This is a genomic window from Nocardia sp. SSK8 (assembly GCF_037034205.1).
In the GTDB taxonomy this organism is placed as follows: Bacteria; Actinomycetota; Actinomycetes; order Mycobacteriales; family Mycobacteriaceae; genus Nocardia.
In genome coordinates, this window is record NZ_JBAGKD010000012.1 from 56116 (window position 1) to 112677 (window position 56562).

The 56562-nt window shown below is 69.5% G+C and carries 58 protein-coding genes (2 of these 58 cut by a window edge); 20 read left to right on the plus strand and 38 right to left on the minus strand.

All coding sequences use genetic code 11. The features are described from left to right. The 5 genes from cydC to WA675_RS21230 all read right to left on the minus strand — a co-directional run. A protein-coding gene (cydC, locus tag WA675_RS21210; protein WP_336086712.1) for a thiol reductant ABC exporter subunit CydC crosses the window boundary here: on the minus strand, positions 1-254 show its beginning. Its footprint begins 1558 nt before the window's first position; only the first 254 of its 1812 coding nucleotides appear in the window; its start codon is at positions 252-254; its stop codon lies off the left edge, out of view. 35 nt (positions 255-289) lie between these two features. Beyond that, positions 290-2272, minus strand: a complete 1983-nt coding sequence (locus tag WA675_RS21215; RefSeq protein ID WP_442945692.1) for an ABC transporter ATP-binding protein/permease — start codon at positions 2270-2272, stop codon at positions 290-292. Between the two features lie 248 nt (positions 2273-2520). Then, positions 2521-3549, minus strand: a complete 1029-nt coding sequence (cydB, locus tag WA675_RS21220; protein ID WP_336086455.1) for a cytochrome d ubiquinol oxidase subunit II — start codon at positions 3547-3549, stop codon at positions 2521-2523. Between the two features lie 9 nt (positions 3550-3558). Further along, positions 3559-5016: a cytochrome ubiquinol oxidase subunit I gene (locus WA675_RS21225; protein WP_336086457.1), complete on the minus strand. Its 1458-nt coding sequence runs from the start codon at positions 5014-5016 to the stop codon at positions 3559-3561. Between the two features lie 128 nt (positions 5017-5144). After that, the gene (locus WA675_RS21230; RefSeq protein WP_336086459.1) at positions 5145-6050 is read right to left on the minus strand and encodes an aminodeoxychorismate lyase; all 906 of its coding nucleotides are present in this window, start codon (positions 6048-6050) and stop codon (positions 5145-5147) included. Positions 6051-6172: 122 nt separating this feature from the next. Between WA675_RS21230 and ygfZ the strand changes: the two genes are divergently transcribed. The 4 genes from ygfZ to WA675_RS21250 all read left to right on the plus strand — a co-directional run bounded on the left by ygfZ (position 6173) and on the right by WA675_RS21250 (position 9570). Then, on the plus strand, positions 6173-7288 hold the full coding sequence (ygfZ, locus tag WA675_RS21235; protein ID WP_336086461.1) for a CAF17-like 4Fe-4S cluster assembly/insertion protein YgfZ: 1116 nt from the start codon (positions 6173-6175) through the stop codon (positions 7286-7288). Positions 7289-7530: 242 nt separating this feature from the next. After that, positions 7531-8226 (plus strand): MOSC domain-containing protein, encoded by a 696-nt coding sequence (locus WA675_RS21240; RefSeq protein WP_336086713.1) that lies wholly within the window; start codon positions 7531-7533, stop codon positions 8224-8226. After that, positions 8223-9173 carry an asparaginase gene (locus WA675_RS21245; RefSeq protein ID WP_336086462.1) on the plus strand — a complete coding sequence of 317 codons (951 nt, stop codon included), beginning with the start codon at positions 8223-8225 and terminating at the stop codon, positions 9171-9173. The genes WA675_RS21240 and WA675_RS21245 overlap by 4 nt, the downstream gene beginning before the upstream one ends. Before the next feature lie 175 nt (positions 9174-9348). Further along, positions 9349-9570: a DUF3073 domain-containing protein gene (locus WA675_RS21250; RefSeq protein ID WP_278264730.1), complete on the plus strand. Its 222-nt coding sequence runs from the start codon at positions 9349-9351 to the stop codon at positions 9568-9570. 288 nt (positions 9571-9858) lie between these two features. On the opposite strand, the gene purM is transcribed toward WA675_RS21250, so the two are convergent. After that, complete coding sequence (gene purM, locus WA675_RS21255; protein WP_336086465.1) at positions 9859-10938, minus strand: phosphoribosylformylglycinamidine cyclo-ligase; 1080 nt, start codon at positions 10936-10938, stop codon at positions 9859-9861. Between the two features lie 98 nt (positions 10939-11036). Beyond that, positions 11037-12617: an amidophosphoribosyltransferase gene (purF, locus tag WA675_RS21260; protein ID WP_336086467.1), complete on the minus strand. Its 1581-nt coding sequence runs from the start codon at positions 12615-12617 to the stop codon at positions 11037-11039. 294 nt (positions 12618-12911) lie between these two features. Between purF and WA675_RS21265 the strand changes: the two genes are divergently transcribed. Beyond that, complete coding sequence (locus tag WA675_RS21265; protein ID WP_336086469.1) at positions 12912-14195, plus strand: YhgE/Pip domain-containing protein; 1284 nt, start codon at positions 12912-12914, stop codon at positions 14193-14195. On the opposite strand, the gene WA675_RS21270 is transcribed toward WA675_RS21265, so the two are convergent. Genes WA675_RS21270 through WA675_RS21285 form a run of 4 tightly spaced genes read right to left on the minus strand, consistent with a single transcriptional unit; the run spans position 14196 to position 16120 of the window. Then, positions 14196-14507 (minus strand): hypothetical protein, encoded by a 312-nt coding sequence (locus WA675_RS21270; protein WP_336086471.1) that lies wholly within the window; start codon positions 14505-14507, stop codon positions 14196-14198. It lies immediately after the preceding gene. After that, positions 14504-14824, minus strand: a complete 321-nt coding sequence (locus WA675_RS21275; RefSeq protein WP_336086473.1) for an AbrB/MazE/SpoVT family DNA-binding domain-containing protein — start codon at positions 14822-14824, stop codon at positions 14504-14506. The genes WA675_RS21270 and WA675_RS21275 overlap by 4 nt, the downstream gene beginning before the upstream one ends. Before the next feature lie 57 nt (positions 14825-14881). After that, positions 14882-15277: a sterol carrier family protein gene (locus WA675_RS21280; protein ID WP_336086475.1), complete on the minus strand. Its 396-nt coding sequence runs from the start codon at positions 15275-15277 to the stop codon at positions 14882-14884. A 54-nt stretch (positions 15278-15331) separates the two neighbouring features. After that, complete coding sequence (locus WA675_RS21285; protein ID WP_336086477.1) at positions 15332-16120, minus strand: thioesterase family protein; 789 nt, start codon at positions 16118-16120, stop codon at positions 15332-15334. Positions 16121-16211: 91 nt separating this feature from the next. Between WA675_RS21285 and WA675_RS21290 the strand changes: the two genes are divergently transcribed. The 4 genes from WA675_RS21290 to WA675_RS21305 are packed head-to-tail and all read left to right on the plus strand — an operon-like array spanning position 16212 to position 19184. Next, positions 16212-16829 carry a TetR/AcrR family transcriptional regulator gene (locus WA675_RS21290; protein ID WP_336086479.1) on the plus strand — a complete coding sequence of 206 codons (618 nt, stop codon included), beginning with the start codon at positions 16212-16214 and terminating at the stop codon, positions 16827-16829. Between the two features lie 40 nt (positions 16830-16869). Further along, on the plus strand, positions 16870-17778 hold the full coding sequence (locus WA675_RS21295) for a ribonuclease Z (RefSeq protein WP_336086481.1): 909 nt from the start codon (positions 16870-16872) through the stop codon (positions 17776-17778). A 10-nt stretch (positions 17779-17788) separates the two neighbouring features. Next, a complete protein-coding gene (locus WA675_RS21300) occupies positions 17789-18283 on the plus strand; it encodes a hypothetical protein (RefSeq protein ID WP_336086483.1) in 495 nt (164 codons plus the stop codon). A 34-nt stretch (positions 18284-18317) separates the two neighbouring features. Further along, on the plus strand, positions 18318-19184 hold the full coding sequence (locus WA675_RS21305; protein WP_336086484.1) for an alpha/beta fold hydrolase: 867 nt from the start codon (positions 18318-18320) through the stop codon (positions 19182-19184). A gap of 124 nt (positions 19185-19308) precedes the next feature. Here the strand turns inward: WA675_RS21305 and WA675_RS21310 are convergent, their stop codons facing one another. Together WA675_RS21310 and WA675_RS21315 are read right to left on the minus strand one after the other, a co-directional pair. Then, positions 19309-19881, minus strand: coding sequence for a CPBP family intramembrane glutamic endopeptidase (locus WA675_RS21310; protein WP_336086486.1), 573 nt, complete (start codon positions 19879-19881; stop codon positions 19309-19311). Between the two features lie 206 nt (positions 19882-20087). Then, complete coding sequence (locus WA675_RS21315) at positions 20088-21794, minus strand: alpha/beta hydrolase (RefSeq protein ID WP_336086488.1); 1707 nt, start codon at positions 21792-21794, stop codon at positions 20088-20090. A gap of 162 nt (positions 21795-21956) precedes the next feature. Here WA675_RS21315 and WA675_RS21320 point away from each other — a divergent pair, with 162 nt between their 5' ends. Next, positions 21957-22247, plus strand: coding sequence for a YiaA/YiaB family inner membrane protein (locus tag WA675_RS21320; RefSeq protein WP_336086490.1), 291 nt, complete (start codon positions 21957-21959; stop codon positions 22245-22247). A 46-nt stretch (positions 22248-22293) separates the two neighbouring features. Here the strand turns inward: WA675_RS21320 and WA675_RS21325 are convergent, their stop codons facing one another. Both WA675_RS21325 and purL read right to left on the minus strand, forming a co-directional pair. Beyond that, complete coding sequence (locus WA675_RS21325) at positions 22294-23994, minus strand: alpha/beta hydrolase (RefSeq protein WP_336086492.1); 1701 nt, start codon at positions 23992-23994, stop codon at positions 22294-22296. A 94-nt stretch (positions 23995-24088) separates the two neighbouring features. Continuing rightward, positions 24089-26383, minus strand: coding sequence for a phosphoribosylformylglycinamidine synthase subunit PurL (gene purL / locus WA675_RS21330; RefSeq protein WP_336086493.1), 2295 nt, complete (start codon positions 26381-26383; stop codon positions 24089-24091). A gap of 141 nt (positions 26384-26524) precedes the next feature. Between purL and WA675_RS21335 the strand changes: the two genes are divergently transcribed. Then, the gene (locus WA675_RS21335) at positions 26525-27823 is read left to right on the plus strand and encodes a glycosyltransferase 87 family protein (protein ID WP_336086495.1); all 1299 of its coding nucleotides are present in this window, start codon (positions 26525-26527) and stop codon (positions 27821-27823) included. Positions 27824-27834: 11 nt separating this feature from the next. Here WA675_RS21335 and WA675_RS21340 read toward each other — a convergent pair whose 3' ends face one another. Further along, a complete protein-coding gene (locus WA675_RS21340) occupies positions 27835-29127 on the minus strand; it encodes a M18 family aminopeptidase (protein WP_336086497.1) in 1293 nt (430 codons plus the stop codon). A gap of 17 nt (positions 29128-29144) precedes the next feature. Next, positions 29145-29540, minus strand: coding sequence for a MarR family winged helix-turn-helix transcriptional regulator (locus WA675_RS21345; protein ID WP_336086499.1), 396 nt, complete (start codon positions 29538-29540; stop codon positions 29145-29147). A gap of 95 nt (positions 29541-29635) precedes the next feature. Between WA675_RS21345 and WA675_RS21350 the strand changes: the two genes are divergently transcribed. Further along, positions 29636-30712 carry a substrate-binding domain-containing protein gene (locus WA675_RS21350; protein ID WP_336086501.1) on the plus strand — a complete coding sequence of 359 codons (1077 nt, stop codon included), beginning with the start codon at positions 29636-29638 and terminating at the stop codon, positions 30710-30712. Between the two features lie 98 nt (positions 30713-30810). On the opposite strand, the gene purQ is transcribed toward WA675_RS21350, so the two are convergent. After that, a complete protein-coding gene (gene purQ / locus WA675_RS21355) occupies positions 30811-31488 on the minus strand; it encodes a phosphoribosylformylglycinamidine synthase subunit PurQ (RefSeq protein WP_336086503.1) in 678 nt (225 codons plus the stop codon). Then, a complete protein-coding gene (purS, locus tag WA675_RS21360) occupies positions 31485-31721 on the minus strand; it encodes a phosphoribosylformylglycinamidine synthase subunit PurS (RefSeq protein ID WP_022565847.1) in 237 nt (78 codons plus the stop codon). The genes purQ and purS overlap by 4 nt, the downstream gene beginning before the upstream one ends. Before the next feature lie 99 nt (positions 31722-31820). On the opposite strand from purS, the gene WA675_RS21365 reads away from it, so the two are divergent. After that, positions 31821-32465, plus strand: a complete 645-nt coding sequence (locus WA675_RS21365; protein WP_336086507.1) for an MBL fold metallo-hydrolase — start codon at positions 31821-31823, stop codon at positions 32463-32465. A 4-nt stretch (positions 32466-32469) separates the two neighbouring features. On the opposite strand, the gene WA675_RS21370 is transcribed toward WA675_RS21365, so the two are convergent. From WA675_RS21370 to WA675_RS21380, 3 genes are read right to left on the minus strand one after another with little or no spacing between them, the layout of a single operon-like run. Then, the gene (locus tag WA675_RS21370) at positions 32470-33813 is read right to left on the minus strand and encodes a dipeptidase (RefSeq protein ID WP_336086509.1); all 1344 of its coding nucleotides are present in this window, start codon (positions 33811-33813) and stop codon (positions 32470-32472) included. A gap of 10 nt (positions 33814-33823) precedes the next feature. Next, positions 33824-34261 (minus strand): hypothetical protein, encoded by a 438-nt coding sequence (locus WA675_RS21375; RefSeq protein WP_336086511.1) that lies wholly within the window; start codon positions 34259-34261, stop codon positions 33824-33826. Continuing rightward, the gene (locus tag WA675_RS21380) at positions 34258-35682 is read right to left on the minus strand and encodes an APC family permease (protein ID WP_336086513.1); all 1425 of its coding nucleotides are present in this window, start codon (positions 35680-35682) and stop codon (positions 34258-34260) included. The genes WA675_RS21375 and WA675_RS21380 overlap by 4 nt, the downstream gene beginning before the upstream one ends. A gap of 169 nt (positions 35683-35851) precedes the next feature. Between WA675_RS21380 and WA675_RS21385 the strand changes: the two genes are divergently transcribed. After that, on the plus strand, positions 35852-37228 hold the full coding sequence (locus WA675_RS21385; RefSeq protein ID WP_336086515.1) for a glutamate decarboxylase: 1377 nt from the start codon (positions 35852-35854) through the stop codon (positions 37226-37228). 48 nt (positions 37229-37276) lie between these two features. Here WA675_RS21385 and WA675_RS21390 read toward each other — a convergent pair whose 3' ends face one another. After that, positions 37277-37978 carry a DUF2334 domain-containing protein gene (locus WA675_RS21390; protein WP_336086517.1) on the minus strand — a complete coding sequence of 234 codons (702 nt, stop codon included), beginning with the start codon at positions 37976-37978 and terminating at the stop codon, positions 37277-37279. Between the two features lie 192 nt (positions 37979-38170). After that, entirely contained in the window at positions 38171-39181 is a 1011-nt protein-coding gene (locus WA675_RS21395; RefSeq protein WP_336086519.1) for an Lrp/AsnC family transcriptional regulator, read from the minus strand. 110 nt (positions 39182-39291) lie between these two features. Between WA675_RS21395 and WA675_RS21400 the strand changes: the two genes are divergently transcribed. Continuing rightward, positions 39292-39675, plus strand: a complete 384-nt coding sequence (locus WA675_RS21400; RefSeq protein ID WP_336086521.1) for a VOC family protein — start codon at positions 39292-39294, stop codon at positions 39673-39675. 41 nt (positions 39676-39716) lie between these two features. On the opposite strand, the gene WA675_RS21405 is transcribed toward WA675_RS21400, so the two are convergent. The 6 genes from WA675_RS21405 to WA675_RS21430 form a co-directional block, all read right to left on the minus strand. Next, complete coding sequence (locus tag WA675_RS21405) at positions 39717-41867, minus strand: S9 family peptidase (protein ID WP_336086523.1); 2151 nt, start codon at positions 41865-41867, stop codon at positions 39717-39719. A 108-nt stretch (positions 41868-41975) separates the two neighbouring features. Beyond that, positions 41976-42908, minus strand: a complete 933-nt coding sequence (locus tag WA675_RS21410; protein ID WP_336086526.1) for an alpha/beta hydrolase — start codon at positions 42906-42908, stop codon at positions 41976-41978. A gap of 164 nt (positions 42909-43072) precedes the next feature. Further along, the gene (locus tag WA675_RS21415) at positions 43073-43495 is read right to left on the minus strand and encodes an HIT family protein (protein WP_336086528.1); all 423 of its coding nucleotides are present in this window, start codon (positions 43493-43495) and stop codon (positions 43073-43075) included. 85 nt (positions 43496-43580) lie between these two features. Beyond that, positions 43581-45002, minus strand: coding sequence for an adenylosuccinate lyase (gene purB / locus WA675_RS21420; RefSeq protein ID WP_336086530.1), 1422 nt, complete (start codon positions 45000-45002; stop codon positions 43581-43583). Between the two features lie 6 nt (positions 45003-45008). Further along, on the minus strand, positions 45009-45662 hold the full coding sequence (locus WA675_RS21425) for a TetR/AcrR family transcriptional regulator (RefSeq protein ID WP_336086532.1): 654 nt from the start codon (positions 45660-45662) through the stop codon (positions 45009-45011). A gap of 157 nt (positions 45663-45819) precedes the next feature. Beyond that, positions 45820-46980, minus strand: coding sequence for a pyridoxal phosphate-dependent aminotransferase (locus WA675_RS21430; protein ID WP_336086534.1), 1161 nt, complete (start codon positions 46978-46980; stop codon positions 45820-45822). Between the two features lie 171 nt (positions 46981-47151). Between WA675_RS21430 and WA675_RS21435 the strand changes: the two genes are divergently transcribed. Continuing rightward, the gene (locus tag WA675_RS21435) at positions 47152-48246 is read left to right on the plus strand and encodes a M23 family metallopeptidase (RefSeq protein WP_336086536.1); all 1095 of its coding nucleotides are present in this window, start codon (positions 47152-47154) and stop codon (positions 48244-48246) included. Positions 48247-48259: 13 nt separating this feature from the next. On the opposite strand, the gene purD is transcribed toward WA675_RS21435, so the two are convergent. Beyond that, entirely contained in the window at positions 48260-49534 is a 1275-nt protein-coding gene (gene purD / locus WA675_RS21440) for a phosphoribosylamine--glycine ligase (RefSeq protein ID WP_336086537.1), read from the minus strand. A gap of 60 nt (positions 49535-49594) precedes the next feature. On the opposite strand from purD, the gene WA675_RS21445 reads away from it, so the two are divergent. Beyond that, positions 49595-49972, plus strand: coding sequence for a PH domain-containing protein (locus tag WA675_RS21445; protein WP_278264774.1), 378 nt, complete (start codon positions 49595-49597; stop codon positions 49970-49972). Between the two features lies 1 nt (position 49973). On the opposite strand, the gene WA675_RS21450 is transcribed toward WA675_RS21445, so the two are convergent. Then, positions 49974-50402, minus strand: a complete 429-nt coding sequence (locus WA675_RS21450; RefSeq protein ID WP_336086540.1) for a hypothetical protein — start codon at positions 50400-50402, stop codon at positions 49974-49976. 89 nt (positions 50403-50491) lie between these two features. Between WA675_RS21450 and WA675_RS21455 the strand changes: the two genes are divergently transcribed. Together WA675_RS21455 and WA675_RS21460 are read left to right on the plus strand one after the other, a co-directional pair. After that, entirely contained in the window at positions 50492-50917 is a 426-nt protein-coding gene (locus WA675_RS21455) for an HIT family protein (RefSeq protein WP_336086542.1), read from the plus strand. A gap of 88 nt (positions 50918-51005) precedes the next feature. Next, the gene (locus WA675_RS21460) at positions 51006-51476 is read left to right on the plus strand and encodes a hypothetical protein (RefSeq protein ID WP_336086544.1); all 471 of its coding nucleotides are present in this window, start codon (positions 51006-51008) and stop codon (positions 51474-51476) included. A gap of 176 nt (positions 51477-51652) precedes the next feature. On the opposite strand, the gene WA675_RS21465 is transcribed toward WA675_RS21460, so the two are convergent. Next, positions 51653-52096, minus strand: coding sequence for an SRPBCC family protein (locus WA675_RS21465; protein WP_336086546.1), 444 nt, complete (start codon positions 52094-52096; stop codon positions 51653-51655). Continuing rightward, positions 52093-52398 (minus strand): meromycolate extension acyl carrier protein AcpM, encoded by a 306-nt coding sequence (gene acpM, locus WA675_RS21470; RefSeq protein WP_336086547.1) that lies wholly within the window; start codon positions 52396-52398, stop codon positions 52093-52095. The genes WA675_RS21465 and acpM overlap by 4 nt, the downstream gene beginning before the upstream one ends. Here acpM and WA675_RS21475 point away from each other — a divergent pair. Continuing rightward, positions 52397-53344, plus strand: coding sequence for a MerR family DNA-binding transcriptional regulator (locus WA675_RS21475; protein ID WP_336086549.1), 948 nt, complete (start codon positions 52397-52399; stop codon positions 53342-53344). The two genes, acpM and WA675_RS21475, sit on opposite strands and share 2 nt — an antisense overlap. Before the next feature lie 595 nt (positions 53345-53939). Here the strand turns inward: WA675_RS21475 and WA675_RS21480 are convergent. The 4 genes from WA675_RS21480 to WA675_RS21495 all read right to left on the minus strand — a co-directional run. Further along, a complete protein-coding gene (locus WA675_RS21480) occupies positions 53940-55109 on the minus strand; it encodes a HipA domain-containing protein (RefSeq protein ID WP_336086551.1) in 1170 nt (389 codons plus the stop codon). After that, positions 55106-55732 carry a helix-turn-helix domain-containing protein gene (locus tag WA675_RS21485; protein WP_336086554.1) on the minus strand — a complete coding sequence of 209 codons (627 nt, stop codon included), beginning with the start codon at positions 55730-55732 and terminating at the stop codon, positions 55106-55108. Before WA675_RS21485 ends, WA675_RS21480 begins: the two co-directional genes overlap by 4 nt. Positions 55733-55766: 34 nt before the next feature. Continuing rightward, positions 55767-56357 (minus strand): GNAT family N-acetyltransferase, encoded by a 591-nt coding sequence (locus tag WA675_RS21490; RefSeq protein ID WP_336086555.1) that lies wholly within the window; start codon positions 56355-56357, stop codon positions 55767-55769. A 62-nt stretch (positions 56358-56419) separates the two neighbouring features. After that, a protein-coding gene (locus WA675_RS21495; protein ID WP_336086558.1) for an HIT family protein crosses the window boundary here: on the minus strand, positions 56420-56562 show its 3' end. It continues 292 nt past the right edge of the window; 143 of the gene's 435 nt are visible here — the last part of the coding sequence; the start codon falls outside the window, past its right edge; it ends in the stop codon at positions 56420-56422.

Here is a 56562-nt window from a genome sequence, read left to right on the forward strand (position 1 = left end):
GCCGAGGTCATCGCCCGCAGCGCCACATCGTGCGTCGCGAGACGTTCCAGATACCGGCACAACCCCCGTGAGATCCCGAGCGCCCGCACCGCCACCACCACCACACTGAGATCCAGCACCGGCGGCATCTGCCACGCCCGCGCGATCAGCCACGCCGCCAGCGCGGCCAACCCGAGCCCACTCCCCAACGCCACCACACCCCACGCGACCGCCACCGCGACCCGCCACGGCGACAACGCGAGCAGTCCCCACATCTCCCGAACATCCGACACCAACGCCCCACGCCCACTCACGACAACCCACTTTCACCGGGACCGAAGCCTGAGACCGGGCCCGCGTTCACCCGCACCACGACGTCGGCGGCCGCCAGGACGGTGGGGCGGTGGCCGACGATCACCACGGTCGCGCCGCGCGCGGCGATGTCGCGGAGGGCGGTGAGGACGCGGTGTTCGCTGGCGGTATCGAGGTGGGCGGTGGGTTCGTCGAGGAGCAGGATCGGGCGGTCGGCGGCGAGGACGCGGGTGAGTGCGAGGCGCTGGCGCTGGCCGAGGGAGAGTCCGGTGCCACCCTGCCCGACGACGGTGTTCCAGCGGTCCGGGAGTTCATCGAGGACTTCGTCGAAACCGGTTGCAGCGCTGACATGTTCGAGGCGAGCAAGGTAGTTCCCGGATCGCCGACCCGTGCCAGTCGCATCGCCGTCATCGACCTGGGCTCCGAGCAACTCGACGTTCTCCCGCAAGGTCCCCGGCACCAGCACCGGCCGCTGCGGCAACCACGCGATCCGCCCCCACCAGCGCTCGGAATCGAGCGCACGCACGTCCACCCCGTCGACCAGCACGCTCCCGCGATCGGCCTCGATCAGCCCCAGAATCGCCTGGAGCGTGGTCGATTTCCCGCAACCGTTGGGGCCGGTCAGCACGGTCACCACGCCGGGCACGAGTTCGGCGTCGAGCCGATCCGGCGCCGCACCCGACCGCGCGGCCAACGTCAACCCACCGAGGGTGATCACCGAGCCCGTTCGCGGCACCGGAGCCGTACCGGCAACAGCAGTGCCCGAGACCAGCGCAGCGCCAGCCTGCGTCACCGGAGCCAGCGGATCGGAAGCGCCGTCGGACCCGCACACCGCAGCCGAGGGACTATCGCCACCGCGTCGCTCGTCGACCTGATGCCTCGAGGCGGAACCACCGACTATCGCGTCCGACGCCGCATCGCGGTCTCGATCGGCAGACCCCGGCGCGGGACATCGCCTTCCCGCTCGCACATCGCCGACCGGCACCGGGTGCGGTTCCAATACCGCGAATGCCTTCTCAGCGGCCGCCATCCCGTCCTGCGCCGCGTGGAACTTCTCCCCCACCACCCGCAGCGGCCAGTACACCTCCGGCGCCAGGATCAGTGCCACCAGCCCGGCGTACAACGTCATCTCCCCGTAGACCAGGCGCAGGCCGATGGCGACGGCGATCAGGGCGACACTCAGGGTGGCGAGGCTTTCCAGCACCATCGAGGACAGGAAGGCGATGCGCAGGGCCTTCATGGTGCGCTGGCGAAGTGAATCGCCCAGGGCGCGGACCTGATCCACCATGGTCGGGCCGGTGGGGCCCTCGCGGCCCAGGGCGCGCAGGGTCGGCATTCCGGCGAACAGGTCGAGGATCTGGTCGGAGAGGCGGGTGGTGGCGGCGAGGGTCGCTTCGGCGCGGCCCTGGGTGAGCAGGCCGATGAGGATCATGAAGATCGGGATCAGCGGGACGGTGATCACGGCGATCAGGGCGGAGGTCGGGTCGTGGAACGCGATGACCACCAGCACGATCGGCGGGACGAGGCAGGCCAGCAGCAGGGCGGGCAGGTAGCCGGTGAACCAGCCGCGCAGGCCGCTGAGACCATTGCCCACCACGACCGCGATCTCGGTGCGCCGCGCGTCGAGCTCGCGCGGCGGCAACTCGGCCCCGGCCCGCAGCACGGCGTTCTCCAGCTCCGCCACCACCGTGCTGCCCGCCCGATGCGCCAGCCGCGCCTGCCACCAGCTCGCCGCCGCCCGCACCGCCACCGCGACTCCGAGCAGCACCAATTCGGTCGTCCACGAGGCGAATTCACGCTTGGCCGGATCGGTGATCACCCCAGCGAGCACCCGCCCGAGCAGCAGCGCCATAGCCACGATCGACCCCGTGATCACCAGCGCGAGCCCCACCGCGATCACCAGATGCGGCCGCGCCGACCGCGCATACCGCCACAACCGTGGATCGATCGGCTTGCGCCCACCATCCGGCCGCGCCGACACCGGCTCACCCGCCCCGACATCAACGCGCCCGGGCACCCGCTCACCCGCCCCGGCACCAACGCGCCCCGACACCCGCTCACCCGCCTCGGCACCAACCGGCGCAGACCCCGCCGCACGGCCACCGGATCGCTGCCCCGCGCCGCGCCGATCCTCGACCGACCGCGGCGGTCTCCCACCCGGCTCGCCGACCACGCGTCCGCCCGTCGACCCCTTGTCGACCGAATCGCGATCCACCGGGCCCACCGGGGTCAGTCCTTACCGGTGAACGGCAGCCCGATCGGCGCCGGAATCTGCTCCACCCGGATCCGCTGACGGAACACCCAGTACGTCCAGCCCTGGTAGATCAGCACCACCGGGGTCGCGAACAGGGCCGCCCAGCTCATCACCTTCAGGGTGTAGGGCGTGGAGGAGGCGTTGTAGACGGTGAGGTGGAACAGCGGGTCGATCGTGGAGGGCAGCACGTTCGGGAACATCGAACCGACGATGAGCACCGTCGCCGCGATCACCGTCAGCGTGGTGCCGACGAAGGACCAGCCGTCGCGCCCGGCCGCGTTGGCGGCACCGGCCAGCACGAACCCGGCCACCGCGAGGGCCACCATCGCCCAGGTCCAGCCGGTGCCGTAGGCGAGCTGGGTCCACAGCGCGAACCCCCCGACCACCACCGCGGCGGGCACCAGCAGCAGCCGGGCGACGCGCTGCGCGTCGGCGCGCACGTCACCGGCGGTCTTGAGCACCAGGAACACCGCGCCGTGCAGGGCGAACAGGATGGCCGTGGCCAGGCCGCCGAGCAGCGCGTAGGGGCTGAGCAGGTCCCAGACCGAGCCGACGATCTGCTTGCGCTCGTTCAGCGGAACCCCGCGCACCATGTTCGCGAAGACCCAGCCCCAGGCCAGCGCCGGAATCCAGGACCCGATCCCGATGCCGATATCGCACCACTCGCGCCACTTCGGGTCGTTGATCTTGCCGCGGTACTCGATCGCGCACACGCGCAGGATCAGCGCCACCAGCAACAGCAGTAGCGCCAGATAGAAGCCGGAGAACATGCTCGCGTACCACTCGGGGAAGGCCGCGAACAGCGCACCGCCTGCGGTGATCAGCCACACCTCGTTACCGTCCCACACCGGGCCGATGGTGTTGAGCACCACACGCCTGCGGGTGTCGGAGCCCTTGCCCAGGATCGGCATCAGCATGCCGACGCCGAAGTCGAAGCCCTCCAGCACGAAGTAGCCGGTGAACAGCACGCCGATCAGTACGAACCAGAATTCCTGCAGATTCACGGCGGGCTCCTAGTAGGCGAAGGACAGTTGTTCGACGGACGGCTCGTCCGGGGTGTCCGGCGTGGGTTTCGGGGTGTCCGGCCCGGCCACCACATACCGGCGGATGAGGTAGAACCACACCACCGCGAGCGCACCGTAGAGCAGGGTGAACACGATCAGTGAGAACAGCACGGTGGTGGCGGAGTGTTCGGAGACCGCCTGCTGCACCGTCATCCGGATATTCGGATCGCCGGTGGGATTGGGCACCACCGCCCACGGCTGACGCCCCATCTCGGTGAACACCCAGCCCGCGGCGTTGGCCAGGAACGGGGTGGGGATGGCGAGCAGGCTCAGCCAGGAGAACCACCGCTGATCGGGGACGCGGCCACCGCGCGTCACCCAGAATCCGGCGAACACCAGCAGCATGGCACCGGCCGCCAGGCCGATCATGGCGCGGAAGGACCAGTAGGTGACGAACAGGTTGGGCCGGTAGTCACCAGGGCCGTATTTCACGTTGTAGGTCTGCTGGAGGTCCTGCACACCGGCCAGCGTGACGTCGCTGAACTCGCCCTCGGCCAGGTACGGCAGCACGTACGGCACCTTCAGCACGTGGATCACGCTGTCGCAGTTGTTGTGTGTGCCGACGGTGAGCACCGAGAAGTCGGGGTCGGTCTCGGTGTGACACAACGATTCCGCCGACGCCATCTTCATCGGCTGCTGTTCGAACATGAGCTTGCCCTGGATATCGCCGGTGAACACCAGCGCGATCCCCGCGAGCACGACCACCACCAGCGAGGCCCGGGCGGCGGGACGCCACATCGTGCGCGCCTCTTCGAGTTTCGCGGCGTCACCACTGCGCGCGTTGCGCACCATCCACCAGCCCGCGACCCCGGCGACGAATACGCCCGCGGTGAGGAAGGCCCCGGCGACGACGTGCGGGAACGCGGCCAGCGTCGTGTTGTTGGTGAGCAGCGCGAAGATGCTCTCCAGTTCCGCGCGTCCGGTTTCCGGGTTGTAGCGCGCGCCGACCGGATGCTGCATGAACGAATTCGCGGCCACGATGAAGTAGGCGGAGGCGTTCACGCCGAGCGCGACGATCCAGATCGTCGCCAGGTGAACGAGTTTCGGCAATCGGGTCCAGCCGAAGATCCACAACCCGATGAACGTCGACTCCATGAAGAACGCGATGAGCGCTTCCAAAGCCAGTGGGGCACCGAAGATGTCACCGATGAAGCGGGAGTATTCGCTCCAGTTCATCCCGAACTGGAATTCCTGCACGATGCCGGTGGCCACGCCGAGGGCGAAGTTGATCAGGAAGAGTTTGCCGAAGAACTTGGTGAGCCGGTACCAGCGTTCGTTTCCGGTAACGACCCAGGCGGTCTGCATCATCGCGATCAGCGGTGCCAGACCGATGGTCAGCGGAACGAAGATGAAGTGGTAGACGGTCGTGATCCCGAATTGCCACCGGGAGACATCGAGCGTGTCCATCCGACCTCCAGCTTCCACTACGACGACTTGTAGTAGATGTTACGCGGAGGACGCCGCTGATCAAGGGTGACGACGGACACCACGCCGAAACCCCGCAGGGGCACGCCCACCCGTGCCCCTCACACGGCTCACCAGTCGCCGATGGCACCCGGTCGTTCGATGCCCTGGTCCACCAGGTCGATGATCTCCTGCGCGTTGTCCGGCGCCGACATGCGCACGCCGTCCAGCTGATTCACCCGCGCGGCCAGGGTGATGCTCGACAGTAGCCAGATGCTGTCGCAGTCGAACAGATCAGCGGTGAACAGCGACTGGTACTTGCACTCCCAGCCCGCCTTCTCCGCCGCCGCGAACAGCGAGCGCTGCGTAACCCCCGGCAGCACACCGTTTTTCGCGGGCGGAGTGATGAGCTGCTTGTCGCGGGCGATCACCACCGTGGACCGCGGGCCTTCCAGCACACGGTGTTCGGTGCTGTGGAAGATCACGTCCTCGGCACCCATCCGGCGGGCGAACCGCAGCGCGGCCATGTTCGTCGCGTAGGACAGCGTCTTCGCGCCGAGCAGCTGCCAGGGCGCGGCCTGCGCGAGATCGATCGAGATGCCCCTGGCCAGCGACATCACCTTCACGCCTTCGGCGCGGGCGGTCGCGACACGATCGGGGACCGGGGAGACGAGCACGTACGCGGTGGGCTTGGGATCCTCGGGCACCAGTTCCGAGCGCGGCGCGTCGAATTCCGAGTCGCGACCGCGCGAGTAGACCAGCCGCAGCATCCCCTCTTCCTCGTCACCCCACTCCTTGACCGCGAGCTTGACGGCCGAGCGCCATTTCGTCAGTCCCGGCTCCGGCAGTTCCAGTGCCTGCGCGGAGCGGCGCAGTCTGGCGAGGTGGTATTCCAGCGCCATGGCGGTGCCGTTGCGCACCAGAATCGTTTCGAAAACTCCGTCTCCCCGCAGTGCTCCGATGTCGTCGGCATAAAGCAACGGCGCATTCGCATCAGCGAACGCGCCGTCGAGTGTCACAAGTACCCGTTCTCCCATGTGCCGAGCGTAGGCGTTATCGGTCCGTTATGCCTATGGCTGCCCCGAAACGGCCCTTCGGATCAGCCTGTCGCACCGCCCGCCTGCGGCGCGTGTCGGTGCACGCGCCTACAGTGGGTGTTGTGTCGCAGGTCGTCGCCCCCAGTCCTGTTCTCCATACTCCGGGTGCCGTCGCGGGCGCACCGGGCTCCCCCGACGCCGCGGTCGCCTGGCATTACGGCGATCCGTTCGGCGAGCAGAAGGCCGCCGCGCGCAAGGTCGCGGTCGTCGACCGGTCCCATCGCAGTGTGGCCACCATCACCGGCGCCGAGCGCCTGAGCTGGCTGCACACCATCACCAGCCAGCACATCGCCGCCCTGCCCGACGGGCACAGCGCCGAGAACCTGGATCTCGACCTCAACGGCCGCGTCCAGCACCACTTCGTGCTCACCGACCTCGACGGCACCGTCTGGCTCGACACCGAGGCCGAGCGCGGCGCCGAGCTGCTGTCGTTCCTGCGGAAGATGGTCTTCTGGGCCGACGCCAAACCCGCCGCGGCCCCCGAGCACGCCGTGCTGAGCCTGTTGGGCCCCCAGGTGGACACCCTGCTGCCCACCCTGGGCATCGAGGCGCTGCCCGGGGTCTACGAGGCCGTCGCGCTGCCCGGCGGTGGCTTCCTGCGCCGGATGCCGTGGCCGGGCGAGCACGCCTTCGACCTGATCGTGCCGCGCGCGTCCCTCGGCGACTGGTGGAGCAAGCTCACCGCCGCCGGGGCGGCGCCCGCGGGCATGTGGGCCTACGAGGCGCTGCGGGTGGCCGCCCTGCGCCCGCGCATCGGCCTGGACACCGACGAGCGCACCATCCCGCACGAGGCCCGCTGGATCGGCGGCATCGACGAGCGGGGCGCCGTCCACCTGAACAAGGGCTGCTATCGCGGCCAGGAGACCGTCGCCCGGGTGCACAACCTCGGCAAGCCGCCGCGCAACCTGCTGCTGCTGCACCTGGACGGCTCGGCCGACGAACGCCCCGCCCCCGGCGACGACGTGACCGCGGGTGGGCGCACGGTCGGCCGCCTGGGCACCGTCATCGACCACTACGAACTCGGCCCGATCGCCCTGGCCCTGGTGAAGCGCTCGGTCCCCGCGGGCACCGAACTGGTCGCGGGCACCATGGCCGCCGCCATCGACCCCGACTCCGTCCCCGCCGACGACGGCGTGCAGGCAGGCCGCGCCGCCGTCGACCGTCTGCGCGGGCGATGATCGACGAACCCGAGCTCGACGACGAGCCGACGCCCGGCCGCCCCGTCATCGGCCGCTCCGGCGACGACCCAGCGCCCGGCCGCGCCAACCCGGGCCGCTCCGGCGACGAGCCTGCGACGGCTGGTCGCACGGCGAATCGGGAATCCCCGCCCAGCGAGGCGTCTGCCGGGATCGCGCGGTCGGCGCAGGACCAGACCCGACGCGATAGCGAGCTCGCGACGGCGGGTCAGCCGGGTCCCGCGCTGCGCGTCGGTGACACCGGCCGGGTCGAGGCCGTGTGTGTGGTGCACGCCGAGATCGAGGTGCGCACCCGGGTCGGGCGCTCCGCGATCGACAAGCGACCGGTCGAGGGTCGCGTCCCGGTCCGCGCGCTCGGGCTCGCGGGCGACCACGTCTGCGATGTCGAGCACCACGGCGGTATCGACCAGGCCGTCTACGCCTATTCCGACGCCGACGCGGACCGCTGGGGCGGCGAACTCGACCGCACCCTGCCCCCGGGCTGGTTCGGCGAGAATCTGCGGCTGAGCGGGTTGCCGGTCAGCGACGCGGTGCTCGGCTCGCACTGGGCGATCGGCGACACCCTGCTCGAGGTCAGCGGGCCGCGCGTCCCGTGCTCGGCGTTCGGCCAGTGGTCCGGCGAGCCGCGCTGGGTCAAGCGCTTCACCCTCCAGTCCGATACCGGGTGCTACTTCCGGGTGCTCACCGAGGGCAGCATCGGCGCGGGCGACGAAGTCCGCGTCGTACACGTGCCCGAACACGGCATCACCGTGCGCGACCTGTTCACCGGTGCCGACCACGCGCGGCTGGAGCGCCTGCGCGCCGAGGAACCCACTATCTCCGCCGATGTCCACATGCAGATCGACCGGCACCTCCGCTCCCGGCGCACTCTCGCGCCCGCGGGCGAGGCCGCGAACTCCGTCGCACAGGAGGCTCGATGAGCGTCGAACTGGTCGAGGTCGTCCGTTCCGGTTTCCGCGAGTGCGTGCATCGCGGGTCGGTCGTGGTGCTCGATCCCGACGGCACCCCCACCCTCGAGCTCGGCGAGGTCCACGGCCCGATCTTCCCGCGCTCGACCAACAAGCCCATGCAGGCGCTGACCCTGCTGCGCAACGGCTTCGACCCGGTCGACGACGCCGAACTCGCCATCACCACCGCCTCGCACTTCGGCGAGCCCGACCACATCGCGCTGGTGCGCCGCCTGCTCGAGCGTTTCGGCCACACCGAGGCCGACCTGGCCTGCCCACCCGACCTCCCCTTCGAGGAGCAGGCCCGCGCGCTGGCCCGCACCGGCTCCGGCCCGAGCCCGCTGTATATGAACTGTTCGGGCAAACACGCGGCGATGCTGGCCACCTGCCTGATCAACGACTGGCCCCGCACCGGATATCTCGACGTCGAGCACCCCCTGCAGCAGGCCGTTCTCGCCACTATCGCCGACGTCACCGGCGAACCCGAGACCGACCTGGGCATCGATGGCTGCGGCCTGCCGATCGTGCCCGTCTCGCTGATCAATCTGGCCCGCGCCTTCGCCGGCTTCACCACGGCCGAACCCGGCACAGCGCCGCGCCGGATCGCCGATGCCGTGCGGGCGAATCCGCGAGTGATTTCGGGCACCAACGGCCCCGACCTGCTGGCCATGTCGAGCACCCCCGGACTCTTCTGCAAGATCGGTGCCGACGGCGTGCACGCGGGCGCGCTCCCCGACGGACGCGCCTTCGCCTACAAGATCGACGACGGCCACGACCGGGCCAGGATGCCGCTGACGCTGGCGATTCTGCGCCGCCTCGGCGTCGACTGGACCGATGCGCACACCGACCTCGCCGCCACCGCCGTCACCGGTGGCGACGCCAGAGTCGGTGTGATCCGCGCGATTCCGGGGGTGCTCTGAGACCGGGCGGACTCGGCGAAGAAGGGGCAAACGGTCGCGGTTCGGGAGTTCTTCACCCACTCCTGGGAGCGCGACCGTCTAACACACGCTAAAGTGTCTGTCAGGAAGAGTATTAATTCGAACGGGGCCGCCAACAAACCCCAGGCCGCCCCGCAGTGACGCGAGGGGGTCAGCCATGGGCCGTGGCCGGGCTAAGGCAAAGCAGACCAAAGTCGCACGTGAGCTCAAGTACAGCTCCGCGCCGACCGACTTCGCGAGCCTTCAGCGCGAGCTGTCGGATAGCACTCCGCTCTCACCACCGAGGAGCGGCGGAGTGATCTCCGATGAGCACGACGCAGACGAGTCGGCGTCCCGTTGGAACAACGAGGACGACGACTACGACAGCTGGCGCCGCTGACCGAACGTCGGTGAAGGGGGAGGCCACGCGCGGCCTCCCCCTTCAGCCGTTGTCACTCAGCGTGCGTCGGGCTCGCAGCAGTACGGCGAACATCCGAATAGACGACGAGCGTCCTGTGCACACACAGGACGCTCGTCGTGTTCGCCGCCTCGAGACCCCGACCTTCCCGAGCCGACGGGCACCTTCCCCTTCCCATACGGGATAGCCGCTCCCGCGTCAGCACAAACCCCGCAAACGCGGTGAGCCGGGTCGCGATGAACGCGACCCGGCTCACTGCGTAGCGGGATGTCAGAAGCGCGGGTGGTCACCCAGCAGGAAGGCGCGCGGCGCGTCGGCGTCGGCGGCCTTCTTGACCTGGCCCAGGGTCCAGCAGTCGATGTGGCGGGCGGTGAGCACCGCCAGCGCGCGGTCGGCGTCCTCGGGGGCCACGATCGCGACCATGCCGACGCCCATGTTGAACGTCTTCTCCATCTCGACGCGCTCGACGCGGCCGCGCTGGGCGATCATCTTGAACACCGGCGCGGGGTTCCAGGTGCCGCGGTCCAGCTCGGCGACCAGCCCGGCGGGCAGCACACGCGCCAGGTTGGCGGCGAGGCCACCACCGGTGACGTGCGAGAAGGTGCGCACGTCGGTCTCGGCGATCAGCGCAAGGCAGTCCTTGGCGTAGATGCGGGTGGGCTCGAGCAGTTCCTCACCGAGGGTGCGGCCGAATTCCTCGACGTAGCCGGTCAGCGACATGCGGTCGATGTCGAGCAGCACCTTGCGGGCCAGGCTGTAGCCGTTGGAGTGCAGGCCCGAGGAACCCATCGCGATGACGACATCGCCCGGGCGCACCCGGTCGGGGCCCAGCACCGAGTCGGCCTCCACGACGCCGACGCCGGTGGCGGACAGGTCGTAGTCGTCCGGGTCCATCAGGCCCGGGTGCTCGGCGGTCTCGCCACCGAGCAGCGCGCAACCGGCCTTGATGCAGCCCTCGGCGATGCCGGAGACCAGCTCGGCGACCTTCTCCGGGACGACCTTGCCGATGGCGATGTAGTCCTGCAGGAACAGCGGCTCGGCGCCACAGACCACCAGGTCGTCGACGACCATGGCGACCAGGTCGAGGCCGACGGTGTCGTGCTTGTCCAGCGCCTGCGCGACGGCGATCTTGGTGCCGACGCCGTCGGTGGACGCGGCCAGCAGCGGCTCGCGGTATCCGCCCTTGAGGGCGAACAGGCCGGCGAAGCCGCCGAGCCCACCCTGCACCTCGGGTCGGCTGGCCTTCTTCGCCAATGGTCCGAACAACTCGACGGCGCGGTCACCGGCTTCGATGTCCACGCCGGCCGCGGCGTAGGAAGCGCCGGCACCGCTGGGGGTCTGTTCAGTCATTGTGGGGGAAAGCTCCAAACCGAATCGGCGGATAGATGCCTAGTAACTCTAAGTGATCCGCCTGTCCAGCTGACGTGCGGCTCCGGGCGGACGGAAACCTACGGGCGGCTCAACGCGTCGGCGTTGATGTTCTCGCCCAGCAACCGCGCCTCGGGCTGCCCGGAGAGCATCCCCTCCAGCACGTTCTTGCCGATCGCGGCCTCCTGCGGCAGCGGGATCGGGTACTCGCCGGTGAAGCAGGCGGTGCACAGGCGCGAGGCGGGCTGCTCGGTGGCGGCGATCATGCCCTCGGTGCTGATGTAGCCGAGGCTGTCCGCGCCGATCGAGCGGCGCACGTTCTCCACCATGTCGTCGTAGCTGTCGTCGGCGCCGGTGCCGTTGGCGATCAGCTCCGCGCGCGAGGCGAAGTCGATGCCGTAGAAACACGGCCACTTCACCGGCGGCGAGGCGATGCGCACATGGATCTCCAGCGCGCCTGCCTCGCGCAGCATGCGGATCAGCGCGCGCTGGGTGTTGCCGCGCACGATCGAGTCGTCGACCACGATCAGCCGCTTGCCGCGGATGACCTCGCGCAGCGGGTTGAGCTTGAGCCGGATACCCAGCTGACGGATGGTCTGGCTGGGCTGGATGAAGGTGCGGCCCACGTAGGCGTTCTTCATCAGGCCCTGGCCGTAGGGAATGCCCGAACCCTGCGCGTACCCGACCGCGGCGGGGGTGCCCGACTCGGGCACCGGGATCACCAGATCGGCGTCGATCGGGTTCTCCTTGGCCAGTTTGCGGCCGATCTCCACGCGGGTGGAGTGCACCGAACGCCCGGCGATGGTGGTGTCGGGGCGGGCCAGGTAGACGTACTCGAACACGCAACCCTTGGGCTCGGGGTTGGCGAAGCGCATGGACCGCACGCCGTCGGCGTCGATGGCCAGCAGCTCACCGGGCTCGATCTCGCGGACGAAGGCGGCGCCGACGATGTCGAGCGCGGCGGTCTCGGAGGCCACCACCCAGCCGCGGTCGAGCCTGCCCAGCACCAGCGGGCGCACACCGTGCGGGTCGCGCGCGGCGTAGAGGGTGTGCTCGTCCATGAAGGTGAGGCAGAACGCGCCGCGCAGTTGCGGCAGCAGCTCCATCGCGGCCTGCTCGATGCTCGAGTCGGCGGCGGCGTGCGCCAGCAGCGCGGTGACGATATCGGAATCGGAGGTCGCCCCGGTCATCTGCGGGCGGCCGTTGATCACGCCCGCGCCGATCAGGCCCAGTTCGCGTGCGCGACCGGCCAATTCGGCGGTGTTGACCAGGTTGCCGTTGTGGCCCAGCGCCAGGCCGGAACCGACGGCGGTGGTGCGGAAGATCGGCTGCGCGTTCTCCCAGGTGACCCCACCGGTGGTGGAGTAGCGACAGTGCCCGACGGCGATGTGCCCCGGCATGGCGCCCAGGGTCTGCTCGTCGAACACCTGGGAGACCAGGCCGAGGTCCTTGAACACCAGGATCTGCGAGCCGTCGGAGACGGCGATACCGGCCGCCTCCTGGCCGCGATGCTGCAGCGCGTAGAGGCCGTAATAGGTGAGCTTGGCGACGTCCTCGTCGGGAGCCCAGACGCCGAAGACGCCACACTCCTCGCGGGGCTCGTTCTCGGGCTCGTCCGGAAGTGTGGATGTGCTGTCGATCGTGCGATCGGCGTCGGTCACCGTGTGCTCCCTGTTCGGGCGGGCTGGGGGCACCCGTCATTCTACGGGTGATTCGGGCGTCGACGTGCACCACGGCGCAAACCCGGCGCAATCGAGGGTGGTGATCGCCCGAATTCCGGCGGAACAGCTGTTACGGTGCCGATCGTGACCACCGATGACAGTGCGCACGAACCAGCTGATTCCCCAGCGTCTCCCCCGGACAACACCGCGTCGGTGCCGAAGGATTCCGATTCGTCGCCCCGGGGGGAAGCGACGTTGGACACAGTCCGGCTCCCACCGCGACGGTGGGCCCGGATGGTGCTGGCGCCCACGGTGGTCCTCGCGGTCGTGTTGTCGCTGCTCGGTGTGATGTATCTGGCCTACATCTCCGATCCGGAGGGGAATCTGCACGATTTCCCGATCGCGCTGGTCAACCAGGATGTCGGTGACACCATCGACACCGGCGACGGCACCGAGCAGGTGAACTTCGGCAAGCAGGTGGCCGACGCGCTGGTGGCCGGGATGCCCGCCGACCAGGTCGATCTGCGGGTGGTCGGGATCAGCGAGTCCGAGCGGCTGATGCGCACCGCGCAGATCTACGGCGCCATCATCATCCCCAGCGACTTCAGCAAACGGCTGGGCATTCTCGGGGTCGGCAGCGTGGTCGGCGGCGAGATCGAGCGCCCGATCATCACCGTGCAGACCAATCCCGGGATGGGCCCGTACTCCGCGGGCATCGTCAACCGCATCGGCGGGCAGGCGATGGCCGAGGTGAACAAGCAGGTCGGCGACCAGCTGACCACCCGCGTGCGCGACACCCTCGCCGCGAGCCCGGCAGGCGCGCCCGCGCCGGAGATCTCCGGCGCCGCCCAGATCACCCTGTCCCAGCCCGTCCACGTGGTCGAGCAGGAGTGGCGGCCACTGCGCGACGGCGCGGGCCTCGGCCTGACGGCCTTCTTCTACGCGCTGCTGATCCTGATGGCGGGCGTGGTCGGCGCGATGGTCGTGCACACCATGGTCGACGCGCAACTGGGCTTCCAGCCCACCGAGTACGGCCCCTGGTACGTGCACTATCCGCCGACGCCGATCTCCCGCTTCCACACCCTGCTGATCAAGTGGGGCGTGATGTGCGTGGTGGCGGTGGTGATCTCGCTGCTCTATCTGCTGGTGGCGAAGATCCTGGGCGTGGCCGGGGACCAGCCGGTGCAGCTGGTGCTGTTCTCGATCCTGGCGCTGATCGCGGTGGGCCTGACCTGCATGGCCTCGCTGGCCGCCTTCGGCACCGCGGGCCTGCTGATCAACCTGGCCGTGTTCGTCATCCTCGGCCTGCCGTCCTCCAGCGGCACCGTCCCGATCCAGGCGACCCCCACCTATATCGCCTGGCTCGCCGAGTTCGAGCCGATGCACCAGGTCTACCTGGGCATGCGCTCGATCCTGTACTTCGAATCCGATTACGCCGCCGGTCTGGGCCGCGGGATCTGGATGTCGCTACTCGGGCTGCTGATCGCGCTGGTCGGCGGCGTCGCGATCACCAAGTACTACGACTACAAGGGCCTCCACCGCGAGAACCTGGTCAACAAGAAGAAAACCGCGGCCTGATTACGGCCGGTCGTATATTCCATGGTCACCGACCCGACGCCACACCAGTAGTGGCTCGCCGTCGTCTGTCTTCTCCAAGTGAAAGGTCGCACGGCCGTCCGGAGAGGCGAAGTTCCAGGTCAACGAGTAGACCTCGGAGTTGCTGAGCCGGTGCACCCGCAGGCGCCGCGGCCAGCCGGGCGTGCCGCTGAACGCCCCGGCGTCGATGGCAGGCAGGAAATGCGACCGGAGAGCCTGTTGGAACATTCGCTGATGCGCGGCGGGCAACCGCTGAAAGTCCCGGTCGAACGACGCGAGCGTCCGGTATTTCACTCCACCGCCTCGGCGGGACCCGCGGCGAGTGAGTCCAGATGCGCGAGCAGTGCCTCGGCATCGTCGAAGGTCGTGTGCCGCCCTGCCTCGACATCGGCTTCGGCCGCACGCTCGGCGGATTGATGTCCTGGCTCCCAGAACCACATCTCGTCGACGGGAACAGGCAAAGTCGGCCGCAGCTCGATGACACCGTCGGCGCGCTCGGTGATCTCCAGTTGCGCGCCTGGCTCGTCCAGCCGGTACTTCTTGCGCAACTCGGCCGGGAGCGCGACCGTCCCCCGCCCCTGAATAGCCGCGTAACCCCGGAATGTGCCCATACCCCCAGGGTCCTCCGCTGCCGCTATACAGTCAAGCAGCAAAACAGCAATGCGGCTTCACTTTGGCTTGATCGGCACGATCGGCAGCCAGTCGGCGATTTCGCGCGCTCGCAGACCGGAAACCGACAGCGCACCGGAGTCGACGGCGGCCTCGAACTCCAGTAACCCGGTAGCCAGCAACAACCAGGTACGCGGATCGGTCTCCACCACATTCGGTGGCGTCCCCCGCGTGTGCCGTGGCCCCGCGACACACTGCACGGCCACGAACGGCGGCACCCGCACCTCCACCGAATGTCCCGGCGCACTCCCCGCCAACGCCCGCGCCGTCCCCTTCACCGCCGCCCCCAAGGCACTCCGCCCCGGCACCGCCACCCGGTCGTCCCGCAACCACTCCTCCACTACGAGCACCGCGGCCCGCACCTGTGCGGGATCCACCGCATTCCGTCCAGCCATGGCCGAAACGCTACCGACCGGCACCGACGACGAATGCCGGACGGGCCACCGCCATCAGTCCAGTGGGCGGACGGTGAGGGTCTGCTGGGCCACGCCGACCGGGCCTCGGGTGTCGTGCAGGACGGTGCTGGTCAGGCCCTGGCCGGTGTGGCCGAAGGTGACGGTGGTGTCCAGGCCGGTCCAGGCGGGGTCGGGGCGGCGGTAGAGGTGGATGGTGAGGTCGAGGTTGGGGAACATCCACTTGGTGGGTTCCTGGCGGACGGCGATGCCGTTGGCGGTGTCGACCAGGGCGAGGAAGGCGGCGACGGGGTCGGCGGGTTCGTCGGCGATCAGGTCGATCGGGGTGGCGATCCAGGCGGTGGTGCGGCCGGGCTGGGGGGTGCCGACGGGGCGGGCGTCCAGGGAGGCGATGTAGCCGCCGGTCCAGGTCGAGGTCAGCGGCCAGGAGGCGAGGGAGTCGGGGGCGGGTAGGCGGTCGGGTTCGCCGCCCGCGACGGCGGCGGTGTCCTGCTCGCTCAGGAACCAGGCGCGGGCGCTGACCACCGCGCGCCCGCCGATAGTGACGGTCGCCTCGACCAGCTCGATGGTGCGGCCGGGGCGGACGATCCGCACGTCGACGTCGAATTCCTCGAAGCCGATCTTGCCAAGGATGTCGAAGCTGATCCGGCTCAGCGCCAGCGCGGGACGCCCGGCCCTGGCCTGCTGGATCTCGTGCGCGATGAGGCCGCCGACGGGGCTGAAGTGCTGCTCGTCGGGGTTCCACGCGCCACCGGCGTGGACGGTCGGCGCGAAACGATGCGGGCCGACGCGATGGAAATAGCTGGTCGCCTGTGTATCCGTCACGTTTATCAACCTACGGGTCGAGTTTTGATCCCACAAGTCGGCAGATCTTCCGAAAGGTCGGCCGGATGACCCACCTGGCTATGATCGGCCGATGACTACGGACGACGCCGTCGCGTCTCCCGGCCGTGCGGCACGGCGCCGCGACCGCCGCAAGGCGGAGATGATCGAGACCGCGCTGCAGATCCTGTCCGCGGGTGGGTACCAGGGCATGCGCTTCGAAGACGTCGCCGAGCGCTGCGATATCGCCAAAGCCACGCTGTACCACTACTTCCCGAGCAAGGACGCGCTGGTCTCGGCCGCGCTGGAGAAGCTCACCACCGATGTCCTCGTCCAGCTCACCGCCGCCCTCGACGCCGCCGCCGGGCAGTCCGCCACCGAGCGCCTGCGCGGCCTGATCGGCGAGCAACTGCGGGTGCTCACGGTGCTCTATCCCGAGGTGGGCACCCTGTTCTCGTTCCCGGCGCCCTGGCCGGAGGAGCACAACGAGGCGATCAAGACCATGCGCCGCCGCCACGACCGCCTCTTCCGCGAGGTGGTCGACGAGGGCGTCGCGGCGGGCGAGTTCGACTGCCCCGATCCCGCGGTGGCCCTGCACTGCCTGCACGGCATCCTCAACCACGCCTCCATCTGGCTGCGCCCCGACGCCGACCCCGACGGCCGCACCCGCGCCGCGGTCGTCGACGAGTCCCTGCGGTTGTTCACCCGGTAGCGGCGTGGCGTGCGCGTCGCGCAGCCGGAAGGATGGGGCGATGTCGACCCGGGAGCTGCTCGTGCTGGGCACGGCGGCGGCCGTCCCCACGCGCCGCCGCAATCACAACGGATACCTGTTGCGCTGGGACGGGCAGGGCATCCTGTTCGATCCCGGTGAGGGTGTCCAGCGGCAGATGTCGCTGGCGGGCGCCTCGGCGACCGAGCTGCGCTGGCTGTGCGTCACCCATTTCCACGGCGACCATTCCCTGGGCGTCCCCGGCATCGTGCAGCGCTTGGGCCGCGACCGGGTCCCGCACGACGTGCACGCCGTGTTCCCCGCCGAGGGCGCCGAATACTGGGCCCGCCTGAAACACGCGACCAGCTACCACGACGCGCCCTCGATCGTGGAGCACCCGGTGAGCGGCGCACGGGAAACCTTGCCGGGCAACGGTTTCACCATCACCGCCCTGCCCCTGGCCCACAGCATCCCCACCTACGGCTACCGCCTCGCCGAGCCGGACAGCCGCGCCTACCTGCCCGAGAAGCTGCGCGAACACGGCATCACCGGCGCGGCGGTCCGCGAGCTCTCGGGCGACCTGCTCGCCGAATGCACGACCCCCAAGCCCGGCCAGAAGGTCGCCTTCGTGATGGATACCGGCCTGTGCGACAACGTCTTCGCGCTCGCCGAGGGTGTCGACATGCTCGTCATCGAGTCCACCTTCCTCGACACCGAAACCGAACAGGCCGCCGACCGCGGCCACCTCACCGCCCGCCAGGCAGGCGAGGTAGCCCGCGCCGCAGGAGTGAAAACCCTTGTCCTGACCCACTTCTCCGAGCGCTACACCGAATCCCACGACCCCCTTTTCCTCGAACAAGCGGACTTCCCCGACGCCGTCCTGGCCCACGACCTCGCCCGTATCCCCCTCCCCACCCGTCGCCCGGGCCGCATCGCACCACCCGCGGAATAGAGTGGTAGCCATGCGAAGTGCGCCCGCCCTGATCGCGCTCTGCGCCATGGCCACTGCCTGCCAGGCCCCCGACGACACGACCCCGCCCGAGCCGTCTCCGCTGGTCGCCGCCTGCGCGGGCAAGCAGCCGACCGGACCCCAGACCATCGCGGGCCCCGACCTCGCGCGCTTCCTCGCCGCCACCCCGCTCCCGGCCGATGTCCGGGTGGCCGGTGGCCAGCTGGCGTTCTCCCCGCAGGCACCCGGACTGGTCGACCTGTCGCTCGACCTCTGCCTGCCCGGAACGGCGGGCATCGACGACCTGCGACTGGTCGCCACCGCCCTGGCCCACGACCTCGCCGACCACGAGCTCGGTGGACGCACCGCCGCGCTGACGGTCGCCTGCGTGTGCCCGCACAATCCCGGCGCCACCGCCGTGCGCGACCCGGCGTTCCGGCAGCACCCGTGGGACGGCACGCCCACACCCGAGACCGAGCTCCTGAACTGGGAAATCGTGACCGGCTAGGCGCCTGCCCGGGAAGAAGTCGTACATTCGTCCCATGGGTGTGATCGATCCGGAACCGACGACGTTGCGGCTGCGCAGCAGCAGTGACGGGCTGACCCTCGCCGCCGACAGCTTCGGCCCCGCCGACGGGCCGCTGGTCGTGATGCTGCACGGCGGCGGGCAGACCCGGCATTCCTGGAAGCGGACGGGGCGCGCGCTGGCGGCGGCCGGGATGCGGGTGGTCGCGGTGGACGCGCGCGGGCACGGGGACAGCGATTGGTCGCCGGATCGCGACTACTCGCGCACCGCCATGGTCGCCGACCTGCACACCGTGCTCACCCAGCTCGGCGCGACGGCGTCGGCGGGTGCCGTGGTGGTCGGGGCCAGCATGGGCGGGATCACCGGCCTGCTCGCCACCGCCGACCCGGCCGGGGCCGCCATTCGCGCGCTGGTGCTGGTCGATGTGGTGCCGCGCGCGGAGTCGGCGGGCGTGGAGCGGGTGATGGACTTCCTCGGCAAGCACCGCGACGGCTTCGACACCCTCGAGCAGGTGGCCGACGCCGTCGCCGCCTACATGCCGCACCGTCCCCGCCCCGAGAACGCCGACGGCTTGCTGCGCAATCTGCGTCAGCGCGAGGGCCGCTGGTACTGGCATTGGGACCCGGACATGATCGGCGACGGCGACCTCGACACCGACGCCCGCATCGCCGAGATGGAGGCCGCCGCCGAGGCCCTCACCATCCCCGTCCTGCTGGTGCGCGGCGGCAAGTCCGATGTCGTCAGCGACGAGGGCACCGCCGCCTTCTTGGCCCTGGCCCCGCACGCCCGCCTGGCCGAGATCAGCTCCGCCGCCCACACCGCCGCGGGCGACGACAACGACGCCTTCACCGACGCGGTAGCCGACTTCGTCGCCACCGCCTGACCCGCGCCGCACCGCCGAATCGCACCGGCCGCTCCGCCGACCACCGCCTCGCCTTCTCGCTCGGCAGCCGAGTTCCTTCGAGCACGGTGGATGGCCACCGAATCGGGAACGCCGGGCACGCGCGCTACGGTCTGCGCGCCGCGATCCACCGCGCCGCGATGGGAGCCAGCGCACCTCCGGCGTTGATCGCCAAGTGCACCAGCGCGGGCGCGGTGGCGCTGCCGGATCGGCGCCGCAGCCAGCCGAAACCCAGCCCGGCGAGGGTGGTCGCCGCGACAGTCACCGCCACGGGGTCACCTGCCGCGCGGGCTGGTTCGATGTGCCAGAGGCCGAAGTCGATGGCACCGGCCACCGGCGCGACCGGGCCCAGCGCGTCGTCGAGCAGCGGATCGAGGGTGCCCCGGAAGACCGCCTCCTCGGCCAGCACCGTGCCGACGGGGATGTGCAGCGCGATCCACTCCAGCGTGGATGTCTCCGGCACCCGCTCGGCCACTTCCAACGGCAGCCGCCGCAATGCCGGAATCGACAGCGCCACACCGTAACCGGCGAACACCAGCGCTGCCCCACCGATCCCCCAGCGAAACCCAGTGGCCGACAGCCACTTCGGACGCCCGCCGAAGACACCGGCGTACCCGGCGGCGAACACGACATTCGCCACGGTCCGCCCCCGTATCGGCAGTTCGAGCGCGGGAAGCACGCGATTGCTCCACAGGGGCGGAATCGACAAGGCCAACGCGGCGCGCAACGACCGCACGAAACCGCGCTCCCGCGAACACACTTCACGCTGACTCGCCGTCCAGCCGGTGTGCGCCGGATGATCGAGCTCGCCTGATCCGCGCCGCGGACCCGTCCGCTCGCCCTCGGCCGCCCAACCGGCCGATGACAGCCCACACGCCCCCGCCCTCACTTCACCTCCCGCTCATAGACCTCCGCCGCCTCCAGCGCCGCCCGGATCCGGTCGACCTCCACCGCCGTCACCCCAGGCGGCGCCGCCACCGCCAGCCACCCGTCCAGCACCAGCGTCCCGTACCGGTGCCCGTGCCCGTCGACCACGCCTTGCGCATTGGTGAGATCGGCCGTGACCTGCCAGAACGTCACGAACGGCGCCCACCGCATCTGGGTGGACACATCGGTGCCGCGCGGCTCGCTCAACCAGTCCGGCTGGGTGAAGATCAGGTCCGCCGACCACCACACGATGGGGTCGGAGGGGTGCTGGAGGTAGGCGATGCGGGGTGCGCGCCAGGTTTCGGGTGGGCCGAGGTCGGTGGCGTCGTCGGCGAAGCGGACCACCAGCCCGTCCGCGTAGACCGGCTCCACCTGCGGTGATCCCGGGTCGCGCCGGTCGACGAACTGTTTCCAGAGCCGATTGGAGTTCGGCGGCCCCACCCACAGCGCCCCGTCGACCTTCTCGCGCAGATCGCCCAGCCCCTCGAACGCCTCCTCGGAGCCCTGCGAGCCCAGGCTCTCGCCGTAGACGAACAGCTTCGGCCGCTGTCCCTCCGGCTGGGCCAGCCATCGTTCGTACACCGCGTCGAACAGCTCCTGGCTCGCCGCGGCGGCCTTGTCCCGGTCGGACAGGAACGACAGCACGCTGGGCAGATACGAGTACTGGGTGGCCACGATGGCCGTGTCGCCGCCGTAGAGGTATTCGATCGCGCCCGCCGCCATCCCATTGACCCACCCGGTCCCGGTGGTGGTCACCACCACCATGGCCTCCCGCTCGAAGGCCTTGGTCCGGTCGAGTTCCTCGACGGCGAGCTGCGCGGCGGTCTGGTCGCCGTGGGTCGATTCGAGTCCGACGTACGCGCGAATCGGTTCGCGCGCGGGCTTTCCCGTCACCTCGGCGATATCGTCGGCGCTTGGCCCGTTGGCCACGAACCAGCGGCCCTCGAAGCCGAGGGTCTGCCAGGCCGCCAGCGAGGCCGGGCTGCCGGAGCGTTCGGGTTTCACCGGCTGCACCGCATAGGGCGTCTCGCGGTCGTTGCGCACGCTGAACGCGGAGTTGGCGACGGCGAAGAACGCCCGCGAGGCCACGCCGTTGAACGGCGTGGCCGCGAACACCACCAGCACCAGCGCTCCGGCGGCGGGCGCGAGCTCGCGCGGCACCTTCACCCAGCGGTTGAGCTGGCGGGCCAGCACCAGCACCAGGATGCGCAGCGTGCGATAGGCGGCCACCACCGCCACCCCGACCGCCACACTGAGCAGCCCGGTGCGCAGGTAGGCGGGGGTGGTGGTCCCGGCCATCCCCATCAGTGAGGTGATCTCGCGCTGCCAGCGCGCCGACTGCACCAGCATGAGCGCCGCGACCAGCGCGCATCCCACCAGCACGGTGGCCTTGATGCCGTAGCGCAGCCGGTCCGAGGGGCTCGGGATGGGGAGCCGCGCCCGCACCCAGCGCCGGAAGATCCACTCCAGCACGCAGCCCAGCCCGTATCCGATCGCGGCGTTGATTCCGCTGATCAGACCCTGGAACAGCCAGTCGCGCGGCACCAGCGAGGGCGTCACCGACAGCGCGAAGAACAGGGTGGCCAGCACCAGGCCGGGGTAGTTGAGGTCGATGATGTCCTCGGCACGGCGCAACAGCGCGGCGCCGCGCGCACGCAACGTCACGAGGGTCGAGCCTGCCGCAGACACTCCAACAGTATGGCTGGCCCGGTTCGGCCCAGCAGGCTGTTGTGAGTGGCGGGTCGGTCACTATCGGCGGCAACTACCCATCGCACTCGAGTAGTTTCACGCGCCCGCGAGACGGCCCGGATCCACAGACTTGTTCCCATGAGCACACCCAATGCCAAGCCGAAGAACACCTCGGCCTACATGGCCCAGGCCGCGATCGCTTTCGCCGTCAGCCTGTTCGGGACCGGTGCCGGGATCGCCTATCTGCCGCTGGACGGCTGGCAGCGCGCCTTCCTGGCGATGTCGGGCCTGTTCCTGGTGACGAGCTGTTTCACCCTCGCCAAGGTCGTGCGCGACCAGCAGGAGACCCAGTCACTGATCGGCCGGATCGACGAGGCGCGGCTGGAACAGCTGATCGCCGAACACAATCCGTTCAAATCGGTGTCGTGAGGGAACCGGGTCGGCCCCGATCGAGGGGTTCGGGGCCGACCCGTTCTCACTTGAGCTGACGCTCGGTGGCCATCGATTCGATCAGATACGCCTTGATCCGTTCCGCCACTTCCGGTGTGTAGTCCGGAGGTTGGGCCACCGCAGCCCAGGCGTCGGGAACGAGATTGCCGTAATTGTGGCCGTGCCCGTCCGAAACCGTCTGCGCGCGTGGCAGATCCGCCGCGACCTGCCAGAAGGTGACGATCGGATACCACGACATCGACGGCGACACATCGGGCCCGCGCCGTTCACTGAGCCAGTCGGGACGGCTGAACAGCAGGTCCGGCGACCACCACACCACCGGGTCGGAGGCGTGCTGGAGGTAGACGATGCGCGGATCGGTCCAGTTCGGCGAGGGTTTCGCCAGCTGATCGGCGCTGGCCGCGAAGCGCACCGACAGTCCGTCGGCGAAGGTCGGCGTGATCTCCTCGGTGCCGGGATCGCGGCGGCTGACGAATTCCGACCAGAGCCGGTTGGAGTTGGGCGGTCCCACCCAGAGCACGCCGTCGGTGCGGTTGCGGATATCGGCCAGCCCGGAGAACGCGCCCTCGGAGCCCTGCGAGCCGAGGCTCTCCCCGTAGACGAGCAGCCGCGGCCGGTTGTCCTCGGGCAGCGCCGACCAGCGCTCGTAGACCTTGTCGAACAGCAGCCTGCCCATCGACATGGACTTGTCCCGGTCGGACAGGAACGACAGCGCGCTGGGCAGATACGAGTACTGGGTGGCCACCAGCGCGGTGTCGCCGTGGAACATCAGCTCGATCGCCTCGGCGCTGGTGGTGTCGACCCAGCCGGTGCCGGTGGTGCTGATCACCACGAGCACCTCGCGCTCGAAGGCCTTGGTCCGGTCGAGTTCGGCCACCGCCAGGTCGGTCTGGGCCTCGAAACCGTCGGCCGACTCCAGCCCGGTGTACACCCGGATCGGTTCGCGCGCGGGCTTTCCGGTGACCTGCTCGATGGCCAGCGGCGTCGGCGCGTTGGCCACGAACCAGCGGCCCTCCGACCCGAGGGTGTCCCAGGCCGCCAGCGAGGCCGGGCTGCCCGAGCGTTCGGGCAGCGTCGGCTGGATCGCGTGCGCGGAGGTGTGACTGTTGCGGGCACCGAAGGCCGAATTGGCCACGGTGAAGAAGGTTTTCGCGAGCACGCCGTTGAACAGCAGCACCGCGGCCACCAGCACGATCACCACGCCGAGCGGCCGCGCGATCGAGGACGGAATGCGCACCCATTGGTTGAGCCCGCGGGTGATCCACCGCACCAGCCGCACGACCCCGCGCGAGATCCAGATCAGCAGCCCGACCACCACCGCGCCGAGCAGAGTGGTGCGCAGATATCCGGCGACCGAGTCCGAGACCGGCGCCATCTCCATGAGATCGGTGATCTCGCGTTGCCAGCCCGCGGATTTCGCGGTCATCAGGATCGCGAACACCAGGCAGACCAGCACGATGGCGATCTGCACGGCCAGCCCGGTCCAGCCCGGCCGCCGCGCCCAGACCGCCCGCGCCCGCGCGGGCCAGGCGATCTTGGGCAGGACCCAGCGGCGCCAGGCCCAGGCCAGCGCGCAGCCGAGGCCGTAGCCGATGGTGGCGTTGATGCCGCTGATCAGGCCCTGGAAGAACCAGTCGCGCGGCAGCAGCGACGGCGTCATGGACCAGCCGAAGAACATGGCGGCCACCAGCAGGCCGGTGTAGTTCGGATGAAAGAACCTCTCCACCAGGTGGATCCCCCGGAGCAAGAGGTTGTCGGGCGGGGTGGGAGTCGAGCTCGTGTCCTCGATGGTCAAGCCCGACTCCTCATCCCTGCGTCGCTCAGGCGGTATGCGCTCCGAACAGCTTAGGCAGCGTGCCCTCGAACGCCTCGCGCAATTCGGCGAGTGTCACCGAGAACTGGCCCTGCACCTCGACCGAATCCGAGCCCTGGTCCACCACGCCGATGCGCGCCCACGGCAGCTGCCGCGCGTCGCACATCTTGGTGAAGCGGGTCTCCTCCGAGCGCGGTACCGCGACGAGCACGCGCCCGGCCGACTCGGAGAACAGCTGCACGAACGGGTCCGAACCCTCGGGAAGCACGATGCGGCAACCGGTCTCGCCCGCCAGCGCGGCCTCGACGACGGTCTGCGCCAGGCCACCCTCGGACAGGTCGTGCGCGGCCGAGATCATGCCGTCGCGCGAACCGGAGGTGAGCACCTCCGAGATCAGCTGCTCGCGGGCGAAGTCGACCTTGGGCGGCACGCCACCGAGGTGATCGTGCACGACCTGCGACCAGATCGAGCCGTCCAGCTCGTCGTGGGTCTCGCCGAGCAGGATCAGTGACTCGCCGGGCTCCAGGCCGAGGCCGGTGGGGATGCGGCGGTGCACGTCGTCGATCACGCCGAGCACGCCGACCACCGGGGTGGGCAGGATGGCGTCCTTGCCGGTCTGGTTGTAGAAGCTGACGTTGCCGCCGGTCACCGGAATGCCGAGGGCCGCACAGCCGTCCGCGAGACCGCGCACGGCCTGCTGGAACTGCCACATCACGCCCGGGTCCTCCGGCGAACCGAAGTTGAGGCAGTTGGTGACGGCCTTGGGGGTGGCGCCGGTGGTGGCGACATTGCGGAAGGCCTCGGCCAGCGCCAGCTGCGCGCCGGTGTACGGGTCGAGCTTGGTGTAGCGGCCCGAGGCGTCGGTGGCCAGGGCGATGCCGCGGCCGGACTCCTCGTCGATGCGCACCACGCCCGCGTCGGCGTGCTCGGCCAGCACGGTGTTGCCGCGCACGTAGCGGTCGTACTGCTCGGTGATCCACTTGCGGCTGCACAGCTGCGGGCTGGCGATCATGGTGAGCAAGGTCTCGCGCAGCTCGTCGGCCGTCTTGGGCCGGGTGAGGTTCGCGGTGGTGTCGGCGATCAGGTCGTCCTGGGTGTCCGGACGCCGCACCGGGCGCTCGTAGACCGGGCCCTCGTGGGCGACGGTGCGCGGCGGCACGTCCACCACGGTCTCGCCGTGCCAGGAGATGACGAGGTGGTCGCCGTCGGTGACCTCACCGATGACGGTGGCCAGCACGTCGTGGCGCTTGCAGACGGCCATGAAGGCGTCCACGTTCTCGGGGGTGACCACCGCGCACATGCGCTCCTGCGACTCGCTCGACAGGATCTCGGCGGGGGTCATGTGCTTGGCGCGCAGCGGGACCTTGGTCAGGTCGATGTGCATGCCGCCGTCACCGGCGGCGGCCAGCTCGGAGGTGGCGCAGGACAGCCCGGCGCCGCCGAGGTCCTGGATGCCGACGACCAGTCCGGCCTTGTAGAGGTCCAGACAGCACTCGATGAGCACCTTCTCGGTGAACGGGTCACCGACCTGCACGGCGGGCAGCTTCTTGCGGCCGGTGCCGGTCTCCTCGCCGGAGAAGGTGTCCGAGGCGAGCACGGACACGCCGCCGATGCCGTCAAGGCCGGTGCGCGCGCCGAACAGGATGATCTTGTTGCCCGCGCCGGAGGCGAAGGCCAGGTGCAGGTCCTCCACGCGCATGGCGCCCGCGCACAGCGCGTTGACCAGCGGGTTGCCCTGGTAGGAGGCGTCGAAGACGGTCTCGCCGCCGACATTCGGCAGGCCGAGGGAGTTGCCGTAGCCGCCGATGCCGCGGACCACACCGTCGACCACGCGCCGGGTGTCGGCCGCGTCGGCCGCGCCGAAGCGCAGCTGGTCCATTACCGCGATCGGGCGCGCGCCCATCGCCATGATGTCGCGCACGATGCCGCCGACGCCGGTGGCCGCGCCCTGGTACGGCTCGACGTAGGACGGGTGGTTGTGGGATTCGACCTTGAAGGTGACGGCCCAGCCGTCACCGATGTCGACCACACCGGCGTTCTCGCCGATACCGGCCAGCATGGAGGCCTTCATCTCGTCGGTGGTCGTCTGGCCGAAGTAGCGCAGATGAACCTTCGACGACTTGTACGAGCAGTGCTCACTCCACATCACCGAGTACATCGCCAGTTCGGCGTCGGTGGGCCGACGGCCCAGAATCTCCTTGATGCGGGCGTACTCGTCGTCTTTGAGACCGAGTTCCTTGTACGGCTGCGGAGCATCCGGGGTGGCTGCGGCGGTGGCGACGGTGTCGACCTGCAGTGTCACGGGAGACCAGGGTCCTTTCGGCCGGGGGGAACTTACCTGCAGAGTCTAATCGGCCCTGGACGCGCGCCCGCCGACGCCCCGTCCCTGCCCAGCTGATCACACCCGCGCTTCGACCAGGCGTTGACCCGTTAGTCTGACGCCGTGAACGAGAGTCCGGGGGTTGCCGAGCAGGTCGAGCCGCCTGTTCCCGCGCGCGGGGTGGAATCGAGCGCCACTTCTTCCGGTCAGGACCGCCCGCCCGAGCCGATCGATCCGGACCGGCAGCGGCGCTGGCTGGCCGCGGCCATCGGCCTGTTCGTGTTCTCCGCGGCGGTCGCGCTGCTGGTGCACTGGTGGCACGGCTACATCGATTTGCAGGTCTACCGCAACGGCGCCCGCGTGTGGCTCGACGGCGGCGATCTCTACGGCCCGATGCCGCCGGTCTACGGCCTCGGCCTGCCCTTCACCTATCCACCGCTGGCCGCGATGTTCTTCGTGCCGCTGGCGCTGATGCCGCTGGTGGTGGCCGAGATCGTGGTGCTGGCCAGCTCGCTGACCAGCCTGGGGATCGTGCTGTGGCTGGTGCTGGTGCGGGTGCGTCCCGAGCTCGACCGGATCTCGGTGCTGACCGTGGTGATCGCCGGGCTCGGCCTGGCCCAGTACCTCGAACCGGTGCGCCAGACCTTCAACTTCGGCCAGATCAACCTGGTGCTGATGGCCGTGGTGGCCATCGACGTGCTGGTGCGCAAGCCGTTCTGGCCGCGCGGCATGCTGATCGGCATCGCCGTGTCGATCAAGCTCATCCCCGCCGGATACCTGCTCTACTTCCTGCTGCGCCGGGACTGGAAGGCCGCGGCCACGCTGGTGGTCTCGGCGGCGGGCGCGGTGGGCATCGGCTTCCTGCTGTTCCCGAACGATTCGGTGCAGTACTGGTTCCACACCGTCACCGACACCGGCCGCATCGGCACCCCGTATTTCGCGGGCAACCAGTCCATCAAGGGCACCCTGTTCCGGCTCGGCCTCGACGAGACGATGGCGACCGGGCTGTGGATCGCGCTGTCGCTGATCACCGTCGGCCTGGCCGCCATCTGGATGGTGCGGCTCATCGACGCGGGCTCGCACGTGTCCGCGCTGCTGGTGAACGCGGCCGCGATCCTGCTGGTGTCGCCGGTGTCGTGGTCGCACCACTGGGTGTGGGCCGCGCCCGCCCTGGTCGTCGCGGTGGATCAGGCCACCCGGCGCCGCTCGCGTGGCTTCACCGCGGTGGTGGCGCTGTTCACGCTGATGTTCATCGTCGGGCCGCAGTGGGTGCTGCCACACTCCGAGGACAAGGAACTGGCCTGGAGCTGGTGGCAGCAGATCATCGGCAGCAGCTATGTGTGGGCCACGTTCGCGGTGATCGTCTACGCGGTGTGCACGTACCGCCCGGCCAAGCCCGCCCCGGAGCTCGCGGCGGCCTAGGACCGCGGCGGTCAGTCCAGCTCGACCGGGGTCAGGAAGGCGGCCAGCGCGGCGGCGTAGGCGGGCACGTCGGCGGCCGCCATGAGTTCCCGGCAGGAGTGCATGGCCAGCTGCGGGGCGCCGATGTCGACGGTCGACATGCCGGTGCGCGCGGCGGTCATCGGGCCGATGGTCGACCCGCACGGCAGATCCGCGCGATGCACATACCGCTGCAACGGCACTCCCGCCTGCGCGCAGGCCAGCGCGAACGCGCCCGCGCCCGCCGCGTCGGTGGCGTAGCGCAGGTTCTGGTTGACCTTGAGCACCGGCCCGCCGCCGATCTCGATCCGGTGCGCGGGCTCGTGCCGCTCGGGGTAGTTCGGGTGGGTGGCGTGGGCCATGTCCCCGGAGGCGACGATCGAACCGGCCAGGGCGGCAAGGTAATCCGCACGACCGCCGCCGCGCTCGAGCACGATCCGCTCCAGCACCGCGGGCAGCAGGTCGGACTGGGCGCCGCGATCGGACTGGCTGCCGACCTCCTCGTGGTCGAACATCACCAGCACCGGCGAGGCCGCGCCCGGCTCGTCGACGGCGGCCAGGAACGCTTGCAGACCGGCGTAGCAGGTGCCCTGGTTGTCCAGCCGGGGCGCGCTGACCAGGTCGTGCGCGCGGCCGACCAGCGTGCTGGGCGCCAGGTCGTGGGTCATCAGTTCCCAGCCGAGCACATCGGTACCGGCCACCCCGGCCCGCTCGGCGACGAAGTCCAGGAACGCCAGGTCGGCGTCGCCGATGCCCCAGATGGCGTTCACGTGCCGCTGCGGGTCCAGCGTCACTCCGCGCCGGTCCTCGGACAGGTGGATGGCCAGCTGCGGCACCCGCAGGATCGGCTCGTCGATACGGACCAGCAGATCGCGCATCCGGTCGCCCTCGCGCACGCTCAGCCGCCCCGAGATGCCGAGTTCACGATCCAGCCACGAGTTCAGCCAGGCCCCGCCGTAGGGCTCGAGCCCGACCAGCTGCCACCCCGCCGACGACAGATCCGGATGCTGCTTGACCCGCAGATTCGGGCTGTCGGTATGCGCCCCGACCACCCGGAACGGATCGGTGGGCGCGGCGTCGAAATCGGCCCACGCGATCAGCGAACCCCCGCGCACCACATAGTGTTTGCCGCCCGCCGACTCCCACGGCCGCGTCTCCGGCAGCGCCGTGAACCCGTTCGCCTCTAGTTCGGCGGCCACCGTCGCGCACACATGGAACGGCGACGGCGAAGCATCGATGAAGGCACACAGTCCGCTGGCAGTGGCCGCTGTCAGAGATACAGGCATGCGCCCGATCCTAGGGGCTAACGTTCGGCGATGACCCCGAGCGCGGTGACCAGATCGCCGTAGCGGCGCACCCCGAGCCGCGCGCGCAGTTCCTCCTCGGCCAGTTGTTCCTCGGCGCGGATCTTGGCGACCAGCTTGGCGCCGAGGCTGCTGAGCCCGATCAGGATGCGCCTGCGGTCGTCGGTGGCGGCGACGCGGAAGATCAGCCCGCGTTCGGCGAGATGGTCGGCATGGCGGGTGGCCGAGGACGGGGCCAGCCGCGCCTGGGTGGCCAGCTCCGACATGGTGATGCCCTCATCGGTGGACAACTGCGACAGAATCGCCCAGTGATCGGCCGAGAGATTGTCGGCGGTGAGCGCGGAATCCAGCCGCCGCACCCAGTTCCGCTCGGCGCAGCGCAGCGCAGCATGCAATGTGGAATACCCACTTATGATGGACACCGAATGCTTTCCCACCTGCCGAAATATCCGTCGAACGACGCCGTTCGCATCAGTCGATAGAGTACCGAATGCCCACGTTCCACGAGCGCCGGGAGGAGACGATCGAGATACTCTCGATCGTCCCGACTCAGGGTCCGGGTGGCATCATCGCCCCATCGTGCACCGCCGCGATCTCCCTCGCGGTCGACGAGATCAACAGCGGCACAGGGATTCTCGGCCGGGAGATCCGGCTGACCACGATCGATGGCGGGCGCCCGCCGCACGAGGTCGCCACCGAGATCGAGGCCTTCCTCGCCACCGGTATGGTCGGCGCGATCACCGGCTGGCACACCTCCGCCGTGCGCCGTGCGGTCGCGCGGGCGGCCGCCGGACGGGTGCCCTACCTCTACGCGACCGATCACGAGGGCCTGCCCGACGAACGTCCCGGCGTGCTGCTGGTCGGCGAGCATCCCGATCACCAGACCGTGCCCGCCGCCGCCTGGATGGCCAGGGAACTGGGTGTGCGGCGCTGGGCGGTGATCGGCAACGACTACATCTGGCCCCGCCAGACCGCGCACGCGCTGCGCCGCGCGCTGCCCGCCCCCGCCGACATCGTGCTCGAACGCTACGTGCCGCTGGGCACCACCGATTTCCACGCCTTCCTCGACGAACCGGCGCTGCTGTTCGCCGACGCGGTCCTGGTGCTCATGGTCGGCGCCGACACCGCGCGCTTCAACCGGCAGTTCACCGCCACCGGCCTGCCCACCGTGCTGCCCCGCCTGAGCCCCGCCGTGGACGAGAACGTGCTGCTCAGCGCGGGCCCGAAAGCCAATGACAATCTCTACGTGGCCTCGGGCTTCTTCCTCGACGACCACACCGCCGACGGCCGCGACCGGCGCGCCCGCTACCGCAGGCACCAGGGCTCCTTCGCCCCCGCCCTGACCACCTTCAGCAATTCCGCCTACGAGGCGGTACACCTGCTCGGCGCCCTCGCCGACACGGTCGGCACCCTCGATGTGGAGACGCTCTCGGCCCGGCTGGCCGACGGCATCACCCTGGACGGCCCGACCACCCGGCACGGCTTCACGGGCAATCAGGCCGTCGGCCCCGCATACCTCGCCAGGGCCGACGGAGTCGACTTCGACATCATCGACAAACTGCCCTAGCAACCACCACGCCCCGACCTCAAGGAGGGGCAGGCCGCGAAGCGGCCGTCGCGGCCCCCCAGGGGCCGCGACCTCGAGCGCGCCAGCGCTCCAAAAACTCAAGCGTTGATCAGGGTGTCCAGCACGGAGTAGAACATCCCCAGGCCGTCGTCGCTCGGGCCGGTGAGGGCCTCGGTGGCGTGCTCGGGGTGCGGCATCAGGCCGACGACCCGGCCGTTGGCCGAGGAGATACCGGCGATCCCGCGCTGCGAGCCGTTCGGGTTGTCGCCCGCGTAGCGGAACACCACGCGACCCTCGCCCTCGAGCTCGTCGAGCACGGCCTCGGAGGCCTGGTAGCGACCCTCGCCCGACTTCAGCGGGATGAGGATCTGCGCGCCCTGCTCGTAGCGCGAGGTCCAGGCGGTGTTGTTCGCCTCGACCTGCAGCCACTCGTCACGGCAGATGAAGTGCAGGCCCTCATTGCGGGTCAGCGCGCCCGGCAGCAGCCCGGCCTCGCACAGCACCTGGAAGCCGTTGCAGATGCCCAGCACCGGCAGGCCCTGACCGGCCGCGCGCACAACCTCACCCATCACCGGCGCGAACCGGGCGATGGCGCCGCAGCGCAGGTAGTCGCCGTAGGAGAAGCCGCCGGGCACGATCACCGCGTCGACACCCTTGATGTCGGCGTCGGCGTGCCACAGGCTCACCGCCTCGCCACCGGCCAGGCGCACCGCGCGGGCCGCGTCGACGTCGTCGAGCGTGCCCGGAAACGTAATAACGCCGATGCGTGCGCTCACGAGACCCGAACGACCTTCCAGTCCTCGATCACCGTGTTGGCCAGCAGCGCCTCGGCGATCTGCTCGAGCTCGGCGTCGGAGACGGACTCGTCCACCTCGAGCTCGAATCGCTTGCCCTGCCGCACATCCGAGATTCCGGCGAATCCCAGACGCGGGAGCGCGCCGACCACGGCCTGCCCCTGGGGGTCCAGGATCTCGGCCTTCGGCATGACCTCGACCACGACTCGTGCCACGCGTTGCTCCTCATGTGGTGTGGGGGTTTACTCCAGAAATCGTAGTTGACCCGGCCGTCGTGCCCGCGTTCCGGGGTCACCGGCGCTTAGCATCGGCATATGCGCATCGCCCACTTCGGTCATTCCTGCATCCTCGTGGAACTGCACGGTGTGAAAGTGCTGTTCGATCCCGGCACCTTCGCGCACGGCTTCGAGGGCATCACCGGACTGGACGCGATCGCGGTGACCCACCAGCATCCCGACCATATCGATCCCACCCGCATCACCGCCCTGATCGAGGCCAACCCCACCGCCCGCCTGCTGTCCGACCCGCAGACCGCCCAGCAGCGCAGCGAGGGCTGGGAGCCGGTCTCGGCCGGGCAGGTGCTCGAATTCGGCGAATTACAGATCACCGGCGGTGGTGGACGTCACGCGGTGATCCACCCCGATATCCCCGTGATCGATAACACCGTCTTCCAGCTCGGCACCGCCGCCGACCCGGCCCAGCTCGTACATCCCGGCGACTCCCTGTGGGTCCCGCCGGTGCCGGTCGGCGTGCTGGCCATTCCGGCGGTCGCCCCGTGGATGCGGATCTGGGACACCGTCGACTACCTGCGCGCGGTGAATCCGCGCACCGCCATCCCGATCCACCACGGCATCATCGACCCATCCGCGCACGGCATCTACTTCGGCAGGCTCAGCGAGATGGCCCCGGCGGGCACCGAGTTCCGCGCGATGGCCCCGGAGGATCAGGCCCAGTTCTGAACGCTCAGCGATAGGTGCTGAGGAACAGTGCCTCGGCCAGCGCCATGTGCTCGATCTCGCTCGGGTCGACGCTCTCGTTGGGCGCGTGGATCAGGCACTTGGGCTCTTCCACGCCGAGCAGCATGATCTCGGCCTTCGGGTAGGTGTCGGCGAAGACATTGCACAGCGGGATCGAGCCGCCCTGCCCCTCGGTGGTGATGGGCCGCCCGTAGGCGGTCTCCATCGCCTGACCCATGGCCGCGCGGGCGGGCCCGTGTTCGGCGGCGACGAAGGGCTCACCCATCGATTCCAGTTCGATGTCGAGCTGGGCGTTCCACGGCACGTGCGCGCGCAGGTGTTCGGTGAGCAGCTCGTAGGCCCGCTTCGGTTCGGTGCCCGGGGGGATGCGCAGATTGAGCCGGGCCCGGGTGCTCGGCTGGATCGCCGCCGAGGAACCGACGACGGCTGGCACGTCCATGCCGAGCACGGTCAGCGCCGGGCGCGACCAGAGCATGTCCGAGACGGTGCCGCCGCCCACCACGTCGACGCCGTCGAGAATGCCCGCGTCGGAACGGAAGTCGGCATCGGGGTATTGCGCGCCGGTCCACTTCTGGTCGTTGGTGAGCCCGTCGATGGTGGTGTTGCCGTGTTCGTCGCGCAGGGTGGACAGCAGCTGGATCATCGCGGCCAGCGCGTCGGGCGCGGGACCGCCGAACATGCCCGAATGCATCGGTCCCGCCAGGGTTTTCACGGTGAGTACCACGTTCACCATGCCGCGCAGGGTCTGGGTGAACGTGGGCACGCCGACGGCGAAGTTGCCGCAGTCGGCGACCAGGATGGCGTCGGCGGCCAGCAGCTCGGGATGGGCGACGACGAACTTCTCCAGCCCGCCGGTCCCCTGTTCCTCGGAGCCCTCGGCGACGACCTTGATGCCGATCGGGAAGTCCGGTCCGATGGCGCGCAGGGCCGTCAGGTGGGTGACGATATTGCCCTTGCAGTCGGCCGCGCCGCGCCCGTACCAGCGGCCGTTCTTCTCGGTGAGTGTCCAGACCGGGGTGTGCCAGGCGTCGTCACCGAGCGGCGGTTGCACGTCGTAATGGCAGTACAGCAGCACCGTCGGGGTGCCCGCCGGGCCGGGCTTGTGCCCGATGACCGCCTTGCTGCCGTCAGGTGTCTCGTGCAGGCCGACCTCGGTGAGCCCGGCCGCGGCGAAGGCGTCGGCCACCCACTGCGCGGTCTGCTCGCACCCCTCCGGCGGGAACTGGCGCGGGTCGGCCACCGACTTGAACGAAACCAGCTGGGCCAGATCCTGTTTCGCCCGGCCCATCAGCCCGGAGACCTTGCTGCGCAACTCTGCTTCGGTGGTCATCGATCACGCCTCACTTGGTGGTGTCGTCCAGCTTCAGAGTGTCCAGATGAGAAAGGTAGTCCGGCAGGCGATCCGGGCAGTAGACGCCGATGGTGATGGCCACCGCCCGGGTGGAGTCGTTGGCGCCGATCACCGGACGCTGCCCCGGTCCGGCGGCACCATTGGTGATCGAGGCCTGGTATTTCGCCCTGATCAGCGGGGAGCTCGGGTCCTGGCAGACCGACCCGCCGTCCTCGCCGAGCGCGTCGGCGATCACCCGGGTCTCGGGGGCGGGCAGCCCGGCGGCGAGCAGCTCGTCGTGCAGCTGTTCGGCTTTCGCGGTGGCCTGGGTGCTCTCGCGGATCTCGCTGAAGGTGAACAGGCCGATCAGCGCGAACACCACGAGCAGCACCCCGGCGGTGACGTAGATCCAGCGGCGCTTGTGGTCGGGAGCGTCTCCGGTCGTCATGCCTTCTCTCCCTCCGGAACCTCACGTTTCCAGCTCTCACTGCGGTTTCGGTAGAACAGGTACGGGATGAGCAGGCCGACGATGCCCATGCCGCCGCCGACGATCAGCACATAGATCCACGGACTGCCCGCGCCGAACTGCGAGGGTGGCACGAAGCCGATGGCGAACGCGGCGACCGAGGACACCGCGCCGAGCCCGCACAGCGCGAACAGCATCGGCGCCCGGTACCCGCGCGGGTGATCCGGATTGTCGCGGCGCAGCTTGGCGGCCGCGGCGAACATCAGCACATACATGATCAGATACACCTGCGTGGTGATCACCGACAGAATCCAGTACGCGCTGGAGACATTCGGGATGAAGGCGTAGAGCAGCGCGATGATCGTGGTGAACACGCCCTGGGCGACCAGCATGTTCTGCTGCACGCCGTGTTTGTTCAGGGTGGTCAGGATCGGGGGCAGATACCCCTCGCTGCGCCCGATCAGCAGCAGCCCCTTGGACGGTCCGGCCAGCCAGGTGAGCATGCCGCCCAGCGCCGCCGCCACCAGCGCGATGCCCACGATCGGGGTGAGGAAGCCGATCCCGAAGTGGCTGAAGAATCCGTCGAAGGCCTGCATCACCCCGGCGGTGAGGCTCAGGCTGGCCGAGGGCACCACCCAGCTGATCGCCAGCGCGGGCAGGATGAAGATCACCAGCACCAGGCCCATCGCCAGGAACATGGCCTTGGGGAATTCCTTGGCGGGATTGCGCAATGAGGACACGTGCACCGCGTTCATCTCCATGCCCGCGTAGGACAGGAAGTTGTTCACGATCAGCACCAGGCTCGCCAAGCCGGTCCAGGCGGGCAGCAGATGATCCGAATCCATCGGCGCCGCCGACGGATTGCCCTGTGCCAGGAATACCAGGCCGAGCACCACCAGCACCGTGCCGGGAATGAGCGTGCCGATCACCAGGCCCATACTCGACAAACCGGCCACCGTCTTGGTGCCCTGCGAGGACACATACACCCCGGCCCAGTAGACGGTGATGATCACGATCGCCACATACAACCCGTTGGACGCCAGCGAGGGATGAATGATGTAGGCGAAAGTGCTTGCCACATAGGCGAGCAGGCTCGGGTAGTAGAAGATCGTCATGGCGAACTGGCACCAGACGGCGAGAAAGCCGAGCGGCTTGTTCAGCCCGTCCCCGACCCATTTGTAGATGCCGCCCTCCCAGCCCGACGCCAATTCCGCGGCGACCAGCGAGGTCGGCATCAGGAACAGGATCGCGGGAATGACATAGAGGAACACACAGGCGAGTCCGTAGACCGCCATGGTGGGCGCCGAGCGGAGGCTGGCCACCGAACTCGTGGTCATCAGCGCCAAGGTGACCCAGGACAGATACTTCGTCGTCGTCGCGGCTTTCGTCGCGGTGCCCGTCATCAGCGCTGCCTCCTGCTGTGTACCGCACAACCAAGGGAAACTCGCCCATGCATAGTAACCGCTGAGCATCCCGCCGGTAAGCTCGAAACGAGCGCTTATGCCATGGAATCGTCGCTAGATCACGACAGAGCAAACACCCGGCAGTGCACCCTCTCCCTGGAGGCAGACAGTGGCCGAGAACCCGGACCGCGATGACCTTTTCAGTCTCCCCGGCTTCACCCGTCCCGCTCCACAGGGCGATTTCCCCGCCCACGAGCTCACCCCCGATGTCGCCTACGAGATCGTGCACGACGAATTGATCCTCGACGGCGTCGCGCGGATGAACCTGGCGACGTTCTGCACCACCTGGATCGACGATCAGGCACACCGGCTGATGGCCGAATCGGTGGACAAGAACATCGTCGACAAGGACGAATACCCGCAGACCGCCGAGCTGGAGAAACGCTGCGTGCGCATGCTCGCCGATCTGTGGAACGCCCCTGATCCGGCGTCCACGCTGGGCACCTCCACCACCGGGTCCAGCGAGGCCGCGATCCTGGGCGGGCTGGCGGCCAAGTTCCGCTGGCGGGCGGCGGGCGGGACGGGCACGCCGAACCTGGTCAGCGGGCCGGTGCAGGTGTGCTGGGAGAAGTTCGCGCGCTACTTCGACGTGGAACTGCGCCAGGTGCCGCTGCGCGCGGGCAACTACACCCTGCACCCCGACGATCTGCCGAAGTACTGCGACGCCAACACCATCGCCGTGGTGCCGACCTTCGGCCAGACCTTCACCGGCCTGTTCGAGGACGTGGCCGCCCTCAGCGCGGCCCTGGACCGCCTGCACGCGGGCGGCGGCCCCGACATCCCGATCCACGTCGACGCGGCCAGCGGCGGTTTCCTCGGCCCATTCACCGCGCCGGACCTGGTGTGGGACTTCCGTTTACCCCGGGTGAAGTCGATCAACGCCTCCGGCCACAAGACCGGCCTGGCCCCACTCGGCGTCGGCTGGGCGATCTGGCGCGAGGCCGCCGATCTGCCGCGCGAACTGGTCTTCGACGTCGACTATCTGGGCGGCGATATGCCCACCTTCAACCTGAATTTCTCCCGCCCTGGCGGGCAGGTGATCACCCAGTACTACGACTTCATCCGGCTGGGCAGGCCCGGCTACACCCGCGTGCAGGCGGCGATCTACCTCGTCGCCCAGCATTTCGCGCGCGGCCTGGCCGAGCTCGGCCCGTTCGAGCTCATCCACGCCGCCCACCCCGACAAGGGCATCACCGCGGTGGCCTGGCGGCTCACCGACGGCGCGGCCTACAACCTCTACGACCTGTCCGACCGCCTGCGCGCCCGCGGCTGGCTCATCGCCGCCTACCCACTCCCCGCTGACCGCCAGGACGAGACCATCATGCGCGCCGTCTTCCGCCACGGCTTCACCGTCGACATGGCCGAACTCCTCCTCGCCGACATCGCCCGCGGCCTCCACCAGCTCACCGACAACCCGTGGCGCACCCCCCTCACCCGCGAACAGGCGGGCGGCTTCACCCACGACGCGGCCCCCGAGGTCCCCTGAGCAGGCCACCGCCGCGCTCGATCGCCCGCGCGCGCGGCGGTGGCGGCCTCAGGCAGCCCTGATCGCCGGGAAGGGTTCCCAGCGGTAGACCTCGCTGCGCGCACCGTGATACAGGGCCAGGTCGACCGCGTCGAGCATGGCCTGGCGGGGGCCCGGGCGCTGTAATTGCGCGGCCGAGATGGCAAGTCGCAGGACGCCGCCGCGGCGGGCGGTGCGGGCCGCGCCCATCACCAGCGCGCGACACCACCACGGTTCGGCCCGGAAGCCCTCGCCGATCCCGTAGACCCGGGCGCGCTGGGCCGTGTCGCGTTCCAGGTCGTGGATGCTGAACAGGCCAAGGGCGAGGCGGAAGCCGACATCCGGCAGCGCGTCCAGCGCGCCCGAGGAGGCGTCCCAGCGGGGCGCCGCGAACAGGCGGGTGCGCAGCTGCACCCGCTCCATCACCCGGTCGGCCGCCGTGAGCCGCAACCCGGCCTCGTGCCGGGGCAGACTCGCGAACTCCGCGCGCCGCGATTTGGTGGCCGCCTGGTCGTAACCGTGCAGCACGATCGCGTCGCCCTCGTGCCGCCTGCCCCGCAGCCACGATTGCGTCGCCGGATCGTCGACCAGCCGGTACTTGCCCTTCAATCGGGGCGCCACCAGCAGCGACAACCGCACCGCCCGACGATCCATCTCCGCCGCGAACTCGATCGCCGCGTCCCGGGTGGTATCCCGGATCCCCGACACCGAAACGATCAGCTCAGCGTTCATGACCTGACGATGTCAGCCCGAGATGACACCCACGTGCTCCCCCGATGACACCGCGACGAACAGCACCGCACACCTCACCACCTGCTCGGCAAGCTCGTCGCGCCGACCGGTCCGTGAGCACGGCAGACCGCACTTCTACTGTCGACGGGCACGGCATCCAGCGGCCTCGGCGCGCGCCCGTCCGCACCACTACTACCGCCGACGGCCGCGACGTTCAGCCCCGTCGGCGCGCGCCCGACCGGAAACGAGAAGCGGGCCCGCGCGTTTGGTGCGCCGACGGATCAGAGCGGTTTCGACACGGGTGATGGCGGGATGGGCGGCGAGGTCGACGGTGACGAATTCGTGCAGATCCGTGGCGCTGGGCAATTCGAGGATCACGAATACCGACCAGGAACCCGTGACGGTGGCCGCGAACGCGACGCCGGGGTGGGCCCGGAGGGCATCGAGCACCTCGCCCAGCCCCGCCGGAGCCACCGCCAGCCATACCAGCGCTTCCTCGGTGTAGCCGAACAGCGCGGGATCGATCTCGACCTCGAAGGCGAGCAGACCCGCGGCCCGCCATGCCGCGAGCCTGCGCCGGACCGTCGGCTCCGACCAGCCGGTCCGGGCGGCCAGCCGGTGCAGGTCGGCGCGCCCGTCGTGGGCGAGTTCGTCAGCGAGCACCGCGTCGCGCTCGGTCCATTCGCCCTGCGGCACTTCCGGTTCCGGGTCACCGGCCGGTGTGGCGAGGGCCGCCTGTTCCGAAGCGGTCAGTGCGTTCGTGCGGCCCGGCCAGCCCTCGGTCCCCGCGACATAGCGCAGGACGGTGTCGACCGAGAGCGCGCGGATGTCAGGGAGCCGGGACAGGGCCGCGGTCAGGTCGGTGCCAGCCGGGGTGGCGAAGATGCAGGTGAGTTCGGGCCCGCCGGTCATCAGCGCGACCCAGGAGGTGTCGGGGCGGCGGGACAGGGCGGCGGCCAGCTGCTCGTCGGTCCCCGGCACGCAGCGAATCAGGACCACCGTGTCGACCAGCCCGGCGCGGGCGCTGTCCACCCGGCCGACGACCCGCAGCACCAGCCGGGAACGCAACCGCTGATAGCGCCGGGCGATCGTGCGCTCGGAGACCCCGAGCACGTCGGCGATCCGCCGGAAGGGGGCGCGGCCGTCGAGCTGCAGGGCATGGACCAACCGGCGATCGAGATCGTCGAGGTCGACGGATTCCATCACGTTGGGCCCACCAGGTGTCGGATTCGGAAAACCTGGTCCGACTTTAGCGTCCGTTCCCGTACCGGTGCGCCGATGCTGAGGACGGTCCCGATCCGAAGGAGCACGAAATGCTGACCGTTCTTCCCATCCGCTACGTCGCCGATGTCGAGGCCACCCGCGCGTTCTACGCGGGCCTCGGCCTGACCTTCCGCCCGGAACTCAGCGTGCCGGTGTGGGCGCATCTCGAGGCCGGTGCGGGCGCGCTCGGCGTCCACGACGCGGCGGTGTCGAAGGGCAAGCCGCCCGGCACCACCGAACTGAACCTGGCCACCGACGAACCGCTCGAGGAGGTCGCCGCCCGGCTCGGGGCCGCGGGGTACGCGATCACCCTGCACGACGAGGACTTCGGCCGGAGCCTGCGCGTCACCGATCCCGACGGCGTCGTAGTGCAGATCCAGCAGCTCGTCGTCGAGACCATGCGCGACTCGGCCGACGCGGTCGCCCGGTCCTGAACGGCCACCGGCCCCGCACGCGAGCGGGGCCGGTGCCGAGATCAGGCGTCGGCCAGGCCGACCTTGTCCAGCACCCAGGCGTACTCGAAGCCGACTTCCTTCCACTTCTCGTAACGCCCGCTCACGCCGCCGTGACCCGCGGTCATCTCCGTCTTGAGCAGCAGCTCGCTGTCGCCGGTTTTGGTGGCGCGCAGCTTGGCGACCCACTTGGCCGGTTCCACGTAGAGCACGCGGGTGTCGTTGAGACTGGTGATGGCCAGGATGGCCGGGTAGTCCTTGGCCTCGACGTTCTCGTACGGCGAGTACGACTTCATGTACTCGTAGACGTCCTTGTCCGCCAAGGGGTTTCCCCACTCGTCCCATTCGATCACCGTCAGCGGCAGCGACGGGTCCAGGATCGAGGTGAGCGGATCGACGAAGGGCACATTGGCGAGGATGCCGGTGAACAGCTCCGGTGCCAGGTTGGCCACCGCGCCCATCAGCAGCCCGCCCGCGCTGCCGCCATCGGCGATGAGCCGGTCGGCGGCGGTGGCGCCGGTGTCGATGAGATGACGCGCGCAGGAGACGAAATCGGTGAAGGTGTTCATCTTGAGCAGGGTCTTGCCGTGCTCGTACCAGAGCCTGCCCATCTCGCCGCCGCCGCGCACATGCGCCACCGCGAACACCATGCCGCGATCGAGCAGCGACAGCCGCGACACCGAGAACGACGGATCGATGCTGGCCTCGTAGGACCCGTACCCGTAGAGCAGCATCGGCTTCGGCCCCTCGGGCAGCCCACGCCGCTTGATGATCGAGATCGGGATGCGGGTGCCGTCGTCGGCCACCGCCCAATCCCGGTGCTGCTCGTAGTCGTTCGCGTCGTACCCGCCCAGCACCGGCTGCTCCTTGCGCAGCAGCAGCTCGCCGGTGGCGGGCACGTAGTCGAATACCTGCATCGGGGTGATGAACGAGGTGACGCCCACCCGCAGCGTCGGCTGCTCCCACTCCGGGCTCGAACCCGCGCCCGCGGCGAACAATTCGAGGCCGAAGTCGAGTTCGGTGAGCTCGCCGTAGCCGTCGGCGGTGAGCGGCCAGACCGCGATGCGCGGCAGCGCGTCACGGCGGTAGCCCAGCACCAGGTGATCCGCGAAGGCGTCGATGTCCTCGAGCCGCACGTCCTCGCGGTGCCCGATCAGGATGGTCATGTCCGAGGGGTCGGTGGCGGGCGCCGCGGCGAGCACGAAGTTCTCCGCCTTCACGCCGTCGACCACGTCGTTGTGCAGGATCAGGAAGCGGTCCTCGCCGCCGATCACCGCGTGCTCGGCCGAGTACTCCACGCCCTCGCGGCGCTCGAGCAGCACCCGGAACTGGCCCTCGGGATTGTCGGACTCGAGCACCCAGCCCTCGGTGGTGATCTTGGAGCCGAGCCAGATCATCAGGTACTTCTCGGAGCGGGTGGCGCCCACGCTGACCCAGTAGCGCTCGTCGGGCTCGTGGAAGACCGTCACGTCGGCGTCGGAACCGGTGCCGACGCGGTGGCGCCACACGGTGTCGGGGCGCCAGGACTCGTCGACGGTCTGATAGAAGATGTGCGTGCCGTCCAGCGACCAGGTCGCCCCCGGCGCCGCCCCGGCGACCTCGTCGGGGAGCAGTTCGCCGGTGCTCAGGTCCTTGATCCGCAGCGTGTAGCGCTCGTCACCGGTGCTGTCGACGGAGTAGGCCAGCAGCTTGCCGTCATGGCTGAGCGAGAACGCGCCGAGCGCGAAGAAGTCCAGGCCCTCGGCCAGGACATTGCTGTCGAGCAGCACCTCCTCGCCCTCGATCACGGTGTCCACCTCGAGCTGCGGCGGAGTCCACGCGTCGATGCCCGCGGCGTCGGCGTCGATCGGACAGCGGCAGTGCACGCCGTACTGCTTGCCCTCGAAGCTGCGCGAGTAGTACCAGTACTCGCCCAGCCGGGTCGGGACCGAGAGGTCGGTCTCCTGAGTGCGCGCCTTGATCTCGTCGAAGATCTTGTCCCGCAGCGGCTGCAACTGGTCGGTGCGTGCCGCGGTGTAGGCGTTCTCGGCCTCCAGGTACGCGATGACCTCGGGGGATTCCTTGTCCCGGAGCCACTCGTACTCGTCGACGAAGGTATCGCCGTGATGCACCCGTTCGGCGGGTACTTTCTTCGCGATCGGCGCCGACACCGCCACAACATTCTCGCCAGCCATGCGCTCCACCGTAGCGGCCGCACTCCCCCGCGGCCCGCCAACTCACCCGGGCCCGCCCCGACACGCGACGGCCCGGCTCGTGCGTACGAGCCGGGCCGTCGCGGAAAATCAGGCGCCGAGCGCGGGACCGATGGTCGGCCAGGAGGCGTGCAGCGCGTCCTGCCAGTACGACCAGGAGTGCGTCCCGACCGGGTGGTAGTCGATCTTGGCGCCGATGCCCGCGGCGCGCAGCCGCTGGTCGAAGGCGACCATGCAGGTGTTCACACCCAGCTCGATCGGACCGCCGAGGAAGATGTTCTCGGCCAGCTGCGGCTTGAGCTCGGCCTCGTGCGGGCCGGGGATGCCGGTGCCGGTGGACAGGTACAACGCCTTGCCGCGCAGCGCGTCGACCATCAGCGCCGGGTCGTGCGCGGCCCACTCCGGGCTGCCCGGGGCGCCCCACATGTTCACCGGGTTGCCGCCACGATTGGCGATCGAGAACATGATCGCCGCGGCCGCCATCGCGCTGTCGGGACACGCGCTGTACCCGGCGACGGCCCGGTACAGACCCGGGTGCCGCGCGGCCAGCACGTAGGCCGCGTTACCGCCCATCGACAGGCCGCCGATGCCGTTGACGCCGTTGCCGTTGAACTGCCCGTCGATCAGGCCGGGCAGTTCCTGGGTGAGGAAGGTCTCCCACTTGTACCGGCCGAAGTGCGGGTCGTCGCTGATCCAGTCGGTGTAATAGCTGGCCTGCCCGCCCATCGGCAGCACCACATTGACGTTCTTGCCGCGGAAGAAGGCCTCGGCGTCGGTGGCGTTGGTCCAGGTGCTCTGGCCGATGCCCGGGTCGAGCCCGTCGAGCAAGTAGTACGTGCCGCGCGAACCGCCACCGGCCGGGTGCAGCACCTGCAGGTCGACATTGCGTCCCATCGCCGGTGAGGTCACCGTGATGGCCGTGCGGGTGGGACTCAGTTCGTTCACCCCGACGATCTGCGCCGCACCGGCGGATGCGGGGTGCACCACCGCCGGTCCGATCAACGCGATGGCGAAAGCCAGCACTGAAGCAGCAACACCTGTACGACGCACGTCCCACCCTCCATTACCGCATGCCAATGACAGTCCAAGGTAACCCATGAGTGCGGTAAGTCACAGCATTCGGCGTTTCGGGCGTTTCTTCAGCAAACTTGCCGGTTTGCAATGACCGGTTCGCCCGAAAATGCAGGTCAGCGGGTGAGTGCGCCCCGGATCGAGCCCGCCAGATAGTCGAGATCGGCGCGCGCGGGCGAACTCGGCCGGGCGCGTAGGCCGAACCCGTCCCCGGGGCGGCGCGGGATCACGTGCAGGTGCACATGGAAGATCTCCTGCCCGGCCGTGACACCGTCGGCGAGAAAGAAATTCACGCCGTCGGCGGCGACCTCGCTGTCCCGCAAGGCGGCGGCGATCCGCTGGCCGACCTGGAAGAGCTTGCCGCCCAACGCCGGATCGAGATCGGCCAGGCTCGGTGCGACGACCTTGGGCACCACCAGCACATGGCCGGGCGTCACCGGGCGAATATCCATGAACGCCAAAACATCGTCGTCCTCATAAACATTGGACGACGGCGCCCGGCCCGCGATGATGTCGGCAAAGATCGTGTACGGATTCACGCCCGTACGGTATCGAAACCGGCGCACGAACCCCCGCCACCGGCGCCACAGCGGCGGCAGCGGCGGGCTGGTCCGCACGGTCGGCTCAGAGAATCGGCGACGGCGTGTAGCGCGCGGCCTCGGGGTTGGCCTCCACCAGCTTCTGCACCTGCGCCACCACCTCGGACACCTGGTCCGCGGCCGCGCCGATGAACGCCGACTTGTCGGCCAGCGCCGCGTCCAGCTCCGCGCGGTTCAGCGGCATCCGGTCGTCGGCGGCCAGGCGGTCCAGCAGGTCGGGCTCGCGGCCCTGCTCGCGCATGGCCAGCGCCACCGCGACGGCGTGCTCCTTGATGACTTCGTGCGCGGTCTCGCGCCCGACGCCCGCGCGCACCGCCGCCATCAGGATGCGGGTGGTCGCCAGGAACGGCAGGTACCGGTCGAGCTCGCGCGCGACCACCGCCGGGTAGGCACCGAACTCGGCGAGCACGGTCAGGAAGGTCTCCATCATGCCGTCGATGGCGAAGAAGGCGTCCGGCAGCGCGACGCGGCGCACCACCGAGCAGAACACGTCACCCTCGTTCCACTGCGCGCCCGAGAGCTCGGCCGCCATCGAGGCGTACCCGCGCAGCACCACCTGCAGGCCGTTGACGCGCTCGCAGGACCGGGTGTTCATCTTGTGCGGCATTGCCGAGGAGCCCACCTGGCCCGGCTGGAAACCCTCGGTGACCAGCTCGTGCCCGGCCATCAGCCGGATGGTGTGCGCGAACGAGGAGGGCCCGGCGCCCAGCTGCACCAGTGCGGAGAGCACATCGAAGTCCAGCGAGCGCGGATACACCTGGCCGACGCTGGTGAACACCGACGCGAAGCCGAGGTGGGTGGCCACCTGCTGCTCGAGCGCGGCGAGCTTGCCCGCGTCACCGTCGAGCAGGTCGAGCATGTCCTGGGCGGTGCCCATCGGGCCCTTGATCCCGCGCAGCGGGTAGCGGTCGATCAACTCGCGCAGCCGGGTGAGCGCGACGAGCACCTCGTCGGCGGCCGAGGCGAAACGCTTGCCCAGCGTGGTGGCCTGTGCGGCGACATTGTGCGAGCGCCCGGCCATCACCAGCGCCTGGTACTCGGCGGCCCGCTCGGCCAGCCGCGCCGCGATGGCGATGCCGTGCTTGTAGACGTGCTCGAGCGAGAGCCGTACCTGCAGCTGCTCCACGTTCTCGGTGAGGTCGCGGCTGGTCATACCCTTGTGCACGTGCTCGTGCCCGGCCAGCGCGTTGAACTCCTCGATGCGCGCCTTCACATCGTGCCGGGTCACCCGCTCACGCTCGGCGATCGAGGCCAGATCCACGTGATCGATGACCCGCTCGTAATCCTCGAGCACCCCCGCCGGAACCTCGATCCCCAGCGCGCTCTGCGCCCGCAACACCTCCAGCCACAGCCGCCGCTCGAGCACGATCTTGTTCTCGGGCGACCAGAGCGCGACGAGCTCCGGGCTGGCGTATCGGGTGGCGAGGACATTCGGGACGAGGGTCACGAACACTCAGTCTAGTTGCCGCACCCGCTCGGGTTGCTGGGGCATCAGGTTCGGGACCACGGGTGGGGCGACGATGTCGATCATCTCCAGCAGACCGGCCCTGGCGGGGCGGCGGGGTTCGGCGTGGCCTTCGATCAGCGCGCCCACCACCGCGCTGTCGACCACGGCGACCAGCCTGCGTAACTGCTCGGGGCGCACCACTCGGTCGGAGCGGCGCAGCACGTCGGCGAGCAGGTCTTCGAGCTGGCTGCGTAGTCGGAGCTGGACCTCGCGTAATTCGGGGTGCCGGGCGGAGGCGACGGAGCGTTCGTAGCGGGCGATCAGCTGGCCCCGGGCGTCGAGGTCGCTGTCGTCGGGGCCGACGAGCAGGTCGAGCACCAGGTCGACGGTCGCCTCAGCGCCGCGTCGGCGGTGGCTCACCTCGCCGACCCGGCGGCGCATCGCGTCCAGCTCGATCGCGCCGCTGAACTCGACGGCGCGGGCGATCAGATCTTCCAGGGACTCGAAGTAGTAGGTGGTCGAGGCGAGCGGAAGATCGGCCCGCGACGCCACCGACCGATGTCGCACCGCATCGAAGCCGCCTTCGAGCAAGAGTTCAGCCGCCGCCGCCACCAGTGCCTGGCGACGTCGTTCGCCTTTGGGGGTCGTTGCGGTGGTCACCGTGCCATCGTGCCAGTCATCATCAGTTCAACCGTGCGCAATCGTCATCGGGGAAACGCTGGGAAATCGGGATAACTGATTTTTACCGCATCGTGGCACCGAAGTGTTCGTACTAGGGAAAGTTGTTGTCGCACATCACTGTTGACAGATGAACTGGTCAGTCCTTCAGGAAGCGTCCCAACCGGTCCAGCGCTGCGGCGATGTCATCGGTGGCACCGGCGAAGGAGAACCGGACTGTTCGGTCCCCGTGCACGGTGTCGAAGTCGAGCCCCGGCGCCAGCGCGACGCCGGTCGCGGCGAGCACCTCCGCGCACCAGGCACGCGAGTCGTCGGTCAGATGACCGATATCGGCGTAGGCGTAGAAGGCGCCGTCGGCGGGAGCCAGATCGGTGATGCCGAGCGTGGGCAGACCCTCCAGCAGCAGTGCGCGGTTGGCGGCGTAGCGGCGCACGTGCCCGTCGAGTTCGTCCTTGGCCTCGGGGCCGAAGGCGTGCACCGCCGCATACTGCGAGATCGCGGGCGGGCACACGGTCATATTGGAGGCCAGCCGCTGCAGCGCCGGGCGCAGGTCGGCCGGGGCCAGCATCCAGCCCAGCCGCCAGCCGGTCATCGAGAAGTACTTCGACACCGACCCGATCACCACCGCGTCGCGGGAGAACTCCCAGGCAGAGGAGGTCGGCGTGCTCGCGCCGTAGGTGATGCCGTGGTAGATCTCGTCGGAGATCAGCAGCGTGCCGTGCTGTTCGCACCAGCGCGCCAGCGCGGCGAGTTCGGCCGGGTCGATCATGGTGCCGGTAGGGTTGGCCGGGCTGGCGACCACGAGCCCCGCGGGCGGTTCCGGCAGCGCCTCGAGCATGGCGACGGTCGGCTGGAAGCGGGTCTGCGGGCCGCAGTCGAGTTCGACGACGCGACAGCCCAGCGCCGTCAGCGTATTGCGGTAGGCGGGGTAGCCCGGCCGGGCCACCACCACGGTGTCGCCCGCGTCGAAGGCGGCCAGGAAGATCAGCGTGAACGCGCCGGAGGACCCGGTGGTCACCACCACCTCGTCCGGGTGCACGTCGTAACCGTAGGTCTCGCTGTGGTGCCCGGCGATGGCCTCGCGCAGCGGCAGGATGCCGAAGGTCTCGGTGTAGCCGAGCAACTCGTGGTCGATCGCGGCCCTGGTGGCGCGCAACACCGGCGCTGGCGCCTGGGTGGAGGGCTGCCCCGCGGCCAGGACCAGCACATCTCCGTGCGACCTGGCGCGTTCGGCGGCCGCTTTCCACACATCCATCACGTAGAAAGGGGGGATGGTCGACCGGCGCGATTCTCTGGACACCCGACAGACGGTAGAGCACCCGATTGCGCGCGTTCACGGATATGGTCGGCACAATGGCTTCGACAGCGAACACGCGGCCACCGACACAGCCGGTCCGGCCGCGTCGGGGACGGGGCGCGGGGGCAGTATGCGGACATCGGTGAGTGCGTGGGCGTGGGGCGGCGAGGTCCGGTGAAGCCGCTGCTGAGAACCCGACGCGGGCCCGCGAACGCGGCGGATGGGGCTGGTCGGTCGGCACGCGCTGACACCTCGCCGTCCGAACCCGAGGACCCGGTAGACCGCCCGCGCCGCGTCCTCGTCAACGGCCGCCTCCTCCCCGCGAACTGGCGCACCGAGCAGGCGAAACCTGGTGTCACGGAACGCTTCTCCACGTGGGCCGCCAGGTACCCCATCGTCGGCGAGGTCGCCGGTGAGCTGCGCAGCGGCGAAGTCCGCAAGGTGTTCTGGCAGCGGCCCCGCGCCACGGCCGAAGCGCTGTGGTCACGCAGGCCGAATCCGGAGCAGCTGCGCGAGGTCGTGATCGAACGACGGGTGCTGATCGCCGCGGTCGCCGCCGTCGCGGTGTTCGCCGCGGCCGACGCGCACCTCGGCGGCGGACTCGCCCAGCACCCGCCGCAGCCCGGCGAGGCCCAGCGCGTCGCCATCGCCTATCCCCCGCAGGTCCCACCCAACCCGCAGTCGGCGGCGCGCATGCTGGCCGCCATCGCCAAGGGCGAGAAGCGCCGCGAGGCAGCCGTCGTCGCCGCGGCCACCCTGGCCACCCTCGAACGCGCCAAGGCCGAGGCGGCGGCCGCGGCCTCGGGCGAGTGGCAGCCGTGGATGGGTGAGCGCGCGCCGGTGGTGCCGGGCGTGCTGGTCCCCGGATCGACCCCGTCGACCGGCGGTTTCAGCCTGCCCGCCAAGGGCGTGTTCACCTCGGGTTTCGGTTCCCGCTGGGGCACCATGCACCGCGGCATCGATATCGCCGCCCCCATCGGCAGCCCCATCTACGCGGTCGCCGACGGGACCGTCATCGAGGCGGGCCCGGCCCAGGGTTTCGGCCTGTGGGTCCGCATCAAGCACGACGACGGCACCATCAGCATCTACGGCCACATGTACGACTTCATCGTCTCGCCGGGCGAACGCGTCCCCGCTGGCATGCAAATCGCCCGCATCGGCAACCGCGGCGACTCCACCGGCCCACACCTGCACTTCGAGATAGTCCAGAACGGCCAGCACGTCGACCCCCAGGCCTGGCTCGCCCTGCACGGACTGAGCCTGACCTAGGGTCGCGCGGGTCCTACTTCGCGCGCTCCGGCACCACGACCTCGGTGGCGCCGATATCGGTGCGGAAGTGGCTGCCGGGCAGCTTGATCTGCGCCAGCCGGGCGTAGGCGCGCTCGCGGGCCTCGGCGAGGTCGGCACCCACGCCGACCACGTTCAGCACGCGGCCACCCGCGGAGACCAGCGCCTTGTCCTCACGCAGCGCGGTGCCCGCGTGCATGACCAGCGTCTCGCCCTCGAGCGCGCTGTCCTCGGCACCGCTGATGACATCGCCGGTGCGCGGCCGGGCCGGGTAGTTCTCGGCGGCCAGCACCACGGTGATCGCGGCGCCGTCCTTCCAGCGCGGGGCGTCGACCTCGGCGAGGCGCCCGGTGGCGGTGGCGTGCAGCAGCTCGGCGAACGGACTGTCGAGCAGGGCCAGCACCGCCTGGGTCTCGGGATCGCCGAAACGGCAGTTGAATTCGACCACGGCCGGACCGTTGGTCCCGATCGCCAGCCCCGCGTACAGCAGGCCGGAGAACGCGCTGCCCCGGCGGACCAGCTCGGCCGCGACGGGTTTCACCACGTCCTCGACGATCTCGGTGAGCGTCTCGGCGGGCAGCCACGGCAGCGGCGTGTAGGCGCCCATGCCGCCGGTGTTGGGCCCGGAGTCGCCGTCGCCGACGCGCTTGTGGTCCTGCGCGGGCAGCAGCGGCACCACGGTCTCGCCGTCGACCAGGCAGAACAGCGACACCTCCGGCCCGTCCAGGAACGATTCCAGCAGCACCGGATGTCCCTGCTCGAGCAGTTCGGCGCCGTGCTCGCGCGCGGCGGCGCGGTCGGCGGTCACCACCACGCCCTTGCCCGCGGCCAGGCCGTCGTCCTTGACCACCCAGGTCGGGCCGAAGCGGTCCAGGGCGGCGTCGAGCTCGGCGGGGTTGTCCACGATCTCGCTGTGCGCGGTCCGCACGCCCGCGGCGGCCATCACGTCCTTGGCGAAGGCCTTGGAGCCTTCGATCCGCGCGGCGTCGGCCGAGGGGCCGAACACCGGGAAGCCCGCCGCGCGCACCGCGTCGGCGATGCCGAGCACCAGCGGCACCTCGGGACCGATCACCACCAGGTCGGCGGCCACGTCGGTGGCCAGCGCCACCACGGCCTCGGCCGAGCAGGGGTCGACGGCGCGCAGCTCGGCGTGCTGGCCGATGCCCGGGTTGCCGGGGGCCGCGATCACCGCCGTCACCGAGGGATCCCGGCGCAGCGCCAGGACGAGGGCATGTTCACGGGCTCCGGAACCGATGACGAGTACGCGCACGCAGACAGATTAATCGAGCACAATGGAGCCAAGAGTCATCGGGGCGAAGGGGACACCATCATGGGACTGCTCGACGGAATGATGGGCAACGCGGGGCGCGTCGACCCCGCTGCCGCGCAACAGGAGTACGCGAAGCTGTTCGGTCAAGGCGAGCAAGTGTATTCGGCGTTCCTGCTGGTCCGCGATGCCATGCTGTTCACCAATCGCCGCCTGATCATGGTCGACAAGCAGGGCGTCACCGGCCGCAAGGTGAGCTACCACAGCATCCCCTACCGCTCGATCACCCGCTTCGCGGTGGAGACCGCGGGCACCTTCGACCTCGACGCCGAGCTCTACATCTGGGTCGGCAGCAGCCAGGAGCCGCTCAAGCAGCGCTTCAACCGCCAGGTCGACATCTACGAGGTGCAGGGCATCCTGTCGCACTTCGTCGCCATCTGACTCAGCGCCGCGCCGCCCGCGCCGCCGCCACGGCGAGCAGCACCGCCAGCAGCCAGAGCACGATCCCCATCGGCACCGCCGGAAACCACGGTCCGACGCCGTCGGGGAACTCGGCCACGCCCGGCACCAGCGATCCGAACGCCACCTGCGCGGCCCCACTCGCCGCGACCACGACCGGCCACCAGCCCCGGCGCCGCGTCCCCGAGGCACGCAACCACAATGCCGCCGCCACCGCGGGCGCGGCCATCACCACCGCCGTCCCCGCGACGATCCACGGCCGCTGTCCCACGACCGGCAGTGTCACGGTGGTCAGCTGCACCGCCCACACCGCGACGAGCAACACGGGGGCCACCCCGTACCCGAGCGCGAGCCACACCACCGCCCACTGCCCCGCGCGCCCCCACGACGCCCCCGCCGGAATGTCATTCATCTCCGGCGGAGCCTACGAGACCGTCGCCGAGACCGGCAAGGGCCGCGCTCCCCGGACGCGGCCCCCGACGACCCTTTAGGCTCGCCCGTATGGCATCCGTTTTCAGCGCGATCATCGCAGGCCAGCTGCCCGGGCGGTTCGTCTGGTCCGACGACGAGTTCGTCGGCTTCCTCACCATCGCCCCCGTCACCCAGGGCCACACCCTCATCGTCCCCCGCGCGGAACTCGACCAGTGGCAGGACATCGACCCCGAACTCATGGCCCGCATGACCGGCGTCGCCCAAAAGGTCGGCCGCGCCGTCCGCCGAGCCTTCGACGCCCCCCGAGCCGGCCTCCTCATCGCCGGCCTCGAGGTCCCCCACCTGCACACCCACGTCTTCCCCGCCTACACCATGGGCGACTTCGACATCTCCGGCGCCGACCCCGCCCCCACCCCCGAATCCCTCGACGAAGCCCAAACCAAGATCAAGTCCGCCCTCCGCGACCTGGGCTACGAAGCCAACGTCCCCGACTGACCCGAGGGACCGGATCGGCCGCACCCCGGTCGAGGCGCGACGACGACCCGCGATTCAGCCCCGACCAGACGAAGACTGATGGAGAAGTATGCCCAGCGCAGCGACACCGGGTAAGCGTGTCCTGGCCTACGTGATCACCGGTGCGCTGAGTCTCTGCCTCGCCTCAGTGACCCTGTTCTCGGCGATCCAGCCGATCAATGTGCTCGCCTACTGGCTCGGCTACGGCGAGTCGTCGCAGGTGCTGGTCACCAAGGGTTCGTCATCGAGCTCGAGTATCGGACGGAGTGAGGCGGGAGAGGGCCGGATAATCGCCGACGACAGAGTGGTCCGGCTCTACGGCGCCTCCGTGGGTGACACCGTCACCGCCCGCCCACGCCTGATTGCCCTCGGCGCCAAGCAGTACGTCTACCACAGCCCCCTCCGCGCCGCCGAAGACCTGGTCTGGTTGATCCCCACCGCCCTCTTCGGCTTCCCACTCGCGATGATGCTCTTCGCGGTCATCTCCCCCACCCGCGCCCAGAACTTCAGCCAACGCCTCAAGGCGCGCAACGAGCGCTGACCCAGGTATTCAGCTTCGAATGCCCGGACCGGACAACAGGTTCCGCCCTCCTACCTGGAAGTTCACGAATTCTGTGAGGAGTCGATCAGGACTACCTGGGTTCCTGGATCCTCACCCTCGCTTGATCACGCGAAACCCTGTCAGGATCTATCCACAATTCCTGACAGGGGCCGGGTTCAGTGGTGGATAACCTCGCCCAACCGCGGCAGCAGCGAACGCTTCCAGCCCCGCTCCATCGCGTTGCGCAGCATCTTCTGCCTGCGGTCGGTGATATCGAAGCCAGTTTGGGTGAGGAGCAGGCGGGTGCCGTGGCCCTGAGGGAGCAGCGTCCAGTCGATGGTCCAGCGTTCCGGGTGGTCGGTGCGCAGGTAGCGCCAGGTGTAGGTCAGCTGGTGGTGTGGGTGCACGGCCAGGACTTCGCAGTGGATCTCCTGGCCGGGCTGCTCGGGGATCGCGAAGTGGAAGCGGGCGCCGACGGTCGCGACGAGGCCGATCGGACGGAACAGCCAGCGTGCCAGTAGGTCCGGGTCGGTCAGTGCGGGCCAGACGGAGTCCGGCGGTTGGGGGAAGAAGGTGCCGAGTTCGATCACGGCCGGGTCCAGTGCCGGGTCAGCGATCAATTGTCTTGGCCTTCCCGGAATTTCGCTTCCATCTCGGCGGCGAGTCGCGGCCGTTCGGCCTCCATCTTCTGCACGTAGACCACCGCGTCGCCGACGGTACGCAGGGCGGAGAGGTCCTCGTCGGGGATCTTCACGCTGTACTTGTCCTCGAGCTGCACGGCGATCTCCACCAGCGACAGCGAGTCGATATCGAGGTCCTCGATGAAGGACTTCTCCAGCGTCACCTCGTCGGCCTCGATACCCGTCACCTCCTCCACGATCTCGGCGATGCCCGCGACGATCTGTTCTTCGGTAGTTGCCATGGGTCAGTACGCTAAAAGCTCCACCCGGGTGGAGGTGCAAGGAACTGTGACGGACGACACATACATAACCATCGGCGAACTGGCCCGCCGCACCGGACTTTCCGTGCGCACGATCCGGTTCTATTGCGACGAGGGAATTCTGGCACCGCGCCGCAGCCCGGGCGGCCATCGGATTTTCGAGGCGGGCGCCGCCACTGAACGCGTGCTGACGATCCGGCGGCTCCGCACCTTCGGCCTCGGCCTGGACGCGATCACCGGCGTGCTGCGCGGCGAGCGGTCACTGGACGACGCGATCGCCGCCGAGACCGCCTGTCTCGATGCGGAATTCACCTCGCTGGCCTGGCGTCGCGCTGCCCTGCGGGCCGTCACCGCAGCACCGGCGACCGAGCGCACCGCACGACTCATCCTGCTCGCCGCCGCCCAGGACGGCACCACCGCACACGATCACCTGGTGCGTTTCTGGCGGCGCGTGCTCTCCCCGATTCCCCAGCAGGAAATCGAACGCTACGTGTCCTGGAATGTCCCTGAACCGCCCGTCGACCCGTCCGTCGACGACATCGTCGCGTACGCCGAATTGACCGCTCTCGCAGTCGAACCCACCACACACGACGCACTGAAGCGCTACGTCTGGCGCACCCGACCCGAATTGGTGCGCAACCCACACCACCTCTACACCGCAATCGACGAAATCATGGCCGACGTCGTCACCCGCATCACCAACGAGATAAGTCCCTACCACGGAACCGAACTCGATCGCTTCGTCCGCGCACACGCCGACGCCAGGGGCATCCCCGATTCACCGCGATTCCGTCAACACCTGCGCACCGACACCACCGACCAACGAGCCCACCGATACTGGTCGCTGACAACGCAACTGCTCGGACCCCGTATCACCGTCGGCCGAGCCCTCCAATGGATCAACGGCGCGCTGATCGCGTCAGCGTAGAGAGCACCGCGTCATCGTCAGCGGACGCGACAGGGAGACTCGTCAAATGCGAAGCAGTGCGAGTGTTGTCATCGATGGTCCGACCTTCGAGATTATCCGACAGGTCACGAAAGAGATTCCCAACTTCCGCGGGCCGCTGATGTCCGAGCGAGGTTGGACGTACGACATCGATCGGTTTCTGTGCGGGGTAGTGCGGTCGCTCCCCAGAGCTCTCGACCCAGGCTCATGGGTGAGGACTTCGATTGTCGGGGACACCGAGACATTGCCGGGGGTGCCGCCCCGTCCCGAACGGCCGCTCGGCGCAGGCGAGGAAGCGGTTCGATATGTTCCCGGGCACATCTGCGAGCTGTGGCCCCGCCTCCTCGGCGTCGCATGGGCGGGCTTGGGCCCACTGGAAGCCCGCTACCGAACTGGCTACCGTGAGCCGGAAATCATGGCCGCGTTGTCGAGCTTCTCCAGCGGTGTCGATTCGGCCCGCAAAGGCTGATGGCTCGGAGTCGGCGGCATCGACACCGGTCAGCTCGGACCGCGCGTCACCGTCGAATGGATCAGCGGCTCGGTGATCGTGTGGTGCCGATCGCCGACTAGGCCGTCGTCAGTACGAGTCTGTGTTGTGCAGAACCAGCTCCCGGACTCCGCTCGTGTCGGCCGCCACGGCGTCGCGGACGGATTCGGCCAGCGCCGTCACCATCCCGGCGACCCGCGCTTCGTCCAGACCCGACGTTCCGGCGAGCTTTCGCCAGTGCGCGGTCGTCACCTCGGCCGACCGTCGCGCCCCGCCGATCCGCATCACCAGCTGCTGGTCGAATTCGGGATACAGACCCACCGGCACGACGTCGTACATCGGCGAGAGCGAAACCGCCTCGGGCCGGAGCAGCAGTGAATAGTTCTTGGCATGCGCGTCGGCGTTGCCGAGGAAGACGTTCACCGCGAGCTGGCGCACGAACCCGTAGGCGAGCTCGTCGTCCGAACGCTCGCGCAGCAGGCGGATCACCTGCTGCGCCGAGATGTTGTATTTGTCTTCCGGCGATGCGCCCATGGCCTGCGCGATGTCTTCGGCATGCACCCGGGTCGAGATCTGACCGGTGCGCACTCGATCGAACCGTTCGACCAGGTAGGCGCTCTGATCGAGCACCTGCATCACGCGGGCCTCTGGTGCGCCGACACCGACCGCCGCAGCCAGCGCGAGTGCCATCGCTTCCGCTTCCTCGAGGCCGGGGAGGTCGGGGCGGGCAGGCTTGACGATGTGCGTCGACGGCACAGTCGCATTCGACCAATACCACTCGCCGCCGATCTCGGCGAGCGCGAACTTTCCCTGCGTGCCGGCCAGGGAGAACCGGGCAGGGTTACCCGCGCCGGCCCATTGGTCCGGCGAGCGCTTCACTCCGGCAATGCGTGCGGCGATGTCCTCGTCGGTGGCCGGATCGAGCCGGAGTGGACCGGCCGTCGGCGGCTGGTCACTTGCGGTGAGCACCAGTCCACCCGCGACATCGCCGCCCGCCTCGGCCAGCAGATCGAACGTGTCGACCGACTCGGCCCCGTACACGGCAGCCATCCGGTGCCGGGCGGCGGTGTTGTCGGGCAGCAGATTGTCCAGGAAATTGGCCGCCGCGCGCCGGGTCGCGCCGCCTTCGCGCGGCAAGGACAGCGAGATCGGAACCGGCGGGGCGTCGTCGCTGTACTCGAACCGGATCTGCCTCGATGCGTGCTTGGTGAAGACACCCGCGTATCGACCCTCCAGCCAGGCATGCAGGACATCGGTCATCGCAGCTCCATCGCGGGCAGGGCGGTCGGCTCGACGTTCAACGCGCGGAGCACCTTCCGGACGCCGACGAGATCACGCAGGGTCGTGGCGCGCTCGATATCCGCCACCAGACGAGCATCGACTCCGGCGAGGTCTGCGAGGTCGGTGCGGGTCAAAGCCTGGATGGCGCGTTCGTCCCGGACCACCCGGGCGAGGGTCGACGGGTACCGCAGATATTCCTGGCGAGGACGATGCAGCACGTCCCACACCCGGTCGCTGTTCCCCGCGATGGCATGCACCACCAGATTCGACCCGCCGTCCAATTCGGGTGGCGGTTGCCCGGCCCACCAATCGACCAGCAGCTCCGCCGGATCCTGCACGGTGCGCAACAACCGCAATCGCTCGGCCGTCCGCGCCCGCATCTGGCCGGTCAGGCCGTTCAGCGATCGGGAATGCAGCGCGCGGGCCAAGGCGCGCTGCGAGGAGTACGACAACGGGCGTCGCCGGGCGCGGCGAACCGGCTGCGGCGCGGTGATGACCCACCGGCCACCCACCTTCTCTGCCGGTATCGCTCCCGAGCGCGCGAGCACGCGAACCCGCCGAGGGGACACCCCGGCGAGCTCGGCGTACTCGGCGACATTCATGACACAAGTGTACCGATCCGCCGGCGCCACTCCGTCAGCAATCCGCCGTGTCCGGCCAGGGTTCGCAAGGCCAGCGCGGGTCGTCGCGGCGGAGTGAGGCGGTCCAGCCGTCGGTGGGTTCGCCGCGTTGGACGATGATGTCGGGGATGATGCCATCGAAGCGGAAACCCTGGTGCCATACCGTTTTCCGGCTCGCCCAGTTGCCGACGACCGCGCGCCAGTACATGGTCTCGACGTCCTCGGCGAAGGCGTAGTCGAGGACCAGGGCGACGGCGCGCGACATCAGGCCCGCGCCACGGGCAGCCGGGTGGAGGCCGAAGCCGAGCGACGCTGATCCGGAACCGTCGGGGCGGTAGTCGATGGTGCCGCAGAGGTCGCGGTGTTCGGTGCTGATGGCCCAGGTGCGGATCGCGGTCGGGTCGTCCGATTCCCAGGCGCGGGCGACGCGGGTCAGGAATTCCTCGGCGTCGGCGCGGCCGTACGGGGACGGGACGGTGGTGTAGCGCAGCATTTCGGGGTCACGGCACTGTTCGACCATGGCGTCGAGGTCGGCCGGTCGGTGCGCGCGGAGGGTCACCACACCGTCGGTGCGGACGGGCACGTCGTTCGGGAAGTGGAAGGCCATGAGCTATGGCATCAGGAACGGTTTCGCGCCGCAACGAAATTAGCGACCGGCGCTGGCTTCGTTCAGAAGTGGCGCGCTAGGCGGGCGACGAGGTCAGCCAGGCCCTGGTCGTCGATACGCGGGCCGTCGGGCCACGAGTCGACGTCGAACCAGTACGTTTCGGTCGGCGTTCCCGCCGGGCGCGCGAAGATATGCTGGTGGAAGT

Coding starts and splice junctions, on each gene's coding strand:
- WA675_RS21225 (WP_336086457.1), bottom strand. CDS start 5,016: ATGGACACGCTCGATGTCTCCCGGTGGCAATTCGGGATCACGACCGTC.
- WA675_RS21230 (WP_336086459.1), bottom strand. CDS start 6,050: ATGGGAGAACGGGTACTTGTGACACTCGACGGCGCGTTCGCTGATGCG.
- WA675_RS21245 (WP_336086462.1), top strand. CDS start 8,223: ATGAGCGTCGAACTGGTCGAGGTCGTCCGTTCCGGTTTCCGCGAGTGC.
- WA675_RS21250 (WP_278264730.1), top strand. CDS start 9,349: ATGGGCCGTGGCCGGGCTAAGGCAAAGCAGACCAAAGTCGCACGTGAG.
- purM (WP_336086465.1), bottom strand. CDS start 10,938: ATGACTGAACAGACCCCCAGCGGTGCCGGCGCTTCCTACGCCGCGGCC.
- WA675_RS21265 (WP_336086469.1), top strand. CDS start 12,912: ATGGTGCTGGCGCCCACGGTGGTCCTCGCGGTCGTGTTGTCGCTGCTC.
- WA675_RS21275 (WP_336086473.1), bottom strand. CDS start 14,824: ATGGGCACATTCCGGGGTTACGCGGCTATTCAGGGGCGGGGGACGGTC.
- WA675_RS21280 (WP_336086475.1), bottom strand. CDS start 15,277: ATGGCTGGACGGAATGCGGTGGATCCCGCACAGGTGCGGGCCGCGGTG.
- WA675_RS21290 (WP_336086479.1), top strand. CDS start 16,212: ATGACTACGGACGACGCCGTCGCGTCTCCCGGCCGTGCGGCACGGCGC.
- WA675_RS21295 (WP_336086481.1), top strand. CDS start 16,870: ATGTCGACCCGGGAGCTGCTCGTGCTGGGCACGGCGGCGGCCGTCCCC.
- WA675_RS21300 (WP_336086483.1), top strand. CDS start 17,789: ATGCGAAGTGCGCCCGCCCTGATCGCGCTCTGCGCCATGGCCACTGCC.
- WA675_RS21305 (WP_336086484.1), top strand. CDS start 18,318: ATGGGTGTGATCGATCCGGAACCGACGACGTTGCGGCTGCGCAGCAGC.
- WA675_RS21320 (WP_336086490.1), top strand. CDS start 21,957: ATGAGCACACCCAATGCCAAGCCGAAGAACACCTCGGCCTACATGGCC.
- WA675_RS21340 (WP_336086497.1), bottom strand. CDS start 29,127: ATGCCTGTATCTCTGACAGCGGCCACTGCCAGCGGACTGTGTGCCTTC.
- WA675_RS21350 (WP_336086501.1), top strand. CDS start 29,636: ATGCCCACGTTCCACGAGCGCCGGGAGGAGACGATCGAGATACTCTCG.
- WA675_RS21365 (WP_336086507.1), top strand. CDS start 31,821: ATGCGCATCGCCCACTTCGGTCATTCCTGCATCCTCGTGGAACTGCAC.
- WA675_RS21370 (WP_336086509.1), bottom strand. CDS start 33,813: ATGACCACCGAAGCAGAGTTGCGCAGCAAGGTCTCCGGGCTGATGGGC.
- WA675_RS21375 (WP_336086511.1), bottom strand. CDS start 34,261: ATGACGACCGGAGACGCTCCCGACCACAAGCGCCGCTGGATCTACGTC.
- WA675_RS21380 (WP_336086513.1), bottom strand. CDS start 35,682: ATGACGGGCACCGCGACGAAAGCCGCGACGACGACGAAGTATCTGTCC.
- WA675_RS21390 (WP_336086517.1), bottom strand. CDS start 37,978: ATGAACGCTGAGCTGATCGTTTCGGTGTCGGGGATCCGGGATACCACC.
- WA675_RS21395 (WP_336086519.1), bottom strand. CDS start 39,181: ATGGAATCCGTCGACCTCGACGATCTCGATCGCCGGTTGGTCCATGCC.
- WA675_RS21400 (WP_336086521.1), top strand. CDS start 39,292: ATGCTGACCGTTCTTCCCATCCGCTACGTCGCCGATGTCGAGGCCACC.
- WA675_RS21405 (WP_336086523.1), bottom strand. CDS start 41,867: ATGGCTGGCGAGAATGTTGTGGCGGTGTCGGCGCCGATCGCGAAGAAA.
- WA675_RS21445 (WP_278264774.1), top strand. CDS start 49,595: ATGGGACTGCTCGACGGAATGATGGGCAACGCGGGGCGCGTCGACCCC.
- WA675_RS21450 (WP_336086540.1), bottom strand. CDS start 50,402: ATGAATGACATTCCGGCGGGGGCGTCGTGGGGGCGCGCGGGGCAGTGG.
- WA675_RS21455 (WP_336086542.1), top strand. CDS start 50,492: ATGGCATCCGTTTTCAGCGCGATCATCGCAGGCCAGCTGCCCGGGCGG.
- WA675_RS21460 (WP_336086544.1), top strand. CDS start 51,006: ATGCCCAGCGCAGCGACACCGGGTAAGCGTGTCCTGGCCTACGTGATC.
- WA675_RS21475 (WP_336086549.1), top strand. CDS start 52,397: ATGGGTCAGTACGCTAAAAGCTCCACCCGGGTGGAGGTGCAAGGAACT.
- acpM (WP_336086547.1), bottom strand. CDS start 52,398: ATGGCAACTACCGAAGAACAGATCGTCGCGGGCATCGCCGAGATCGTG.
- WA675_RS21480 (WP_336086551.1), bottom strand. CDS start 55,109: ATGACCGATGTCCTGCATGCCTGGCTGGAGGGTCGATACGCGGGTGTC.
- WA675_RS21485 (WP_336086554.1), bottom strand. CDS start 55,732: ATGAATGTCGCCGAGTACGCCGAGCTCGCCGGGGTGTCCCCTCGGCGG.
- WA675_RS21490 (WP_336086555.1), bottom strand. CDS start 56,357: ATGGCCTTCCACTTCCCGAACGACGTGCCCGTCCGCACCGACGGTGTG.